This window comes from Brevibacterium salitolerans, assembly GCF_039531405.1.
Lineage (GTDB): Bacteria > Actinomycetota > Actinomycetes > Actinomycetales > Brevibacteriaceae > Brevibacterium > Brevibacterium salitolerans.
Genome location: NZ_BAAAPZ010000017.1, coordinates 115344 through 170793, shown reverse-complemented (window position 1 = coordinate 170793; position 55450 = coordinate 115344). Strand labels below are relative to the sequence as shown.

Sequence of the window (55450 nt, the reverse complement as noted above, 5' to 3'; positions counted from 1 at the left end):
AGAAGGGCGCGGTCCTCGCGCTGGAGGACCAGCTGGCGCCAGACGAAGAGGGCGAGGAAGAACGCGCCGCCGCCGATCACCGCCCAGCCGTTCAGCGCGGAGCCGGAGGCCTCGCCGCCGTGGCCCCCGCCGAACTGGCTGAGACCGTAGACGATGCCCCCGAAAGCGAAGACGGAGAGGATCACGGAGAGGACGTCCAGCGGCGCGTGCGTGGTCTCACCGAGGTTCGTCATCCACTTCGCGCCCAGCGCCAGCGCGATGAGGGCGATGGGCAGCACGATGCCGAACAGCCAGCGCCAGCCCAGGTGGTCCAGGACGATGCCGGACATGGTGGGTCCGATGGCCGGGGCGAGCGACATCACGAGGCCCACACGGCCCATCATCCGGCCGCGGGAGTGCGGCGGGACGACGTTCATCATGGTGGTCATGAGCAGCGGCATCATGATGCCGGTGCCGGCGGCCTGCACGATCCTGCCCGCCAGGAGCAGGGGGAAGCCGGGGGCCGCGAGGCACAGCGCAGTGCCGAGCGAGAACGCGATCATCGCGGCCAGGAAGATCTGGCGCGTGGTGAAGCGCTGGATGAGGAATCCGGTCGTGGGGATGATCACGGCCATCGTCAGCATGAAGGCGCTCGTGAGCCACTGGCCCAGCTCCGGCGGGATGTCCAGTGTCCGGTTGAGCTCCGGGATGGCGATCGCCATCGTCGTCTCGTTGAGGATCGCCACGAACGCGGCGACGAGCAGCAGCCAGATGACCCGCATGCCGGCGGGGTCGATCCCGGTCGTGGAGGGCGGATGCTGTGCGGTGTCCGCAGGGGCGCGGGAGGTGTCGGAGGCCATAGGTCGTCCTTAGTGCACGGGGAGCGGTCTGCCTGGGAGGACGGGCGACGAATGCCGGGACACCGTGAAGTGCGGGCCTCGCGCGGGCAGAGCTCGATACGGCAGCGCGAGAGCGGGATGGTCCCGGTGCGCTGAGGGTCTGCTGAATGCTGCGGGCTGCTTACTTCACGCGGAACATGCTACAGCCTGCGACGAGGCGTGTCAGTGTGCTCTCACTCACTTCACAGAGTTTCTGTGGGCGTATCCTGGGCGCATGGCGACGCTGCAGGACGTGCGCGAGGCGGTGGAGGACTTCCCCGGTGCCTTCGCCAAGCCGCTCGGCCAGCAGGCCGGTGAGGCCTGGCGCACGGCGAAGGGGCTCTTCGCCTGGGAGCGCGCTCCCTCCAAGGCGGACCTCGCCCGCCTCGCTGAGGACGGCGGCGAGTGGCCGGACGGAGTGGTCCTGGCACTGCGGACAGACGGTCTGGAGGCCAAGGATGAGCTGCTGGCCGCGTATCCGGAGGTGCTCTTCACGGTCGCCCACTTCGACGGGTATCCGGTGGTCCTCGCCCGCCTGGACGCCCTGAGCGTCGAGTTCCTCCGCGAGCTGCTGGCCGAGGCCTGGCTCGCCCGGGTGCCGGCGCGCACTGCCGCGGCCTGGCTGGAGGAGCACCGCGGGGAGTGAGCGGGGAACCGGGGCCTCCTGCCGCAACCGGCGGTGCCCTCACAGCCAGTCGTGTTCGCGGACGCAGCGAGCCGCATCGTGCCGGGTGCGGGTGTTCGTCTTGCTGATCGCGCTGGAGAGGTAGTTCCGGACACTTCCTTTGGCTGGCCGCGGCGGAGACGTCCACGACGATCCAGCGGTGGCCCTCATGGACGGTCTGGATCACCTGGGCGATGTGTCCGGGCTCCGCGGACTTGCTCACGAATCCCCGGATGCCCAGCGAGAGGAACGTGCGGAGCACCCTGGGCTCCGGTTCCACGTCGAGATCAAGCCTGCATCGTCTCTCGGCCTCACAGGAACCCCAGGCGCTCGGCCGCCGCCCGCTCCTCCTCGAGCTCCGCGACGGAGGCGTCGATGCGCGACCGCTGCTCGGCGGTGAGTTCGAGCCCTTCGACGACGCGGGCGGAGCCGTCTGCGTCCACGACGCAGGGGAAGGAGCTGATGAGCCCAGCGGGCACTCCGTACTCCCCGTGCGAGCGGACGGCCATCGACGCCCAGCGACCCCTCGTGCCGTGCGTCCAGTCCCTCAGGTGATCGAGGGTCGCCGAGGCCGCAGACGCCGCCGAGGAGGCGCCTCGGACCTCGATCACCGCACCTCCCCGCCCGGTCACTGTGGGGATGAAGTCCCCTGCGACCCAGGCCTCGGCGGCGTCCGGGCCTCCACACACCCGGGCGAGCACCTGCATGGCGGGCTCACCGGCGATGGCCGCGCTGCCCAGGTCCGGGAACTGCGTGTTCGAGTGATTGCCCCAGATCGCCAGCCGTTCGATGCTCTTCACCGGTGCGCCCGTCCGCGCCGCGAGCTGGGCGAGCGCCCGGTTGTGGTCCAGCCGGGTGAGAGCGGTGAAGCGGTCCGCGGAGAGGACCTCGCCATCGGCGCGGGGTGCGCGCTGCGCGTGCTCGGCGGCGATGAGGGCGTTGGTGTTGGCCGGATTGCCCACCACCACGACCCGTGCGTCCGGGTGTGCGCCCGTCCCCAGCGCCCTGCCCTGCTCCGCGAAGATGGCACCATTGGCCTCCAGCAGATCCGCGCGGTCCATGCCCGGCCGGCGCGGCGCGGAGCCCACCAGGAGCGCCGCGTCGACTCCGGCGAACGCCTCCTCGGGATCGGCCGTGCACACGATCGCCTCCAGTGCGGGGAACGCGCAGTCCTCGAGCTCCATGCGCACGCCTTCGAGACGGTCCACCACCGCGGGCACCTCCAGGAGGCGCAGGCGTATCCTCTCGGAATCGCCCGGAGCACTCCGGGAGGCCTCGGCAGCGAGGCGGAAGAGAAGGCTGTAGGCGATGCTGCCGGCTGCTCCGGTGACGGCGAGTGTGCGGGTCATGGCGTCCTCCTGTGACGAGCGGACCGCTGTCTGTGCGCCGTGGCGGCGCGGCGGCCCGCAGGGTGCGGGTGGCTCCATCGTGCCGACCCTCACAGTCATCCGTCCAATGATGGTTTGCTCCGATAGCATCCGAATATGGATGAATGGATGGGGCGCCTCGCCCCGGAGCTGCGGGCGCTGCTGGAGACGGACGAGCAGGACGGCTTCGTCACGGCGGCCGCACAGTCGCTGCGGATCCCGCAGTCCACGCTGAGCCGCCGCATCAGGGCGCTGGAGGATCTGTGGGGGTTCCCGCTGCTGGTGCGGACGGGACGCCGTGCCGCTCTCACACCCCGCGCGCGGGAGCTTGCCGCAGCGGTCCGCGGGCCCCTGGCGGCGCTGGAGCGCGCGATCGCGGCGACGGCGGGTGAGGCGGATCCGGAGGGCGGGCGGGTGCGGTTCGGCTTCCCGCTGACGATGGGGCAGGGGCGGGCGCCGGAACTGCTCGCCGCGTTCCGCCGTGCGCATCCCGGCATCAGGATGGAGCTGCGGCAGGCGCACGGCACGGCGTTGTTCGAGGATCTGCGGCTCGGCAGGCTCGACCTCGCCCTCACCATCCCCGCGCCCGGCCCGGAGGACGGTGTCCGGGGAACGCTCGAGCACCGGGTGATGGGGAGGCAGAGGATCGTCGCGGTGCTGCCCGAGGCCCACCCGTGTGCGGACAGGGACGTGCTCCGTCTCGAAGAGCTCGCGGACGCGCAGTTCATCGGGACGCCGCGCCCGTTCCATCTGCGGCGTCTCACGGAAGCGTGGTGCGCCGCCGCGGGGTTCACGCCGCAGGTGGACATCGAGGCCGCCGAGTTCGCGGCGATCCGCGAGCTCGTGGCGCTGGGCATGGGCGTTGCGCTGCTCCCGGCGCTGCCCTCGCCTCTGCCCGGCACCGCCGAGGTGCCGCTGGCCGGTGAGCCCGCCGGCGAAGAGGATCGGTCACGGGAGATCGCTCTCGTGCGTGCGGCGGTGCCGCTCTCGCCGCCCGCACAGTCGCTGTGGGACTTCCTCGCCCGCGCAGCCGAGGGGTGAGTGTGTTCGCCCGCACCCGTGCGTCTTGGTCACCCCTCACCTAGAATGTGAGAATGCGCACTACTCTGGACCTCGATGAGCGCTTGCTGGCCGCTGCGCGCGAGCGGGCCCGCCGTCTCGGTGTGACCGTCGGGCAGGCCGTCTCAGAACTCGGGCTCCGCGGACTCGACCGAGCAGGGGAGGGCGTTCCTCCGCGAGGGGCGGCGAACCGTCTCGTCATGTTGCCGGTGACGAAGGATCATGTGATCACTGACGCAGACGTCGAAAATGCGCTCGATGAAGACTGACGAGCTGGAGCTCCCCGATGCCAATGTGCTGATCGCTCTTTTCCACAGAGGTCATGTTCATCATGAGTCGGCCGCGGCTTGGTTCAACGAAGTCCGGCGTTTTGCTACCACTCCGTTCACGGAAAGCGCCTTTCTGCGGTTGGCGATGAACCCGAAGATCGCCGGAACCGCTGTAGGAATGGCAGATGCACGTCGCTCACTCGGAAGCCTTCGCGCTGACAGCCGATGGGCATTCCTTGAAGATGACTCTTCGCTCGTTGAGCCCACTGTGGACCTGCGAGGACTGGGCGGCTATCGACAGGTCACCGACTATCATCTCCTGAACCTCATCGCTGGACATGATGGGTGGCTGGCAACGTTCGATCGAAAGATCGCGGCTTCGCTGTCGCAGGCGGACCGCTCTCTGGTCCGGCTGCTTGAGTGAGCCCCTCACTGCAGCCCGGCCCGCTTCTTCGTGAGCGCCGTGGCCGTGGCAGTGCGCGGGTCCTCCGGCCACGGATGCTTGAGGTACTTCCCACGGTTCTCCGCACGCACCTGTGCATAGGCGCCTGACCAGAACGCGGAGAGGTCCGCCGTCACTGCCAGCTGCCGCCGCGCCGGTGAGAGGAGGTGGAGGACCACGGGCACCCGTCCCAGCACCACCGCGGGTCCGGTCTCCGCCCCGAACATCTCCTGCAGCTTCACGGCGAGCACCGGCGCTCCTCCGGCCTCGGGCGCGGGATAGCGCAGGCGCACGTGCGAACCGGACGGCACCTCCACCCGCAGCGGCGCGAGCTCGTCCAGCCGCGCTGCCTCCGGCCACGGCAGCAGCGCCTGGAGGGCGCTGTGAAGGCGCATCCTCACAGCACTCCCGCGGCCGCCCTTCACCAGTGCCCGCGCTGCACGCTCGACCTCCTGCTCCAGCCAGGGCGGGACGCCGGTGCTCCCGTTGTCCGCCGTGCGTCCGGTCAGGGCGTCTGCTCGTACGTCCGGCCACGGTGCGCCCAGAGTCGCATGCAGGAGTCCCAGGCGTCCGCGCAGCAGCTCGAACTCCTCGATCTCCGCAGCCGAGGCGAGGTCTGCGAACGCGACGGCCGCCTCGGTTCCGGCGGTGAGCGCCGCGAACGCCTCGGCGGTGCGCCGGGCCACGGCCCTGCGTGCGGCGGCGATCCCCACAGGCACGGGTGTGGACGAGAGCACGATCGCGCCCAGCCGCTCCACCTTCCTCGCACGCAGCGCGGCACCGCTGTCCGTCTCTGCCCACGCGGCTTCCTCGGTCGTGGACCGCAGTGCCTCACCCGCCCAGAGGGCGAGGTCCTCGTCGATCCCCACGCCCGCGCGGAGGAGCGGGCGCTCGCCCGCGAGGCCCACCTCGGCGACGGCGATCCAGGCCTCACCGTGCAGCCGGGATCCCCGCGGCAGCTGGACGCCGGTGCCGGAGGCGAGCAGGTACTCGTCCCCGGACTCGCGTCTGCGGGCCAGCTGCTCCGGTCTGCTCAGGGCGAGGAACAGGCCCAGCTGGTCCTCCGCCGTGCGGAGCCGTGCGGGATCGAATGGCGGGGCATGATCGTGGGCGAGGGGTACCGCGGCGCTCTGCGTGCGCCGGCCCCCGCTCCGTCCCGGCGTCTGCGTACCGCGCCCGGCCACCCCGGCCAGCCGCTTCGCCTCCGCGGTCCAGGTCGCGGCCCAGCCTGCGGGCGCGTGTCCCTTCCGGGCGCGGCGCAGGGCCTCTGCGAGGTCGCCGTCCTCCACTCGCACATCAGCAGACAGGAGCGCCGCACACTCCGCCGCGGCCCGCGTGCCGATGAGCGGTGCGGCCAGGAGCAGCCCGCGCGCGGTCCGCGGGTCCGCAGGCACCCGGGAGAGGCGACGGCCCAGTGCGGTGGCCCGGGCGCTGGGATCCGCGGATTCGAGGGCGCCGAGGCCGTGGAGGGTGCGTGCCGCCGCCGTCACCCCCGGCGTGGGCAGTGCAGTGGGGAGCGGCAGCCCCGCACCGCCGGGCGAGCCCCAGACCGCGAGGTCGAGGACGGCGGAGGTGAGGTCCGCCGTGAGCACCTCCGGCGGGGCGGCGGCGGGGAACGCCGCCCAGTCGGACTCCGCACAGCAGCGCCAGACGGTGCCGGGACCCAGGCGCGCCGCACGTCCGGCGCGCTGCGCGCCGGAGGCCTTGGACTCACGGACCGTGACGAGCCCGCCCATGCCGCGCCCGGTGTCGAAGTGCGGCACCCGGGCCAGGCACGAATCGACCACCACCCGCACGCCGGGCACGGTGAGGGCGGACTCCGCCACGGAGGTCGCGACCACGATCCGGCGCCGGGAGGCGGGGGTCGCACCCTCCCGTGCCGCGAGGATCCGCTGCTGTTCGCGCGGGGGAGTGGAGCCGGTGAGCGTGAGCACCTCGCCCGGCACCCGGTCCCGGATGAGACCCGTGAGGCGCTCCACCTCCCGCCGGCCGGGAGCGAACACGAGGACGTCCGCCGGCCCGGCTCCCGGGTCCGGCGCTGTCCCTGCCTCGTCCTCCGCCGCTTCTTCCACCGCCCGGTGCACCGTCTCGGCCATGTGGACGAGGAAGTCCGGCCGCACCCCGCGGGCGTCGAGGGCGCGCTGCGGCGGCGGAGCCCAGCGGACGGTGAGAGGATGCGTCACCGCTTCGATGCTGAGCACGGGCGCGGGTGCACCGTCCTCACCCAGCAGCTCCGCCCATGCTCCCGCGTCCAGCGTGGCGGACATCGCGAGCAGCGAGAGATCCTCGCGCAGCTCCGCGAGCTCGTGGAGCATGCCGAAGGCCAGGTCCGTGTCCAGACTGCGTTCGTGCACCTCGTCGAGCACCACCGCCTGCACACCACCCAGCTCCGGGTCGCGCAGCAGGCGACGCAGGAGCACACCCGTCGTGACGAACTCGATCCGCGTCCGCCGTCCGGCCTGCGACTCTCCCCGCACCGTGAAGCCCACCTCCTCGCCCACCTGCAGGCCGCTCAGCTGTGCTAGGCGGGCGGCTGCGGCGCGGGCGGCCATCCGCCGGGGCTGGGTGACGAGGATGCGCGGGGGAGGGGAGCCGGCCTCGGCCGCGGGATCTGCGGACATCGGACCGCCGGGCATCGCCCCCTCCGCCAGCACCGCTGCCAGCGCGGGCGGCACCACGGTGGTCTTGCCGGTGCCGGGCGGTGCCTCGATCACGGCACGCACACCGGACCCGCCTGCGGCAGCGGTCTGTTCCGCAAGTGCACGCAGCTGCGGGACGAGGGCGGCGGCAGGCAGACCGGAGGAGATGCGGTCCAGGGCGAAGCCGTGCGGGGCGAGGGGAGAGCGTCGAGTCACCTCCCCAGTCTCTCGCAGACTGCACGAGGCTCTCGCAGTCACCGCGGGTATCACACAGTCCGTACACAACTAGACTGGCCCGCATGCGCATCATCAGATTCGTCCACAAGGACGCACCCGCCTACGGAGTCGTCGAGGGAGAGCTGCCGGAGATCGCCGAGGACGGCAGCGTCGACACCTCCGGGCTGGAGATCGCGGTCCTCGACACCGATCCGTTCTTCTCCCCGGCACAGTCCACCGGCGAGCGCCTCCGCTACGACGAGGTCCGGCTCCTGGCCCCCATCATCCCGCGCTCCAAGGTGGTGGGAGTGGGCCGCAACTTCGCAGACCACGCGGCGGAGCTGGGCAACGAGGTGCCGGTCTCCCCGCTCACCTTCTTCAAGCCCAACACCGCAGTGGTGGGTCCCGGCGAGCCCGTCCGGCTGCCGGCGATCAGTGAGAACGTCTCCTACGAGGCGGAGCTGGCCGTGGTGATCGGCCGGGTGGCGAAGGGCGTGCCGGCGGAGAAGGCCTACGAGCACGTGCTGGGCTACGTCGCCGCCAACGACGTCACCCTCCGCGACATCCAGCAGCAGGACAAGCAGTGGTCGCGGGCCAAGGGCTTCGACACCTCCTGCCCGCTGGGCCCCTGGATCGAGACCGAGTTCGATCCGGAGGCCGTCCGCATCCGCAGCTGGGTGGACGGCGAGCTCCGCCAGGACGGCTCCACGGAGGACTTCGTGTTCGACATCCCCGCTCTCATCGAGCACATCACGGAGACCATCACCCTGCTCCCCGGCGACGTCATCCTCACCGGCACCCCCGCCGGAGTGGGGCGGATCGAGTCCGGCAGCAGCGTCTCCATCGCGATCGACGGTCTCGGCCTGCTCGTCAACCCCGTCATGGACGCCTGAGGGCGCTCGCCCTCCCGCACGCCTCCGCTCCCCATCCCCTCAGCTCCTCCAAAGCTCCTCGAAAGGACCCTCGCGTGACCACCAAGGTTCGCTTCTGCCCCTCACCCACGGGCACCCCGCACGTGGGCATGATCCGCACCGCCCTGTTCAACTGGGCCTATGCCCGCCACACCGGCGGCACCTTCGTCTTCCGCATCGAGGACACGGACGCGGCCCGTGACTCCGAGGAGAGCTTCTCGCAGGTCCTCGAGGCGATGCGCTGGCTGGGGCTGGACTGGGACGAGGGGATCGGGGTGGGCGGCCCGGACGGCCCCTACCGCCAGTCCGAGCGCGGCGACATCTACGCCGAGGTCATCGCCAAGCTCACCGCCGCCGGGCACCTCTACGAGTCCTTCTCCACCAATGAGGAGATCGAGGCGCGCCACCGGGCCGCGGGCCGCGACCCCAAGCTGGGCTACGACGGCTTCGACCGGGATCTCACGGACGAGCAGAAGGCGGCCTTCCGCGCCGAGGGCCGTGAGCCGGTCCTGCGCGTGCGGATGCCGGACGAGGACATCACCTTCACGGACCTGGTCCGCGGCGAGATCACGTTCAAGGCCGGCTCCGTCCCGGACTTCGTGGTGGTCCGCGCCAACGGCCAGCCCCTCTACACCCTCGTGAACCCGGTGGACGATGCGCTCATGGGCATCACCCACGTGCTCCGCGGTGAGGACCTCCTCTCCTCGACCCCGCGCCAGATCGTGCTCTACGAGGCGCTCAAGGACGTGGGGGTCGCGGCCTTCACCCCGGAGTTCGGTCACCTCCCGTACGTCATGGGCCAGGGCAACAAGAAGCTCTCCAAGCGGGACCCGGAGTCCAACCTCTTCCTGCACCGGGAGAACGGCTTCATCCGCGAGGGGCTCATCAACTACCTCGCGCTGCTGGGCTGGTCCATCGGCTCGGACCGGGACGTGTTCTCCGTCGAGGAGCTCGTGCAGGCCTTCGACATCCGGGACGTCAACCCCAACCCGGCGCGCTTCGACGTGAAGAAGGCGACCGCGATCAACGCCGACCAGATCCGCCTGCTGGACGAGGACGACTTCCGCCAGCGGCTGGTGCCCTACCTGCGCGCGGCCGGCGTCGTGGGGGAGACCCTGAGCGAGCGCGAGCAGTCGATCCTCGCCGCCGCCGCTCCGCTGGTCCAGACCCGCATGAAGCTGCTGGGCGAGGCCCCGGATCTCCTCCGCTTCCTGTTCGTTGCGGATGACGAGCTCGAACTCACCGAGGATGGGCTGAAGACGCTCAAGGACTCCGCGCCGCAGGTGCTCGAGGCCTCCCTCACCGCGCTCGAAGCCCTGGGCGAGGACGAGTGGACGGCCGCGCGCCTGGAGGAGGTGCTGGGGGCCGCGCTGGTCGAGGGACTGGAGATCAAGCCGCGCTTCGCCTACGGGCCGCTGCGCGTGGCGGTGTCCGGGCACCGGATCTCCCCGCCGCTGTTCGAATCGATGGAGATCCTGGGCCGGGAGTCCTCGCTCACCCGTCTGCGCGCACTCTCCGCGCACCTCGCCGCGCAGGGCTGAGCCGCCCGCAGGGCTGAGGCCGCGGCCTCTCGCATGGAACCGCTCCGCTCGGGTGGTGCAGATCACCCGGGCGGAGCGGCTGCGGCTTTGCATCGACCGCCGCGGCCGCGTATAGTTGTCTCTCGTTGCCGAGGGCAACGGAGAGCCGCCGGAGGTGATTCGGCGGGTGCTCCGGACTCTCGAAGCAGTGGGCTATGGTGTAATTGGCAACACAACGGTTTCTGGTACCGTCATTCTAGGTTCGAGTCCTGGTAGCCCAGCGGACAGCTTCACTGTTCACCCTCCCTCTCCCCGTGAGCCGGGCAGGCGTGTGCAGAGGAGGCAGTTCATGCGCCCCCGTCGTCTAGTGGCCTAGGACGCCGCCCTCTCAAGGCGGAAACGGCAGTTCGAACCTGCTCGGGGGTACGCTTCACTGCAACGGTCTCCATCGGAGGTCCTCTTGCGGAAGACAGCGAGGAACGGCACGCACCGGGCCTCGATGGGCTATGGTGTAATCGGCAACACAACGGTTTCTGGTACCGTCATTCTAGGTTCGAGTCCTGGTAGCCCAGCGGACAGCTTCACTGTTCACCCTCCCTCTCCCCGTGAGTCGGGCAGGCGTGTGCAGAGGAGGCAGTTCATGCGCCCCCGTCGTCTAGTGGCCTAGGACGCCGCCCTCTCAAGGCGGAAACGGCAGTTCGAACCTGCTCGGGGGTACAGATCCTTCACGCAGAAGCCCGGTTCCCGCATAGGAACCGGGCTTCTGCGCATCCCGCGTCGCAGCCGTCCGCGCACCGCCGGAGGTGGGACGGCGAGTGCGGAGCGCACCGCGCGCAGGCTCTCCGCCGGCCGTCAGTGCTGGGCGAAGGTGCCGTAGCCGCCGCGGAAGTACAGAAGCGGGCCGGCGTTCTCCACCGTGCTCATTCCCGCCACGCGTCCCACGACGATCGTGTGGTCGCCGCCGTCGTACTCCGCCTCCAGCGTGCACTCAATCCAGGCCAGCGCGCCGCTGAGGCGGGGCGAACCCAGCTCGGAGAGCCGGTGGCTCACCCCGGAGAACTGCGCGGCGGCGCCCGCCGGGCCGCCGGAGGGGCGGGAGAAGATCCGTGCCAGGTGCTCCTGCTCCGCGCCCAGCACATTCACGCAGAAGCGCCCGGCGCGGCGGATCCGCGGCCATGTCGTCGATGTGCGCGTGGGGTTGAAGGAGATGAGCGGAGGATCGAGTGAGAGCGAGGTGAAGGACTGGAAGGTGATGCCGGCCGGTCCGGCGGGAGTGGAGGCGGTGACGACGGCCACCCCGGTGGCGAAACCGCTCATCACGTGCCGCATGCGCGTCTCTGACACGTCGCCGTAGGCGGAGGAGTCCTCGGCCGCGAGGCTCATGCGGACCTCGTGGGCAGCGGCCGCCGGTGCCGCAGTGCGCCGGCGTGAGCGCCCGAGGGCGCCGACCGTCCAGGCGGAACCGCGGCTGTCTCCCGCGGCGGGCAGCCCGGCCCCGGCGCGGCCCGTGCTCGATCCGGTGGTGGGCCTTCCGGCCGCTGTGCTCATCCGTCCTCCTGATCGCAGGCGCTGTCTCCGGTCACCTGCTCCGCGTGCGCGAGCCCGGTGTGGGGCTCCGGGGCCGCCTCCGCGCCCGCGCGGCGCCGTTCCTCCCTGCGATCATCCCACGGGATCGCTCCGTGTGCGAGGTCACTGTGCGCGGAGTTGGAGGCGGGTTCCGGGTGGGGTAAACTCTTCATCCTGTGAGCGGCGGAAGCGCCGAGCACGAGGCCCCCGTCGTCTAGTGGCCCAGGACGCCGCCCTCTCAAGGCGGAAACGGCAGTTCGAACCTGCTCGGGGGTACAGCACTCCGCACGGAGACGCAGAAGCCCGGTTCCCCTCCAGGAACCGGGCTTCTGCGCGTGGGCGGCGGGCCACCGGGCTCAGCCGCGCTGCACCAGCTTCTGCGTGTTCTGCGCGGTGCGCACATTCGCCACGACGAACTCGATGATCACGCGCGTGAAGATGATCTGGATGAGCGACGGGATCCAGCCCAGCAGGATCGCGGCGATGATGAGGAGCACGCCTCCCCCGCCGATCCCTGAGCTGTAGCCGTAGGACGAGATGAAGCTGCCCGCGGCTCCCATGCTGATGGCCGTGAGCACGGTGCCGATGTAGCTGAGCACCGCGAGGACGATCGCGATGACGTAGATGACCGAGGCGAACCTGATCGTCACGAAGTTCTCGAACTTCAGGTCGAAGAGCGAGCGGAGGAACCCGGCCTCGCCCGCGGGTCTGCCCTGTGGTGCGGGTCCGGGGGCGGCCTGAGCGAATCCGGGACCCTGCTGTGCGAACCCGGCAGGGCCCTGCGGGGTGGGGCCGGGCTGGGGATGGCCGCCCTGCCCGGGTGTCGGCTGCGAACCGTAGGGAGACTGTGCTGTCATGACCGTTCCGCCAGCTTTCCGGTGTTGATGGCCGTCCGGATGCCGGCGACCAGGAATTCGATGACGACGCGCACCACCAGCACGCAGAGCAGCGCCGGGATCCAGCCCAGGAGCACCGTGAGCAGGAGCAGGGTGACGCCCGTGCCGGTGGACTCGCTCATGAGGATGAAGGAGAGAACGACGAAGCTCAGCCAGATGAGCGCGAAGTACGCGATGTAGAGGACGTAGATGATCGCGGAGAACTTCAGTGCCACGAAGCTCTCGAACTTCAGATCGAAGAGCGCCCGGAAGAAGCCCTTGCCGTCCGCGGCGAGTGCGGAGGCGGCAGGCGGGAGCCCGCCTGTCTGGGGCGGGCCGGACGGGGCGGGGCCTGCCGCCTGGCCGCCGTAGGGGCCGGTCCCGCCGGGGCCTGCGGGTCCTGAGCCGTAGGCGCCCGGGCCCGGCTGTCCCGGAGACGGCTGGCCCGGTCCGGGCTGCCCGGAGGCGGGCGGCGGGGGAGGGGGTGCTGCAGTCATGGTCTGCCTTTCGTGTGGACGCTGTGCGACAACACTCTCGCACAGGTCGCGTTGCACGGCTCGCGTCGGTTCAGCCCCGGGTGAGCGCCTCCGTCAGCACGCGCGCGGCTTCGATGACGCTCTCCGCGTGCAGGCGCCCCGGCTGGCGGGTGAGGCGGTCGACCGGTCCGGAGATCGAGACCGCGGCGACCACCCGGTTGCTGGGGCCGCGCACCGGCGCGGAGACGGAGGCGACGCCCCGCTCGCGCTCCGCGATGGACTGGGCCCACCCGCGGCGACGGACGCCGGAGAGCATCGTCGCGGAGAAGCGGGCGCCGCGGAGGCCGGTGTGGAGGCGGTCCGGCTCCTCCCACGCCAGCAGCACCTGTGCGGCGGATCCCGCGCGCATCGACAGCGTCGCGCCCACGGGCACGGAGTCGCGCAGGCCCACGGGCCGCTCCGCGGCCGCGACGCAGAGCCGGAGGTCGCCCTGCCTGCGGAACAGCTGCGCGCTCTCCCCGGTGCGGTCGCGCAGGTGGGCGAGCACCGGACCTGCCGCCGCGAGCAGCCGGTCCTCGCCCGCGGCGGAGGAGAGCTCTGCCAGCCGCGGCCCCAGGACGAAGCGCCCCTGCAGGTCGCGGTTGACGAAGCGGTGGTACTCGAGCGCCACCGCGAGGCGGTGGGCGGTGGGCCGCGCCAGGCCCGTGAGCGAGACGAGCTCCGCCAGGGAGGCGGGCCCCGCTTCCAGAGCGGAGAGGACGAGTGCGGCCTTGTCGATGACGCCGACGCCGCTGCTGCTGTTCGATGTCATAGGCCACAATCTAGAAGTCTTGCATGTCGAGATGCAAGTCCGGCATGCAGAATGCGTTCGTAGGATGGGAGGCCGTACGCACGAGCATCCCACGTCGTTAGGAGGCCTTCCGTGGCCAGGACTCTCGCAGAGAAGGTGTGGGCGGACCATGTCGTCCGCCAGGGCGAGGACGGCGATCCCGACCTCATCTACATCGACCTCCATCTGCTCCACGAGGTGACCAGTCCGCAGGCGTTCGAGGGGCTGCGCCTCGCCGGCCGCCCCGTGCGCCGGACGGACCTCACCATCGCGACGGAGGACCACAACACCCCCACCGAGGACATCGACAAGCCGATCCCGGACCCCACCTCGCGGACGCAGATCGAGACCCTGCGCGCCAATGCGGAGGAGTTCGGCGTCCGGCTGCACTCCCTCGGGGACGCGGAGCAGGGCATCGTCCACGTGGTGGGACCGCAGCTGGGCCTGACCCAGCCCGGCACCACCGTGGTGTGCGGCGACTCGCACACCTCCACGCACGGCGCGTTCGGCGCGCTCGCCTTCGGCATCGGGACGAGCGAGGTGGAGCACGTCCTCGCGACGCAGACGCTCAGCCTCAAGCCCTTCAAGACGATGGCGATCACCATCGAGGGCGAGCTGCCGGAGGGCTCGGTCTCCAAGGACATCATCCTCGCGATCATCGCGAAGATCGGCACCGGCGGCGGCCAGGGCTACGTCCTCGAGTACCGCGGCGAGGCGATCCGGAAGCTCTCCATGGAAGCACGGATGACGATCTGCAACATGTCGATCGAGGCCGGGGCGCGCGCCGGCATGATCGCACCGGACGAGACCACCTTCGAGTACCTCAGGGGCCGTCCCCACGCGCCTGAGGGCGAGGACTGGGACGCCGCCGTCGAGTACTGGCGCTCGCTGCGCACGGACGAGGGCGCGGAGTTCGACGCCGAGGTCGTCCTGCAGGCGGCGGACATCGAACCCTTCGTCACCTGGGGCACCAACCCCGGTCAGGGCCTGCCGATCTCCGCGAACGTCCCGGATCCCCAGGACTTCGCGGACGAGACGGACCGCGAGGCGGCGGAGAACGCCCTCGCGTACATGGGGCTCGTCCCCGGCACCCCGCTGCGTGAGATCCCCATCGACACCGTCTTCCTGGGCTCCTGCACGAACTCCCGGATCGAGGACCTCCGGGCCGCCGCGGACGTGCTCCGCGGGCGCACCGCGGCCGAGGGCATGCGCTTCATGGTGGTGCCCGGATCCGCGAAGGTCCGCCTGCAGGCGGAGGAGGAGGGCCTCGACGAGGTGTTCCGCGCGGCGGGCGCGGACTGGCGCTTCGCCGGCTGCTCCATGTGCCTGGGCATGAACCCGGACCAGCTCGCCGAGGGCGAACGCTGCGCCTCGACCTCCAACCGCAACTTCGAGGGGAGGCAGGGCAAGGGCGGACGGACGCACCTCGTGAGCCCGCTCGTGGCCGCAGCCACCGCGGTGCGCGGCAAGCTGTCCACCCCGGCCGATCTCGCCCCGGCCGATCCGGAGGCGGTCGCCGCCTCCCGTGCCGCCGAGGCCGCGGCCGCCGCCCGGGCGAAGGCGCGTCCGGCGAACCTCCCGCTCACCGTCGCGGGCGGCGTCCGCCCCACTGCATCCGCCACCGCATCGATCACCGAGGAGTCCTGAGATGGAGAAGCTGTCCGTCCACACCGGCGTCGGCGTGCCGCTGCGGCGGTCCAACGTCGACACGGACCAGATCATCCCGGCCGTCTTCCTCAAGCGGGTCACCCGCACCGGCTTCGAGGACGCGCTCTTCCACGGCTGGCGCAAGCAGGACGACTTCGTCCTCAACCACGAGGCCTACCGGAACGGCTCCGTGCTGGTGGCCGGTCCGGACTTCGGCACCGGTTCCTCCCGTGAGCACGCTGTGTGGGCGCTGCACGACTACGGCTTCCGCGCCGTGCTCTCGAGCCGGTTCGGCGACATCTTCCGCGGCAACGCGGGCAAGGGCGGCCTGCTGGCCGCGCAGCTCGAGCAGTCGGACATCGAGCTCATCTGGAAGGTGCTGGAGAACCAGCCGGGGACGGAGGTGACCGTCGACCTCGTGGAGCGCGTGGTGAGGGCGGACACGCTCACGGTGCCGTTCCAGATCGACGACTACACGCGCTGGCGCCTGCTCGAGGGCCTCGACGACATCGGCCTCACGCTCCAGCACGAGGCGGACATCACCGCGTTCGAGGCCTCGCGCCCGTCGTTCAAGCCCCGCACCCTGCCCATCCGATAGCATGCTCTTCGGTCGTCGGCGCAGCCGGCGACCGGAGACCCATGCCTGAGGAGGATGCGAATATGCTCGACGTGCACGGCGGTGTGCCGCTGACCGGCACGGTGGTGGTGCGCGGGGCGAAGAACCTCGTCCCCAAGGCGATGGTGGCCTCCCTCCTGGGGGACACGCCCTCCGTCCTCCGCGGGGTGCCCGCGATCAGCGACGTGGACATCGTCACCGGACTCCTCGAGCTGCACGGCGTGCACGTGACGGTGGGCCCGGACGGCGACCACGCGGACGGGGAGCTCACGCTCGATCCCGCGAACGTGGCGCAGGGCTCGATCGTGGACATCGACGCGCACGCGGGCTCGTCCCGGATCCCCATCCTCTTCTGCGGTCCGCTGCTCCACCGGCTCGGCCAGGCCTTCATCCCGGATCTGGGCGGCTGCCGGATCGGCGACCGCCCCATCGACTTCCACCTCGAGGTGCTGCGGCAGTTCGGCGCGGTCGTGGACAAGACCCCCGGCGGCATCCGTCTGGAGGCCCCGCAGCGCCTGCGCGGCACGAAGATCAAGCTGCCCTATCCCTCCGTGGGAGCCACTGAGCAGGTGCTGCTGACCGCGGTGCGGGCCGAGGGCGTCACGGAGCTGAAGAACGCGGCGACCGAGCCGGAGATCATGGACCTCGTCATGGTCCTGCAGAAGATGGGCGCCTCGATCACGGTCGATCCCGCCCGGGTGATCCGGATCGAGGGCGTGGACTCGCTGACCGGATTCACGCACCGCAGCCTCCCGGACCGCAACGAGTCCGCGTCCTGGGCCTCGGCAGCGCTCGCCACCGGCGGGGACATCTTCGTCAAGGGCGCGCGCCAGCAGGACATGATCACGTTCCTCAACGTCTTCCGCAAGATCGGCGGCACCTTCGAAGTCGGGGAGGACGGCATCCGCTTCTCCCATCCCGGCCAGGAGCTGCGCTCCATCGTCCTGGAGACGGACGTGCACCCGGGCTTCATGACGGACTGGCAGCAGCCGCTCGTCGTCGCCCTCACCCGGGCCTCGGGCGTGTCCATCATCCACGAGACCGTCTACGAGAACAGGTTCGGGTTCACCGACGCCCTGCGCCGCATGGGAGCGAACATCCAGCTCTACCGCGAGTGCCTGGGCGGCACGCCCTGCCGGTTCGGCCGCATGAACTTCAAGCACTCGGCGGTCATCTCCGGGCCCACGCCTCTCACCGGCGCGGACATCGTCGTGCCGGACCTGCGCGGCGGCTTCTCGCACATCGTCGCCGCACTCGCGGCCGAGGGCACCTCGCACGTGGGCGGCATCGAGATCATCAGCCGCGGCTACGAGCACTTCCTGCAGAAGCTCGACACCCTGGGCGCGCGCATCGAATACGCGAGCGGCTGTTGAGGGCGGGCGCTCCTTCACCGTCCGATGACGGCGCGGCGGTGCAGTACCCGGGGTTCGCACCCCGGGACATCGCCGGCCACCGCCGGGTGGGTTCTGTGGCCGCCCGCGCCGCGCGCGTGCTCACGCGGCTGCTCGCACGCACCACCGTGACGGGCCGGGAACGCGTCCCGGAAGGTCCCGTCGTCTTCGCCCCCTATCACGCCTCCATGCTGGATCCGGTGGTCGTGGGCATCGCCGTCTGGCGGCAGGGGCGGATGCCGCACTTCCTCGCCAAGGACTCCCTCTTCACGGGGCCGCTCGGCAGGCTGCTCAAGGCGATGGGGCAGATCCCGGTGCTGCGCGCCTCGGCCCTGGCCGGCGATTCCCTGCAGTACGGCAAGCAGGCGCTGGAGGCGGGGGAGAGCGTCGTCATCTACCCGCAGGGCACCCTCACCAAGGACCCGGAGCTGTGGCCCCAGCGGTCCAAGACCGGGGCGGCCCGGCTCGCGATCGAGGCGGGAGTGCCGGTGGTCCCCGTGGCGCACTGGGGCCTCGATCCCATCCTGCCGGTGGGGGGCAAGGTGCCCCGCCCCCACCCCTTCTCCCGTGTGCGCGTCTCGTTCTGCGAGCCGCTCGCCCCGCCGGTGCCGTCCGTGAGCGCGGGCCATTCCGGTCCGGCCCAGACGCGGCGCTTCGCGGACCGCATCACGGCCGCCATCGCCGCGGAGCTCGCGGAGCTGCGCGGCGTGCCCCTGCCGGAGCGGTTCCGGCCGGATCTCGAACCCCAGGAGGACGTATGAGCACGGCACCGGCGGAGAGCCCCGCCCCGGCAGGGGCGCAGCGCACCGCGGTCCTCGGCGCCGGGTCGTGGGGAACCACGTTCGCGAAGGTCATCGCGGACGCGGGGCACCCGGTCACGATCTGGGCGCGCAGGCAGGAGGTCGCCGAGGAGATCCGCGCGCACGGCACCAACAGCGCCTATCTGGGCGACCTCGCGCTGGGCGCGGGAGTGAGTGCGACGGCGGACGCCCGTGCGGCCCTCGAGGGCGCCTCCACCGTGGTGCTGGCCGTGCCGGCGCAGTCCCTGCGCGACAACCTGCGCGAGTTCGGCGCGGCGATCCCGCCGGAGGCGATCGTCGTCAGCCTCATGAAGGGCATCGAGGTGTCCAGCGGCAAGCGGATGAGCGAGGTCATCGCCGAGGCCACCGGGCACGATCCCGCCCGGATCGCCGTGGTCTCCGGCCCCAACCTCGCCAAGGAGATCGCCCACGGTCAGCCGACCGCCACCGTCATCGCGGCGCCGGAGCTCGCCGCGGCGGAGGCGGTCGCGGAGCTCACCGCGAACTCCTACTTCCGGCCCTACACCCACACGGACGTGGTGGGAGTGGAGCTCGGCGGCGCGGTGAAGAACGTCATCGCTCTCGCCGTGGGCCTGTGCGACGGGCAGGGCCTGGGAGACAACTCCAAGGCCTCGATCATCACCCGCGGGCTGGCGGAGACCACCCGGCTGGCACTGGCGCTCGGTGCGCAGTCGCACACGCTCTCCGGTCTCGCCGGCCTCGGCGACCTCGTCGCGACCTGCGCCTCGCCGCTGTCCCGCAACCGCAGCTTCGGCAGGCTGCTGGGGACGGGCATGAGCGTGGCCGAGGCCGCGGCGGAGACGAAGCAGGTGGCCGAGGGCGTGAAGTCCGCTCCGGCGGTGCTGGCGCTGGGCGAGGCCCACGGCGTGGACCTCCCCATCACGCAGGCGATCACCGCAGTGCTCGACGGCCGGCTCCGGGTTGACGAACTCGGCCCGCTCCTGTTGTCTCGGAAGCGCAAGACGGAGGGCCCTGCGGCCTGAGCCGCAGCCGTGCCGCGCCCCGGAGGGTGCGCGTGCGCCCGCTCGCCCTGCCGGGACTCCCCGCAGCGGCATCCTGTACGCCTGAACGAAGGGAAACGCGACATGAACACCCCGTTCCACAAGCTGAATGACGTGCCCCGCTTCGAACTGACCAGCACGGACATCGCGGAGGGTCAGGAGCTCTCCGCTCCCCAGACCTCCGGGGCGATGGGCGTGCCCGGCGGCGAGGACCTGTCCCCGCAGCTGTCCTGGTCCGGCTTCCCCGCGGAGACCAAGGCGTTCGCGGTGACCTGCTACGACCCGGACGCGCCCACCGGCTCCGGCTTCTGGCACTGGACCGTCGCGAACCTGCCGGCGGACGTCACGGCGCTGCCCGCGGGTGCGGGCACACCGGAGAAGGGCCTGCTCCCGGCCGGCGCCGTCACGGTGCGCAACGACGCCGGTGAGCCCCGCTTCGTCGGCGCGGCTCCGCCGGCCGGACACGGGCCGCACCGCTACTTCTTCATCGTCCATGCGCTCGATGCGCCGCTGGAGGTCGACGAGACCGCCACGCCGGCGTTCGTGGGGTTCAACCTGTTCTTCCACACGATCGGCCGCGCCTGGATCGAGACCACCTACGAAGCGAAGTGAGCATCAGCGCATGAGTTCGGACGACAGCCGTCCCACGGTCGCCGTACTGTTCGGCGGCCGTTCCAGTGAGCACGCGGTGAGCTGCGTGACGGCCGCGAGCGTGCTCGCCGCCCTCGACGAGGACCGGTACCGCGTCCTGCCCATCGGCATGACCCGCGAGGGAGTCTGCCGGGTGGTCGAGGACTGGCGGTCCTTCCGGTTCGGCGGAGCGACGCAGCCGGAGGTCGTGGACGACGGGACGGAGATCGTCTTCCCGCTGGACGTGCGCCGCAGCCCGCTGCGCCGGCTCGCCGCGGACGGGAGCCTGGAGTCGCTGGGCGTCGTGGACGTCTTCTTCCCGGTGCTCCACGGCCCCTTCGGCGAGGACGGCACGGTGCAGGGCATCTTCGAGCTCATGGACGTGCCCTATGTGGGCTGCGGGGTGCTCTCCTCGGCCGTCGGCATGGACAAGCGGTACATGAAGACGGTGCTGGCGGCCGCGGGCATCCCCACCAGTGCCTGGGAGTCCGTGACCGTGCGGCAGGCCCAGCAGGACCCGACCGGGGTCCGGGAGAGGATCGCGGCCCTGGGCCCCGTCGTCTTCGTCAAGCCTGCCAACGCCGGTTCCTCGATGGGCGTGTCCCGGGTGGGGGACTCGGCGGACGCCGAGGCCGTGGACGGTGCGCTGGCCGCGGCCTTCGCACATGACACCGCGGTGATCGTGGAGCCCGCGGTCGCGGGCCGGGAGGTGGAGTGCGGTGTGCTCGGCTCCCGCTTCCACGAGGCCCCGCGGGCCTCCCTGCCGGGGGAGATCACGACCTCGGGCGTGGAGTTCTACGACTTCGAGACCAAATACCTCAACCCGGACGCCGTGAGCCTCACCTGCCCGGCGGACCTGGACCGGGCGACCACGGCGGAGGTGCAGCGGCTCGCCTGTGCCACGTTCGAGGCCTTCGACTGCTCCGGGCTGGCGCGGGTGGACACCTTCGTCACACCCGCGGGGGAGGTGCTGGTCAACGAGATCAACACGCTGCCCGGGTTCACGCCCTCCTCCATGTACCCGTTCATGTGGGAGCGCAGCGGCCTGCGCTACGAGGAGCTGGTGGACACGCTCATCGACATCGCCCTGCGGGACCGGCTGCCCGCGGCCTGAGCGCTCAGGCCGCGGGCACCTCGCCCTCGACCTGCTCCGCGTCCCGGGCGTCCACGCACTGCGCGGTCTGCTCGATCCGGCTCACCGCGGAGGAGACCGCGGCCAGAGCGGTGGCGCCGGAGACCTCCTGCGGGGACACGAGGACCTCGACCGCGGGAGACCTGCCGTAGGTGACGAACTGCCACGTGTCCTCCTCGGCGCGCACCTGCACCCAGTCCACCCCGTCCACGTTCACGCACGGGTCCGTGGTGGGTGCGGGCTCCGCCACCCCGCAGCGTGCGATGACGCTGGCGGGGTCGCCCCAGGCGCTCGTCGCCTGGGCGGAGGTGGGGCGCTTCTCCAGCTCGCCCACCGTGTCCGGCATCCACAGGGTGGGCAGGGCGCAGGCGGGGTCCTCGGCGTTCTCCGCGGGATCGAGGGCGAGAGTGTTCGCACATCCCGCGAGCAGGGTCAGGGCGGCGGACAGAACGGTGAGTGACCTGCGGAGCATGCCCCCAGGGTACGTCCCGGGTCCGGTCACGGCATACTTGGACCATGTGCTCCGACCGCCGTGTGCCCGCCCGCTCCTCGGCACCGGCGTCTCCGTCGCAGTCCTCCGCGGAGCCGACGCTCGCGGAGCTCGGCGAGGACGGCGTGCTCGCCCGGATCCTCGCACGCATCCCGTCCGCCGGCGCAGGAGCTGAGGGAGTTCCGGGCGCAGGTGCCGCGGTCGAGGTGGGCCCCGGCGACGACGCCGCCGTCACCGCTCTGCCCGGTCGCCTGGTGAGCAGCGCGGACATGCTGGTGGAGGGCGAGGACTTCCTGCGCGGGTGGCTCGATCCCCGCCGTCTGGGGGTCAAGGCCGGTGCCCAGAACCTCGCGGACATCTGCGCCATGGGCGCAGTCCCCACAGGTCTGCTCCTCTCGCTCGCGGCTCCCGGCGACACCCCGGCGGCCGTCCTCGAGGGCATCGTCGAGGGACTCGTGGAGGAAGCCGGGCGCGCGGGAGCCGCCGTGCTGGGCGGCGACCTCTCCGGCGCCGGGCAGCTCGTGGTGGCCGTGACCTCGCTGGGCGGCCTGGACCCGCGGCTCCCGGCGCTCACCCGTGACGCCGCGCGCCCCGGGGACGTGCTGTGGCTGGGCGGCCGGACGGGCTGGGCGGCAGCCGGCCTGGACCTGCTGCTGGCCTCAGGCGCAGCACTGCCGTGCACCCCGGAGTGCGCCGCCTGCTGCGCGGAGGCCGTCGAGGCGCAGCGGGCGCCGCGGCCGGACTATCCCGCGGTGGACCGGCTGCGTGAGGCGCTGGGGCATGCGCGCGAGGGTGCCGGGCACGGCCGGCGCGCCGCGCTCATCGACCTCTCCGACGGACTGCATTCGGATGCGGGCAGGATCGCCCGTGCCTCCGGCGCGGTGCTCGACCTCGACGGCGAAGCCCTGCGCGCACTGGCCGGACCCCTCGTCCCCGTCGCCGCACACGTACTGGCGGTGCGTGGGGACATCCCCGCCACGGACCCCGCCGCGCTGGCCCTGCACTGGGTGCTCACCGGAGGGGAGGACCACGGGTTCCTCGCCGCCGCTCCGCCTGAGGCGGTTCCGGTAGGCTGGGCGCGCATCGGCCGCGTGCTGCCGGGTGAGCCCGAGGTGCGCGTCGACGGTGCGCCGGCGGTACACGGCACCGGCGGCTTCCGGCACTTCCGTGCGCCGGAGGACGGCGAGGACGTCACCGGTGCGCCCGGCCCCCGGAGACGGGACCGGGCATGACAGGGAAGCGGGAGAGGACCACGAGGGAGCACGTGCAGAGGTCAGACGAGGAGCATCCGGACGACCGCGCCGCCGTCCGCCTCAACGCGCGGCTCGCGACGAGCTGGGCGCGCCGGACCGTCGAACGCCTGCGCCGTGAGCGCGGGGGCATCAACGCCATCAACGTCTTCCCCGTGGCAGACGGGGACACCGGCAGCAATCTCTACCTCACCGTGCGCAGCGCCTATCGCGCCGTCGAGGAGCTCGAGGGGCCCGCCACTCTGCCGGAGGTGGTGAGCGCCATGGCGACGGGTGCCCTGCGCGGCGCCCGCGGGAACTCCGGCCTCATCCTCTCCGTGGCCCTGCGCGGTGTGGCGGACGCGCTCGAGGGCATCGACGTGCCCGCGGCCGGGGACTTCGCAGAGGCGCTCTCGCTCGCGGCCGCCCGCGCCCGCGAGGCCGTGGAGACGCCGGTGGACGGCACGATGGTGACGGTCCTGGACGCCATGGCGGAGGAGGCGCAGCTGCGGGCGACGGCGGGGGACTCGCTCGTCGCCCTCGTCGAGGCGGTCCGCGACCGGTCGCGGACCGCGCTGCGGGAGACCACGGGACAGCTTCCGGTGCTGCGGGAGAACCAGGTCGTGGACGCGGGATCCTCCGGGATCGTCGAGCTCTTCGACCTCCTCTACCTCACGGTCACCGGGATGGAGCCCGGAGGGAAGGCAGCGGCGTGGTCGGCGGGGAACGGCGCACCCGCGTCCGGCGCGGATCCCGCCCGGGCCCGTAGCACGGTGCCCTCGCGTGCCGTCGCCGCTCCCCGGCCCACCGGGCTGGAGCTCGTCGCGCACCTCGGTGAGGCGAAGGACCGCGCACGTCCGCTCCGCCGGGCCCTGGCGAAGGCCGGCGGCACCTCCATCGTGGTGAGCTGGCCGATGGCCCACGTGCACACGGCCTCCGGCGGTGGGCCCCAGGAGGCGCTGCAGCTGCTCGAGGTCCTCGACAGGCACACCGTCGTGGACCTGCGCATCGAGGACCTCGCCGCCGCACACGGGGACCCCGGCTCGCACGGAGACGCCTCCGAGCACTCCCACGTCTCCGCGCAGACCGGTGGGGACGAAGACGCCGGTTCCGGGCGGTGCCATGTGATCGCCCTCGCGGACGGCCTCGGGCTCATGTTCGCACTGGCCTCCAGCGGCGCGCTCGCGGTCCGTGCGGATGCGGCGGACGCCGTGGCCGCCGTGCGTGCGGGCGTCGCCGCGGCCGAGGGCCCCTGCTTCGTCCTTCCCGATTCCCCGCAGACGCACGCGGCGCTCCGGGAGGCGCTCGCCGTCAGGGGGCGTTCGGGGCGGCGGGGACGCACGGGCGGAGCGGAGCGGGAGCCGCGCCTCATCCGCACCCGCGATGCGGCCTCGGTCCTGGCCGCCGTGGCGGTGTTCGACCCCCACGCGGACCCGGAGGACCTGCTCGAGGACATGGTGGCCTCGGCGTCCGGCACCCGGTCCGGCTGCGTGGTGCTCGCCGAACGGGCCCAGGCGGCCGGACCACTCATGTACTCGCAGGGCGATCCGCTCACGTGCATCGACGGACGGATGCGCGGTGTGGGCTCCGTGCCGGAGACCAGCGTCCTCGAACTCGTGCACCGCCTGCTGGGCGCCGGCGGAGAGCTCGTCACCCTCATCGCGGGCGGTCAGGTGCCCCCGGCGGTGGGCGAGGCGCTGCGGGCCCGCATCGAGGAGGAGCACCCGCATGCCGAGGCCGTGCTCGTGGCGGGAGGGCAGGAGTCGTCGTGGATGGTGGTCGGCGTTGAGTGAGGCGCAGCCGCGCGGCACGGCGGGGACGGCGGAGCCGGAGACCGCGGACCGGGAGTTCGCCCGCATCGTTCCGAAGGCCAAGGACCGCACGCTCCTGGAGACCGTGGGAGTGACGAGCGTGGAGGATCTGCTGCGGCGGTTCCCCCGGCGGTGGATCGACCCCGGCGAGTTCACGAGCATCGCCGGGCTGCGCGAGCTGGAGGAGGGCACCGATGCCATCATCCACGCCTCCGTGGTGAGCGTCGACACCCGGCAGATGCACTCGCGCAGGGGCTCCATCACCACCGTCGTCCTCGCCGACGGCACGCAGGACACCGTGGACGCGGTCTTCTTCAACCGGCCGTGGATGGGCGCGCAGCTCACGCAGGACTCGCGGATCCTCGTGAGCGCCAGGATCAAGCACTACCGCGGCCGGCTGCAGCTCTCCTCACCCACCCTCCTGACCGGGGACGGGCAGATCGCGGCGAAGGCGAGCGACAGCGGCAGCGCGGCACCGGAGGAGCTGGCTCCGCAGCGCCCCATCCCCGTCTACCCGGCCACCGCCAAGCTCACGAGCCAGCGCTTCCGCACCTTCGTGGGAGCGGCACTGGACCAGGCCTCGGCGGAGCACTTCGCGGATCCCGTGCCGCCGGACCTGCTGCGGGCGCACGGCCTCATGGGCTTCCGCGAGGCGCTCGAGGCCATGCACCGTCCCGAGACGATGGCGCAGGCCCACACGGCGCGCCGCCGCTGGGCCTACGAGGAGGCGCTCGCACTCCAGACCCATCTGCTGCAGCGCCGGGAGGAGCACGAGGCGATCCACGCGCTCGCGCTCACCGGCGAGAAGCGGGGCAGCCTGCGGGAGTTCGACGCGCGGCTGCCCTATGCGCTGACCCCCTCACAGCGGGAGGAGGGTGCGCGGATCAGCGCGGAGCTGGCGGGCGCACGACCCATGAATCGCCTCCTGCAGGGGGATGTGGGCTCGGGCAAGACGCTCGTGGCGATGCGCGCCATGCTGCAGGCGGCGGACTCGGACGCACAGTCGGTCATGCTCGCGCCCACGGAGGTGCTCGCAGCCCAGCACTATCGCTCGCTGGTGGCGATGCTGGGTGATCAGGCCGTGCCGGTCCGGGGCAAGCGCGACCTGTTCTCCACCCAGGGGGGTCCGCCGCGCACCGCGCCGGGCGGGGACTCCGAGGCCGGGGCCGGACAGGAGACGGAGGTCGCGGTCGCGCTGCTCACCGGGTCCATGCCCAGGAAGGCCCGGCAGCAGATGCTCAGCGACCTGTTCCTCGGCTACATCGACATCGTCGTGGGCACGCACGCACTGCTCTCGGACACCACCATGTTCCACGAGCTGGGCCTCGTCATCGTCGACGAGCAGCACCGGTTCGGTGTGGAGCAGCGGGCCGCGCTCCGGCAGAAGGCGGGCAACAGGACCCCGCACACGCTCGTGATGACGGCGACGCCCATCCCGCGTTCGGCCGCGCTCACGGTGTTCGGGGACCTCGACTTCTCCACGCTCACCCACCTGCCCACCGGTTCCAAGCAGATCACCACCCACCTCGTGCCGCTGCAGCAGCACCCCACCTGGGTGGAGAGGGTCTACGAGGTGATGGCGGAGCACGTGGCCCGCGGCGAGCAGGTGTTCGCGGTGCTGCCCCGGATCGAACGGGAGGGGGATCCGGCCCTGGACGGACGGCCGGGGGTGGAGGACTACGCGGAGATGCTCCGCGCGCGTCCCGAGTTCTCACACGCGGTCGTCGACGTCCTCCACGGTCAGCTCCCCACCGCGGAGAAGGACGAGAGGATGGAGGCGTTCGCCGCTGGGCGGACGGACGTCCTGGTGGCGACGACCGTGATCGAGGTCGGCATCGACGTGCCCAATGCCCGGGTCATGGTCATCGTCGACGCGGACCGGTTCGGCGTCGCCCAGCTCCACCAGCTGCGGGGCCGGGTGGGCCGGGCCGGCGACGAGTCGCTGTGCTTCCTCCTCACCTACGCCGACGAGGACTCGGACGCCATGGAGCGCCTGCGCACCGTCGCGGGCACGCTCGACGGCTTCGCCCTGGCGGACTTCGACGTCCGCTCCCGCAGGGAGGGCGACGTGCTGGGCCGGCAGCAGTGGGGAGGCCGCTCGTCCCTGCAGCACCTCTCCGTGTTCCGCGACGAGGAGCTCATCCGCACGGCGCGCGGGGACGCCCAGGCGCTGCTCGCACGCGATCCGGCGCTGGCCCAGGTGCCGGCGCTCGCCCAGCGCATCCGCGACCTCTTCCGGGACGCGGACGAGGAGATCTTCGAGGCGGGATGACGGAGAGGACGCGCCGCGGGACGACGGCAGGGACGGATCGCGGGACCGCCGCAGGCGCCGGGAGGATCACGGCATGAGGATCATCGCAGGCACGCACGGAGGCCGTACGGTCCACGCACCGCGGGGGAGGGACACGCGGCCCACCTCGGATCGCGTGCGGGAATCGCTCTTCGCCTCCCTGGAGGGCATGGGTGCGCTCGCCGAGGCCCGCGTGCTGGACGTGTTCGCCGGCTCCGGGGCACTGGGCCTGGAGGCGCTGAGCCGCGGCGGCGAGCGGGCCGTGTTCGTGGACCGGGCCTCGGGCGCGGTGAGCGCTCTGCGGCGCACCATCGCGGAGCTGGACGAGGGTGTGCGCACCCGGGTCCTCGCCCAGCCCGCCCAGCGGGGGCTCGAGACGCTCGCGGCGGAGGGGGAGACGTTCGACCTCATGTTCCTCGACCCGCCCTACCCGCTGGGGGAGGGCGAGCTGGCGGCCCTCCTGCGCACGGCCGCCGGACTGCTCACGGGTCTGCAGGCATTGATGGTCGTCGAGCGCTCCGCGCGCTCGCCGCAGCCGCAGCTGCCGGAGGCGCTTGAGGTCTTCCGCCACCGGACGTTCGGGGAGACGGCCGTCTGGATGCTGCAGCTGCGGGAGTGAGCGAGGCTCCGCACCCGGCCCGACGCTGTGAACGGGTGCGGGCCTCCGGCGGTCGCGCGGGCCTCAGTCGAGGACGGCGGAGAGGAAGCGCTGCGTGCGCTCCTCCCGCGGCCGGGTGAAGATCTCCTCCGGCGGACCGTCCTCGAGGATGACGCCCTGGTCGAACATCATCACGCGCTGGGAGACGTCCCGGGCGAACTGCATCTCATGGGTGACGATGAGCATCGTGATGTCCGTCTCCGCGGCGATGTCGCGGAGCACCTGCAGCACATCGCCCACGAGCTCCGGGTCCAGTGCGGAGGTGACCTCGTCCAGCAGCAGGATCTCCGGGTCCATCGCGAGGGCGCGGGCGATGGCCACACGCTGCTGCTGCCCGCCGGAGAGCCGTGTGGGGTGGGCGCCCTCCTTGTCCGCGAGTCCCACCTTGTCGAGGAGGCCGCGGGCCTTCTCCTCCGCCTCGGGCCGGGACATGCCGAGCACGTGGATGGGCGCCTCGACGAGGTTCTCCAGCACAGTCATGTTGGGGAACAGGTTGAAGTGCTGGAACACCATGCCGATCCGCTTGGTGGTCTCCCGCACCCTCTTCCCCGGCAGCGCCACCCGCTTCCCGCCCCGCTCCTCGTGGGTGAGCGGCTGCCCGCCCACGAAGATGAAGCCCCCGGAGAGCTCCTCCAGCGTCATGATGAGGCGCAGGATCGTCGTCTTACCGGAACCGCTGGGGCCGATCAGGGTGACGCGCTCGCCGGGGCTCACGGAGAAGTTCAGTCCCTTGAGCACGGTGTTCTTCCCGAACCGCTTCTCCACGTCCCGGAACTCGATGGCGGGCTGCTGAGCCGTCCCGGAGCCCGTGGTGCTGCCGGAGCGTGCTGTGCCGCCTGTGCTCGCGGTGCTGCCTGAATCAGTAGGTGGCAAGGGACTTCTCCAATCGTCGGATCGCGAGCGAGGTGGGATAGCTCGCCGCGAGGAAGATGAGGCCGGCCAGCGTGAAGGCCTCCGTGTACGCGAAGCTGCGTCCGCCGAAGCTCTGGGCGGACCAGACGAGCTCGCCCACGCTGATCGCGATGAGGAACGGGGTGTCCTTGAACATCGCGATGGCGTAGTTGCCCAGGGACGGGACGGTCGCGCGCAGGGCCTGCGGCAGGATCACGGAGCGGAACGCCCGCACCGGCGGCAGGGACAGGGCGCTGACGGCCTCCCACTGGCCGGTGGGCACCGCGTCGATGCCCGCCCGGTAGCTCTCGGACATGTAGGTCGAGTAGTGGATGCCGATCACCAGCGTGCCCACGGCGAGGGCGGGGACGTTGATGAGCGTCTCACTGGTGGAGAACAGCGTCCACACGAAGACCAGCTGCATGATGAGCGGGGTGTTGCGGATGACGGCCACGACCAGTCGCACCAGCCAGACGATCCACCTCGGAAGCGAACGGAGGAGCACGGCGAGGAGCAGCCCCAGGACCACGGCGATGAGCGTGCCGCCGGCCGTGGCGATGAGGGTGTTGCCGAAGCCCTTGAGCAGGAGGGGGAGCGCCTCTGCGGCGAACTGCCAGTTCCACAGCATCAGGCACCGCCTCCCTTCGGACCGCCGGTCGCGACCGCGGGCTCACGGCCTCGGCCCAGGAGGGCCGCCACGCGACCCACGAATCCCGAGTCGCCCGGGTCGCGTCCCAGCCTCCGCTTGGCGAGCCGTTCGAGGAGGTCCATCGTCACCTGGATGAGCCAGGCGAGGACGAAGTAGACGAGGAAGCCCACGGAGTAGGAGAACAGCGTGTCGCCCGTGCTCTGCCGGAGGACGCCGATCCGCTCATTGAGATCCTGCAGGGTGAGGAACGAGGCGACCGCCGTGCCCTTGAGCAGCTGGATCTGCAGGGTCGCCAGCGACGGGATCATGAGAGCCCAGGCCTGCGGCAGGATGATGCGGAACATCCTCCTGCCGGGCGAGAGGCTCAGCGCCATGGAGGCCTCCCACTGCCCGCGCGGCACGTGCTCGATCGAGGAGCGCACCACCTCGGCGGAATAGGCGCCGTAGTTGAGCGAGAGCGCGAGGATGCCGCACATGAGCGGATCCAGCTCGAAGCCCAGGAGCGGGAGGACGTAGAAGAGCCAGAACAGCTGGACGAGCAGGGAGGTGCCGCGGAAGAACTCGACGACGATGCGCGCCGGAGCGCTCAGCCAGCGCGTGGGCGCCACCATCGCCAGTCCCAGGACGAGCGCGAGGACGAGGGAGCCGGCGGCCCCGCCCAGTGCCAGCTGCACCGTGACGAGGACGCCGTCGGCCAGCTGCGGGAGGAAGCCGAACAGTGCTGTGAGGTCGGAGCCCATCAGGAGTCGGCGGACTCTCCGTCGTCGGAGGCGTCCTCGCCCTCAGCGGTGGGGAGCTCGCCGGCGCACAGCATCTCGGTGCTCACGGAGTCGTCGGGGCGCTCGGCCTCGGTGAAGCCGTAGTCGCCCACGATGGACAGGTAGCGCTCCTCGTCCGCGACGATCTCGTCGAGCTTCTCGTTGTAGGCCTCGAGCAGCTCCGCGTCGTCGGAGCGGAACACGGTGGCACCGGCGCCCACCTGGGGCACGCCGTCGATCTCCTGCACGAACGACTCGGTGACCTCCACCGCGGCGTCCGGGTTGTTCTCGGCCATCCAGTTCAGCGAGATGCCGGTGAGGGCGAAGGCGTCCGCGCGCCCGGTCGTCACGGCGTCCATCCCGGCCTGCGGGTCGGCGACCTCGGTGTGGTCGGAGATCCCCAGCTGGGTGGCGTAGTCGGTCTCGATGGCGCCGGTCATCGTGGCGATGCTGAGGTCCGTGCCCACGGCGTCGTCCAGGGTCGCCAGGTTCTCGGGATTGCCCTCCGGCACCATGAGCGCCGTCGTGTACATGAACTCGGGGTGGGAGAAGGACGCCTGCTCGCAGCGGTCGGGCAGGATCGACATCCCGGCGGAGACGACGTCGAAGCGATTGGCATTCAGGCCGGGGATGAGGCCGCCGAAGTCCACGTTCACACCCTCGACCTCGTCGATGCCCAGCTCGGAGAAGATTTCCCGGTGGAGAGCGACGGTGGCGCCGGTGAGTTCGCCGTCCTGCTCGAAGCTGTAGGGGGCCTCGCCGGCGAACCCCACGGTGATGGTGCCCTCCTCGGCGGCCTGCTCCAGGGTGGAGCCGTCGCCGCTGTCGCCGCCGCACGCCGTGAGAAGTGCGAGAGCCCCCACGGCGGTGAGGGCTCCGGCGGTGCGCAGGGGGCGGGGAGTCGTACGAGTGATGCGGTGGGGAGTCATGTGTGAGTCCTCGGTCTCAGGCCGGTCTGCGGGACGCGGAGATGCGCCGTGCCGGCAGGTGCGCCGGCAGCGTGCTCGCCCGTGCGTCATCTGCGTGGGATGTCCGCGACCAGCGGTGGCAGGTGTCATAGCTCTCACCACGCTATGCGAATGCTTCAGGGTTTCGTGCAGGAAGTGCGCATGGTTATCGTTTCGTGATGTTCCGGTGTGAGAGGTGGGGTGCGGGTCGCGGGTCGCCGCCTCCGGGCCTCGTGCGGCCTCGTACGATGGGGCCATGAAGATCGTCTGCCCCGGCTCCTACGACCCGGTCACCAACGGCCACATCGACGTGTTCGCCCGCGGCCTCCGCCTGGCCGACGAGATCGTCGTCGCCGTCGTCCACAATCCCTCCAAGCGGGGGACCTTCCCGGTCGGGCAGCGGGTGGAGCTCATCCGCGAGGCCCTCCGTGCGGAGCCCGCGACGGCGGAGGCCGTCGAGGCCGGCCGCATCGTCATCGACGACGTCCCGGGCGGCCTGCTGGTCGACTACTGCGAGCGGATCGGCGCCGCCGCGGTGCTCAAGGGCCTGCGCAGCGGCACCGACTTCGCCTACGAGCTGCCGATGGCCCTCATGAACCGCCACCTCACGGAACTCGAGACGGTCTTCATCCCGGGCGACCCCGCCTATGAGCACGTCTCCTCCTCGCTCGTGCGCGAGGTGCACGGCCTCGGCGGCGACGTCTCCGGTCTCGTGCCGGACGGCGTCCTCGCCGCGCTCAACGCGCTGCGGGGCTGAGAGCGGGGCCGGCGCGAGGCGGCCCCACCGGCCTCGGGTGCCGTTGCGCACGTGCCCGGCGCTGATTTCGCCCGCGGGACATTCGGCTGTAGACTCTCTCCTTGCGTGTCATCGCTTAGGTGCACTGGAATCGTCCTGAGAACGTCTGCGGAGGTGTGCAGTGAAGAAGGCGTCGGAACTCGTTCTCGACACCCGCAAGCTGGGCCTCGCCGCAACTCCCGGTCGCTGGGAGGATGTCTCTCTGAGCGTCAGAGCACCTGAGGACCTGCGGATCGAGGTGATCGGCGTGCCGGAAGGCTCGCAGATGCAGCTCGACCTCCGGCTTGAGAGCGTCGCGGAGGGCATCTACGTCTCCGGAACCGTGTTCGGCACGGCGAAGGGGCAGGACGTCCGGACGCTCGAGGACGTGGAGATCCCCGTCGAGGTGTCGATCGAGGAGCTCTTCGCCTACGAGGCGGACCCGCAGGACGAGGAAACGTATGTCATGCAAGGTGACATGCTGGACCTCGAGCCCGCCGTCCGAGACGCTGTGGTGATGTCTCTTCCGTTCCGTCCCCTCAAGGACGACGACGAGGGAGAGTTCAGCTACACGCTGGGCGAGGACATCGACCCAGGCGAACCCGAGGACGACCCTCGGTGGGCGGCACTCAAGAGTGTTCTGAACCAAGAGAAGGAGAGCTGATCGTGGCAGTTCCCAAGCGCAAGAAGTCGCGCAGCAACACCCGTCACCGTCGCTCGGCATGGAAGGCAAGCGCTCCGACGCTCGTCAAGACTGTCGAGAACGGCCGCGTCGTGTACTCGCGCCCGCACCAGGCGAAGGTCGTGGAGGATTCCGCCGGCACCCCGCTGTTCCTTGAGTACAAGGGCCGCAAGGTCGCCGACGCCTGATCCGTCAGGTCTGCAGACATGACGGAGCAGGGGTTCTCACACCTCAACGAGCGTCTCGGGGTCAGCATTGACCCCGAGACGCTTCGTCTTGCCCTCACGCATCGTTCGTACTCCTTCGAGCACGGCGGGGTGCCCACCAACGAGCGCCTGGAGTTCCTGGGCGACTCGGTGCTGCAGCTCGTCTCCACGGAGTCGCTGTACTTCGACAACCCGGATCTGCCGGAGGGACGACTGGCGAAGATGCGCGCCGCCGTGGTCAACACGCGCGCTCTTGCCGCCGTGGCGCGCCGCTACGACGTCGGCGGAGAGATCCTGCTCGGCAAGGGCGAATCCCTCACCGGCGGGCGGGACAAGGACTCGATCCTCGCGGACACCGTCGAGGCCCTCATCGGTGCCTGCTATGTGAGCTGCGGGCGGGAGGAGGCCTTCGCGCTCGTCCACCGCTTCATCGACCCCATGCTGACCGAGGCGGTGGAGCTCGGCGCGGGCATGGATTACAAGACCACGCTGCAGGAAGCCGCCTCGGACCTGTCGCTCGGCGCGGTCAGCTATCGGATCAGCGGCTCCGGGCCAGACCATGCCCGGGTCTTTACCGCCGTCGCCGTCACCGGCGAGCGCGAGTGGGCCGCGGGCACGGGCACCTCCAAGAAGGCTGCGGAGGCCGCTGCCGCGGAGGCCGCCATGCACGCGATCTCCGCCGCGCACCCCGGCTACACCCGGCGTGCCTGAGCTGCCGGAGGTCGAATCCGTCCGCCGCGGCCTGGAGGACCACATCACGGGCGCGGCGGTCCGCGGCCTCACGGTGCTCGACCGCCGCATCCTCGGCACCACCTCGCAGCGTGCGATCCCTCCCGAGGCCGTGCCCGTGCTCGCCGCGGAGCTGGACGGGGCGGTTCTCGCCGCTCCCATGCGGCGCGGCAAGTTCCTCTGGGTGCCGTTCGCCTCCTCCGCGGCCTCGGCGGGAGGATCCGCGGGCGAGCTGCGTGCGCTCTCCCTGCACCTGGGCATGAGCGGGCAGCTGCGCATCCACACACCGGACGACCCCCTGCACCGCCATACGCGTGCGGTGCTGGACTTGGAGCCGGCGCCCGCAGAAGCAGTCGCAGCCGGTCCGGCCGCGGCGGGTATGCCTGAACTGGGATCCGGTGCAGAGACAGGGCACGCCGCCCGCTCTGCGCCTGCGGAGAGTCCTGCGGCTGGGTTCCAGCTGCGGTTCCTCGACCAGCGGATCTTCGGTCATCTCGGCGCGGATGCGCTCGTGCCCGACGGACCTGATCTGGTGCCTGCCTCGATCGCGCACATCGCCCGCGATCCGCTCGATCCGCACTGGGACGCGGAGGCGGCGGCCCGGCGCATGCAGCGCTCGCGGTCCGCGGTGAAGAGCGTGCTCATGAACCAGACCGTGGTGAGCGGCGTGGGCAACATCTATGCGGACGAGGCCCTCCATCGCGCCGGCGTGCATCCTCTCGCCGTCCCCGCGCGGATGCGCATCTCCCGCCTCCGCCGCGTCCTGGAGGAGGCTCGTGTCGTCATGGGGGAGGCGCTGGAGGCCGGCGGCACCAGCTTCGATGCGCTCTACGTCCACGTGAACGGCGAGTCGGGGTACTTCTCGCGGGCCCTGCGCGTCTACGGGCGTACGGGGGAAGAGTGCCTGCAGTGCGCGGGTGCGTCGATCTCCCGCATCGTGGTGGGCGGGCGGAGCACCCACTTCTGCCGCACCTGCCAGTCTCCGCAGCGCTGAGGGCGGGCAAATTTCCCCCACCTTTCGCACCTTTTGACGCTGTGCGCATGCGTGGTCATGCGTACAGCGTCAAAAGGTGCGCACTGTGTGGTGGTAGAGGCCGCCGGGCTGCGCGCATCCGGCTGTGGACCAGCGTCGGGCCGTGCGCACATCCTGCTGTGGGTGCCTGCAGCCGCTGTCCGCAGGATCCGCGCGGGCCTGAAGCCGTGCAACGGGTGGGTGCAGTGTGGTTCTCATGTTCAACACATTCACCTCCCTCGCCGCACGTTCTGAGGGCATTGCGTCCGTGATACTGACCGCTGCACTCCGCTGCTGCGTGGTGAGGCTCAGCAGAGGCATCTACATGATCGCGGTCGGCTGCGAACGTCATGTCGAGCTGCATCGGTTCGTCGACGACTCTGCGTTTCTGGAGCTTCGCGCGGCGCATACAGCCGGCGGCGCTGCACCCGGCAGTGCTGCGGTACACGCCCGTTCGCGGAGGGAGATCCGCCGCGCCGAGCACAGGGCGGTGCTCTCCGTGTACGCCCAACGTGAGGAACCGGATGTCTATGGCGGGATCTCTGCCGCAATGATCCACGGTGTTCCCCTGATCGGCGCAGCTCGTGCCTTCAGAGGGAGCCGCCGCCCGAAACCGCCGCTTCGCTCTGCTTCACCGCTCCCACATGTTCAGGGGAGGGCCTCTTCCCGCGGAAGCCGCACGCTTTCGTCAGGGGGCAGCCGTTCCTCGGCGGCTCCGCACGGTCTCTCGGCAGGACTGCCCGGTCAGGAGGTGCGGGTGGAGATGTGGTCGCCGCGGAGGCCGCACAGCTCGCGGTGGAGAGTGCGGCGCAGCGGTGCTCCGAGCATGCTCGCAGTCACGGTGTGGAACGGGATGCCGGTGACCTCGCCGGAACGGACGTGTGCTGATCTTGCCCGATTGGGCACTCTCGCCGACGGAGTGGTGGCGGCGGACTGGTTCCTCAGTGCGGAGTACTGTCCGGATGGTGATGAAGCCGTGCGCGCAATGCGCAGAGAGGTGTACTGGGCCGGGCTCGAAGAGCTGTCCCACAGGCCCGGGGCGGGGCGGGCCCGAGCGGCGCTCGCAGTAGCCACCGGCCTGGCGGAGAGCCCCGCAGAGTCCCTGGCCCTCTACTGTCTCCACCTGTGGGGTGTGACCGAGGTGCGGCAGCAGGTGTCTCTCGTCGATGACGAGGGCCTGGTGGGGCGCGTGGACTTCCTCCTGCGGACGCGGCGCGGGGCGCCGGTGGTCGCAGAGGTCGACGGCGCACTGAAGTACCGGACGGCAGTTGCCGGCGTGCCGGGCGGTGACCGTAGCAATCCGCTCTTCCGGGAGAAGCAGCGGGAGGACCGGATCCGCCGTCTGGGATTCGGGGTGGTGCGTCTCACCTGGAGGGACCTCATGCAACCGGAGAGAGCAGGGATGCTGCTGCGGGAGGCCGGGGTCCTGTGACGCAGATCCGCCTCGACGTTTCGCACTCTTTGACGGTGTGCATATGACCACGCGTGTGCACAGGGTTGAAACGTGCGAAACGTTCCGGTGGGACTGCGGCCCCGCCCGCTAGGATCGTAGCCACCATGCATCTCAAGACCCTCACCCTCCGCGGCTTCAAGTCGTTCGCCTCCGCGACGAAGCTGGAGCTCGAACCCGGGATCACGTGTGTGGTGGGCCCCAACGGGTCCGGTAAGTCCAATGTGGTGGACGCTCTGGCATGGGTGATGGGCGAGCAGGGCGCGAAGAACCTGCGCGGCGGGAAGATGGAGGACGTGATCTTCGCCGGCACTGCCAAGCGGCAGGCGCTGGGCCGGGCCGAGGTCGCGCTCACGATCGACAACAGCGACGGTGCCCTGCCCATCGACTACACCGAGGTGACGATCTCCCGCACGCTGTTCCGCTCCGGCGGCAGCGAGTACCGGGTCAACGGCGAACCCGCCCGGCTGCTGGACATCCAGGAGCTCCTCTCCGACTCCGGGCTGGGGAAGGAGATGCACGTCATCGTCGGCCAGGGCCGCCTCGATGCGATCCTCCACGCGGATCCGTTCGAGCGGCGCGGCTTCATCGAGGAGGCCGCCGGCGTCCTCAAGCACCGCAAGCGCAAGGAGAAGGCGCTCCGCAAGCTCTCCGGCCTGCAGACCAACCTCGACCGCGTCTCGGACCTCCGTGCGGAGCTCGCCCGGCAGCTGGGTCCGCTGGGGCGCCAGGCCAGGGCGGCGCGCCGGGCGCAGGTGGTCCAGGCCGTCCTCCGTGATGCCACCGCTCGGCTCCTGGCAGATGACATCGTCCAGGCGCAGGCGCGCGTCACCGCCGCACAGCCGGCCGAGGACCCGGCACAGCGCCGTCGCGTGCTGGAGGAGGAGCTGCGGCAGATCGACGTCCGCATCGCCGAAGCCGAGGAGCGTCGCCGCGAGTTCGACCGCGGGACCGAGGCCGTGCACAGCCGCCGCACCGTCATCGCCGGACAGTACCAGCGTGCGGCCTCGGCGGCTCAGCGTGCGGCGGACCGTGTGCGCCTGCTGCGAAGCGCCGCAGAACAGCAGCGGCCGGCCGGAGAGTCCCCGGAGGCGCTGCGCCAGCGTGCCGAGCACTTCCTCGCCGAGCACGAGGAAGCCGAGCAGGAGGCGCAGTCCCGCCGCGCGGCGCTCGAGGAGCTCACCCGGGAGAAGGAGCGGGTCGAGGCGGAGTTCGCCGCCGCGGAGAGGGCGCTCGGCGAGGAGCGGGCGCGCATCGCCGCCCAGCTGCGCCGCCGGGCCGGGCTCGAATCCGCCGTGGAGGTCGCCCAGCGCAGCCTCGCCCACGCCGAGCAGGCGATCGCGGCGCTGGAGGAGCAGGCGGACGGATCTGCGGAGCGGATCGCCGCCGCGGAGGCCCAGGTCGCTGCGGCGCAGGCGCGGCTCGCGGACTGCGAGGAGGGAGAGGGCGCACTCGACGCCGCGCACGAGGAGGCCGCCGCCGAGGCCGCCAGGCTGGAGGGCGAACGCAGTGCGCTCGCGGAGGAGCGGGCCCGGGTCCGGGCCGCGCGGACGGAGCTGCAGGCGCGGGCGGAGGGGCAGCGGGCGAACAGCAGGCTCACGGCGGATGTCGCGGAGCTGCTGGAGGCCGGGATCCCGGGCCTGCGCGGAGCCCTCTCCGACAGCCTCCGCATCGCGGCCGGGTGCGAGCTCGCCGTGACCGCCGCGCTCGGCACCGTCGCGGGCGCCGTCGTCGCGGCGGACAGGGACAGCGCCCTCGCGGTGCTCGACCATGTGGGCGAGCGCGGACTCGTGGACGTCGTGCACCCTTCGGCCGCCGCCGAGGCGAGCACCGCGGCTGAGGTCGCCGAGGCGAGGATCGCGGCTGAGGTCGCCGATACCGGTGAGGCCCCTGCCGCCCACCAGACCGTTCCCGCCGCCGCTGTCTGCACGCTGCAGCCGGACGAGCAGGTGCCCGCCGGTCTTGCCGTCACCCTGGCGGACGCGCTGGCGCACGTGCGGATCGCCGGTTCCCGGGAGGCGGCGCTGAGCCGTCTGCGGCAGCATCCGGAGGAGACCCTGGTCCTCCTCGACGGTTCCGTGCTCGCCGCGGGGCACGCCGCGCGCGCCGGCTCGTCCGAGGCCGGGCGGATCGCGGCGCGGGCGGCGCTCGAGGAGACCGAGTCGCAGCTGCGGGCGGCGGAGGACCGCCTCCGCGAGCTCGATGCGGAGCTCATCCGCCTGGACGCTCCGCTCGCAGACGCCCGGGCCGCGGAGGAGGCGGCCCTGAGCGCCCTGCACGAATCGGACGCCGGCATCGTTGCGGCGGGGGAGGAGCTCGCCCGGGCGGCGGGCGAGCTCGAACGCCTCAGGGAGGCGTCCGCGAACGCCGCGTCCGGGCTGGCGGATGCCCGCCGGCGCCGGGAGCACGCCGCGCAGGAGCTGGCAGACGCCCGCGGCAGCCTCGAGGCGGACGCCCAGGACGCGGTGCCGGACGAACCGGATTCCACGGCACGCGACGCCCTCGCGGAATCGCGGACCCAGCTGGGTGAACGCAGCGTTGACCTCCGCGTGGGCCTGCGCGCGGCGGACGACCGTGTGGCGTTCCTCCGGGACCGTGCCCGCGCGCTGCACAAGCAGGCCGACCAGGAGGAGAGGGCGCGTCAGCAGGCCGCGCGGGTGGCGGAGGCGCGGAGGCGCCAGGCGGAGTCCTGCGCGCAGATCGAACGGGTGGCCCTCGCCCTGGCGGAGCGGGTGAGCGCCTGGCAGGCCGAGGCCGAGGCCGCGCTCACCGCCCGCGCCGAGGAGCGGGTGCGCCTCGAGTCCGCGGTGAGTGAGCTGCGTGAGGCGCGCAGGGAACTCGATGCGCGCCTCACGGAGGCCACGAGCGCGGAGCACGAGGCACAGCTTGCGCGCGAACGTTTCCAGCTGCAGCTCGACGAGCTCACGCGGCGTGCCGAGGAGGAGACCGGCCTGAGCGCGGAGAACCTCGTGGAGCAGTTCGGGCCGCATCTGCCGGTGCCCGTCCTCGACTCCGGTGAGGACCCGGCGGCGAAGCAGGACGCTCGCAGGCGTCCTCGGGCCGAATCCGGTCCGGAGGCCGAATCCGTCCCGGAACCCGAGGACGGCCCGGAGGCGGAGCCCGCCCCGGAGACGCGCCACTACGTCCGGGCGGAGGTGGAGCGGGAGCGGAAGCGGGCGAAGAAGGAGCTGGCGTCCATCGGCCAGGTGAATCCGCTGGCGCTCGAGGAGTTCGCGGCGCTGCAGGAGCGGCACGACTACCTGGAGAAGCAGATCACGGACATCGAGCGGACCCGCGCGGACCTCCTCGGCCTCGTGGCGGAGGTGGACCGGCACGTGCAGGAGGTCTTCGAGGCGGCCTTCACGGACACGCAGCGGGAGTTCGAGGACATCTTCGCCCGCGTGTTCCCCGGCGGCGAGGGCCACCTGGTGCTCACGGACCCGGACGACATGCTCACCACCGGCGTCGAGGTCACGGCGCGGCCGGCGGGCAAGCGGGTCAAGCGCCTCTCGCTCCTCTCCGGCGGGGAGCGCTCGCTGGTGGCCATCGCGATGCTGGTGGCGATCTTCAAGGCGCGCCCGAGCCCGTTCTACGTCATGGACGAGGTCGAGGCGGCGCTGGACGACGCGAACCTCTCCCGCCTGCTCACGATCTTCCGGGAGCTCCAGGAGTCCAGTCAGCTCATCGTCATCACCCATCAGAAGCGGACGATGGAGGTCGCTGACGCGCTCTACGGCGTCTCCATGCACGGGGACGGAGTCTCGCAGGTCATCTCCCAGCGCCTCGCGAACCCTCCGGCCTCCGAGTCCGCTGAGACTCGTGTCACCTGAGCGCGGACTGAAAGGTCCATTGATGCGGGTCGATATACACTTGCAGAAGCCGCAGCAGGGGTTCGCCGGCGAGCCCGCCGCACGAGACGCGCACATGCACGCCATGTGAGAGACCGCACCCGAGGAGCCCGCAGAGTATGACCGCCCGCAGTGAGAGAGCCGTCTGCCGATGACGGGGGCCGGCTTCCTCTTCGTGGTGATCGGCCTCGCCGTCTGTGTGGCGATCGGCCTCGTCATCGTCCTCCTCGTCGCCCTGCCGGGGCTGCAGCGCGAGGGGCGCATCCACAGCATGGAGCGCGACCGCTTCCGCCTGCCCTCCCAGTGGACGGGATACGAGGACGAGGTCCACGGCTACTTCGGCGACGACGAGACCGCTGTCCTGGCCACGCGCGAACAGGCTGCGGTCACGGCCATGCGCGAGCACTCCTACGCACTCCGCCCGCAGCCGTGCCGCCACGCCGCACCGGCCCTCCTGACCTTCCGTCCGCGCACCCGGCACTGGCGCGTGCCGGAGACGGGGACGGGACCGCGCACCGCCTTCAGTCTGCTGTTCGGGCGCGGCACCCGCTGACCGGGCCGCCGCGGCGCCGGCCGTGCGGGGCGCAGACGTCCGGGCCGGCGCTGATCGCACCGACCGCATCCGCACAGAGCACACCCGCACATCCCGGCCGCGCCCGCCGCGGCTGACGCATTCAGGAGCGTGAAAAGTGGAACCCACGTACGTCGTGATCGGGCTGGTCGTCCTCCTCCTCGTGGCGGGCGGGCTGCTCCTGCTCGCACCCTCGCGCAGGCGGAAGGACACCGCCCCCGAGGTGAGCCCCGGAGACCGTGCCGCCGGCACCTCCGTGACGGAGCAGGAGGAGCCCGGCGAGGCGCCTGCGGAGGAGGACTCCGCCCCCGTTCTGGAGACTCCCACGGAACCGACCGGACGGCTGGCCCGGCTGCGCGACCGGCTCGCGAAGTCGAACACCAGCCTCGGGCGCGGCCTGCTCGCCCTCCTCTCGCGGGACACGCTGGACGAGGAGACCTGGGAGGAGATCGAGGACCTCCTCATCATGGCGGACCTGGGCGTGGAGCCCACCACGGAGATCGTGGATGCGCTGCGGGAGCGCGTGCGCGTGCTGGGCACCCGCGAGCCCGAGACCGTGCGGCAGCTGCTGCGCGAGGAGCTCATCCGGCTGGTGGATCCCACCATGGACAGGGCCCTCGCGGTCGCGGCCGAGGCTCCGGGGGACAAGCCGCGCGTGGTGCTCGTGGTGGGAGTCAACGGTGCGGGCAAGACGACCACGGTGGGCAAGATCGCCCGCGTGCTGGTCGCGGAGGACCGGACCGTGCTGCTGGGGGCGGCGGACACCTTCCGCGCCGCGGCTGCGGAGCAGCTGAGCACCTGGGGTGCGCGCGTGGGCGTGGAGACGGTGCGCCGGGACGAGGGCACGGACCCCGCCGCGGTGGCGTATTCGGCGGTGGAGCGCGGCGTGCAGGAGGGGACCGACGTGGTGCTCGTCGACACCGCAGGTCGCCTGCAGAACAAGAAGGGGCTCATGGACGAGCTCGGCAAGGTCCGCCGGGTCGCCGCGCGCCCCCTGCCGGAGGGCCGTGACATCGACGAGGTGCTCCTGGTCCTCGACGCGACCACCGGGCAGAACGGCATGCAGCAGGCCAAGGTGTTCTCCGAGGCCGTGCAGATCACCGGCATCGTGCTCACGAAGCTGGACGGCACCGCCAAGGGCGGGATCGTGGTGGCCGTGCAGCGTGAGCTCGGCGTGCCGGTCAAGCTCATCGGGCTGGGCGAGGGCGCTGACGATCTCGCCCCCTTCGACGCGGAGGGGTTCGTCGACGCGATCCTCGCCGGCTGAGGGGTCTGTCACATGCCGTTCACACACCGGCTGCTCCGGTAACACGCCTGTCACAGTCACGAACGTGATCGGAAACACTGCTTCGGAATACTCGGTCCCGGGAGCGACGCTCCCGCGGTCCGCACTCGCGGCGCTGCACACGCCGTTCCCGGTGTGCCGGATCGCAGAGGCAGAACCGAAGGCAGGCGACGATGACGATCGAAGATGTACTCAGTGTGGTGACGCCCTTCTGGGTGGTGGCCGCGACGGCCCTCGTGCTGTTCATGACGCCCGGGGTGGCGTTCTTCTACGGCGGCATGTCCAAGATGAACTCAGCCGTGAACATGATGCTCATGAGCTTCGTGGCGATCGCCACCGCGGCGGTCGTCTGGGTGCTCTGGGGCTACTCGATGATCGGTGGGGAGGGCTTCCTCGAGATGTTCGGGAACCCGTTCGCCCACTTCGGCCTCAGCGGCCTCACGGAGTCCGCCGAGCTCGTGGACGTGGGCTTCGGCTCCACCTTCGCGATCATCACCGTCGCGCTGATCTCCGGTGCGATCGCGGACCGTGCCAAGTTCAGCAGCTGGATCCTCTTCACGGTCCTCTGGGTGACGCTCGTGTACTGCCCCATGGCCTATATGGTGTGGGGCGGGGGACTGCTCTCCGCGGACGGCGCGCTCGGCTCCGTGTTCGGTGAGGCGCTCGACTACGCCGGCGGCACGGTCGTCCACATCAACGCAGGTGTCGCGGCCCTCGTCCTCGTGCTCATCCTCGGCCGCCGCAAGAGCTTCGGCCGCACCCCGGAGCCCCACAAGCCGCACTCCGTGCCCCTCATGATGGTGGGTGCCGCGATCCTCTGGTTCGGCTGGTTCGGCTTCAACGCGGGAGCGGCCACGGAGGTCGCCGAGGTGGGCCTCATCGTCGTCAACACGATCGTCGCCCCGGGTGCGGCGCTCCTGGGCTGGCTCCTGGTGGAAGGGCTCCGGGACAAGCGGGGCACCTCCGTCGGTGCGGTCTCCGGCATCGTCTCAGGTCTCGTCGCCATCACCCCGGCCTGCGCCAACGTCTCACCGCTCGGCGCCGTCGCGATCGGACTCATCGCCGGTGTGCTGGCCTCCCTCGCGGTGGGGCTGAAGTACAGGCTCGGCTACGACGACGCACTCGACGTGGTGGGCGTGCACCTGGTCGCCGGCCTCTGGGGCACCCTCGCGCTCGGCTTCTTCACCCTCCCGACGGAGGAGCTCGCCGGCGGTCTGTTCTACGGCGGAGGCGGGGGACAGATGGTCTCGCAGATCGTCGCAGCGGTCTTCTCCATCCTCTTCACCGCGGTGGTCACCGGCGTCATCGGCTTCGCCATCCACAAGACGATCGGCTTCCGGGTGAGCGCGGAGGTCGAGGAGGCGGGCGTGGACTTCGCCCAGCACAACGAGTTCGCATACTCCCCTGAGCACGCCGCCGCGAACGGCTCGCCTGCCGGTCGCACCGGCGGCGTGGGCGCCGCGAAGAGCTGAGCCGGCAGGCTCGTGCGACGACCAGGACCGGTCTCGGCCCCTCACGGGTGCCGGGGCCGGTCCGTGTGCGAACCGGCCTGTGGGTGGAGCGCGGGACGGGTTGGTAACCTGGTGTGCTGACCCCACGGGGCTGCCCCCGAGAACCCGAGGAGAGCTGTGTTCAACTCACTGTCCGACCGGCTGACGACGACCTTCAAGAACCTGCGCGGCAAGGGCCGCCTGACCGAGGCCGACGTCGACCAGACCATCCGCGAGATCCGCCGTGCTCTCCTGGACGCGGATGTCGCGCTGCCCGTCGTGAAGGCGTTCACCGGGCGGGTGCGCGAGCGCGCTCTCTCCGCCGAGGTCTCGCAGGCGCTCAACCCGGGCCAGCAGGTCGTGAAGATCGTCAACGCGGAGCTCGTCGAGATCCTGGGCGGGCAGACCCGCCGGATCGAGTTCGCCAAGCGCCCGCCCACCGTCATCATGCTCGCGGGTCTCCAGGGCGCGGGCAAGACGACGCTCGCCGGCAAGCTCGCGCACTGGCTGCGGTCCGAGGGCCACCGGCCCATGCTCGTGGCGGCGGACTTGCAGCGGCCCAACGCCGTCAACCAGCTGCAGATCGTCGGTGAGCGGGCCGGTGCCTTCGTCTACGCTCCGGAACCCGGCAACGGCGTGGGCGATCCGGTGCAGGTCGCCACGGACGCCATGGACGTGGCGCGGTCCAAGCTCCACGACGTCGTCATCGTCGACACCGCCGGGCGGCTGGGCATCGACGAGGAGCTCATGCAGCAGGCGCGGGACATCCGCGACGCCGTGAATCCGGACGAGATCCTCTTCGTCATCGACGCGATGATCGGTCAGGACGCCGTCGCCACGGCCCAGGCGTTCGACGAGGGCGTGGACTTCACGGGCGTCGTCCTCTCCAAGCTGGACGGCGACTCCCGCGGCGGCGCGGCGCTGTCCGTCGCGCAGGTCACCGGCAAGCCCATCATGTTCGCCTCCACGGGCGAGGGCATGAAGGACTTCGAGCAGTTCCACCCGGACCGCATGGCCGACCGCATCCTCGACATGGGCGACATCCTCACGCTCATCGAGCAGGCGGAGAAGAACTTCGATCAGAAGGAAGCGGAGAAGCTCGCGAAGAAGGTGGAGTCCGGGGAGGACTTCGACCTCAACGACTTCCTCACGCAGATGGCCGCGCTGAAGAAGATGGGCTCTCTCAAGAAGATGCTCACCATGATGCCGGGCATGAGCCAGTACAAGGAGCAGCTCGAGGCGTTCGACGAGCGCGAGATCGACCGGGTCGAGGCCATCGTGAGGTCGATGACCCCGCACGAGCGCGCCAATCCGCGTCTGCTCAACGGCTCCAGGCGCGCGCGCATCGCCAAGGGCGCCGGCACCACCGTCACCCAGGTGAATCAGCTCATGGAGCGGTTCACGCAGGCGCAGAAGATGATGCGGCAGATGGGCAGGGGCTCAGGCATGCCGGGGATGCCCGGCATGGGCGGACGCGGCGGTCAGGGCGGAGGGATGCCCGGCATGCCGGCGATGCCGAGCATGCCCGGCGGCGGATCCGGGGGCGCGTCCAAGCGCAAGAAGGGCAAGAAGAAGCCCGCAGGCAAGTCCGGCAATCCCGCCAAGCGCGCGCAGGAGGCCAAGGAGGCGCAGCTGCGCAGGGAGGGCAGGCTCCCGGAGAAGCAGGGTGCGGCGTTCGGCGGCATCGACCTCGGCGAGGAGGAGATCGATCTGTCGAAGCTCCCCAAGGGCTTCGGCGGGTTCTGAGCACCGGAAGGGGCGCGGAGAGGCCGGCTCCGGCACGGATGCGCCGCCTCGGCCACCGGTCCCGGTTGCCGGCCTCGGTCCCGCCCGGCCCGGTTTCTCCCACGCTCGTTTCTCTGGCATACTTGTGCGCTGTACCCGGGCGCACGAGGACCCCTCTCAGCCTCTGCTCCCGAATACGCGCAGAGCATGCACCCCGCCTGTCCCCACGGGCGGGAGAGTGCTCTCACACCAAGATCAGAAGGGGACACCACACAAGTGGCAGTCAAGATCCGTCTCACCCGCATGGGCAAGATCCGTGCACCCTACTACCGCGTCGTCGTCGCCGACTCCCGCACCCGTCGCGACGGCCGTGCGATCGAGCAGATCGGCAAGTACCACCCGACGGAGGAGCCCTCGGTCGTCGAGATCGACTCCGAGCGCGCGCGGTACTGGCTCTCCGTGGGCGCGCAGCCCACGGATCAGGTCAAGGCGCTGCTCAAGCTCACCGGTGACTGGCAGGCGCACACCGGCGAGGGCGAGGCCGTGAACACGGTCAAGGTCGCCGCGGAGAAGGCGGCCTTCCAGGCCCCGGCCGCGAAGTCCGTGGTCAACGCGAAGCCGGCCAAGGCGGAGGCTCCCGCCGAGGAGGCCGCAGCCGAGGCCGAGGCCTGACATGCTCTCCGATGCGCTCGAGCACCTGGTCCGCGGGATCGTGGACAACCCCGACGACGTGTCCGTGCGCTCCCGTGGCGGGAACCGCGGCACGACGCTCGAGGTGCGGGTGCACCCTGAGGACCTGGGCCGGGTGATCGGCCGCGCCGGTCGTACGGCCAAGGCACTGAGGACCGTGGTCGGCGCGCTCGCCGGCCGTGAGCGGGTGCGCGTCGATCTCGTGGAGGACTGACCTCCTCCCACGCAGAAGGGCCGGTGCGGACAGCTGTCCGCACCGGCCCTTCTGCGTGCCCGCCGCCGTCCGGAACGGCACGGCTCTGCGTTGCGGCCCGGCTCCCGCACCTCCTCGTCGGGTCGCCGCGCTGCAGCGGCGGAATGCGGAGGTGCTGTGCTTCGAAGCGGACGGTCCCGGTGGTGCGGTGTGGTGCGGGCCCCGTGACCGTGTGGCGGAAAAGGCGCGCTGCCGCGCAGCCGCAGCGCGCGGAGTGGGAGAGAATGGACGCCGATGCCCGTCGGGGTCCCGGCGGGCGCGGTTCGTGCGGGTCGACGGGAGCAGGAGGAGACATGACCGGGGTGGCGACATCGGATCTGTGGGACGAACGGGGCGAGGACCTCGTCTCCCTCGCGGTGCAGTTCCAGGACGTGGGCGGCCGGGTGCGATTCGAGGGCAGCGTGCGCACCGTGCTGTGCCGGGGCGACAACCAGCTGGTGAAGGAGGCGGCGGCGCGCCCGGGCCACGGCTACGTGCTGGTGGTCGACGGCGGCGGCGCCCTGGACAGCGCGCTCATGGGCGGGAACATCGCGGCCGCGGCGGCGCGGAACGGATGGGCCGGTGCCGTCATCCACGGCGCCGTACGGGACCGCGCGGAGATCGGCGCGCTGGACTTCGGCGTGAAGGCGATGGGGTCCAACCCGCGCAAGAGCCGCAAGGACGGTGCCGGTGCGGTGGACGTGCCGGTGGAGATCGGCGGGGTGGCGATCACCCCCGGTGCCCACCTCTGGGCGGACGAGGACGGCATCGTCATCGACCCCGCCGCAGCACGAGCGGAGCAGGAAGGAGAAGGAGAGGCATGAGCCAGATCGTCGCCCGTACGGGCAAGCCCCACGGCATCCGCGGGGAGGTCACCGTCGAGGTCCGCACGGACGATCCGGAGGCCCGCTTCGTCCCCGGTGCCGTCTTCACGACGGAGCCGGACATCGGTGAGCTCACGCTCGCCCGCGCGCGCTGGCACCGGGAGCGCCTCATGCTCACCTTCGAGGAGGTGGCGGACAGGACCCGCGCGGAGGAGATCCGCAACACCCTGCTTCACGTCGCCGAGGAGGACGCGGCGGCGGAGGACGACGCCTGGCAGGTCGAGGAGCTCGTGGGTCTGGCCGTGCACTACGCGGTGGAGGGCGACGCGGACGCCGAGGACGAGGAGATCCCCTACGCCGCCGGAGAGCTGATCGGCCGTGTGACGGATCTGACGGTGGGGGCGGTGCAGGACCTCCTCCACGTCGAGACGACGGCCGGTGCGGAGGTCCTCGTGCCCTTCGTCGAGGAGATCGTGCCCGTGGTGGACCTGGAGGAGGGGCTCGTGCTCCTCACCCCGCCGCCCGGTCTCATCGCCGCCGAGCCGGGGGAGAGCGCCTGATGCGCCTCGACGTCGTCTCGATCTTCCCGGACTACCTCTCCCCGCTGCGGCTGAGCCTCATCGGCCGCGCACAGGAGAAGGGGCTGCTGGACCTGCGGGTGCACGATCTGCGCGACTGGACGCACGACCGCCACCGCACCGTCGACGACACCCCCTACGGCGGGGGCGCCGGCATGGTGATGAAGCCGGAGCCGTGGGGCGAGGCACTGGAGGCGGTCCTCGGCGAGCGCCCCTGCTCTGCCTCGGAACCGGACGCGGCGTCCTCCGACGTCCCGGAGCCTGAGGCCTCCGCAGGTGATGCGCCGGAGGACTGCATGCCCGAGGGGAGCTCGTCTGCTGGGGCCGCGGGCCCCGTCCTCATCGTCCCCAGCCCCGCCGGGGAGGTGTTCACGCAGGCCGTCGCGCGTGAGCTCGCGGCCGAGGACCATCTCGTCTTCGCCTGCGGCCGCTACGAGGGCATCGACCAGCGGGTCATCGACTGGGCGGGCGAGCGGGCGCGGGTGCGCATGATGAGCATCGGCGACTACGTGCTCAACGGCGGCGAGGTCGCGGTGATGGTGATGGTCGAGGCGATCGCACGGCTGCTGCCCGGCGTGATCGGGAATCCGGAGAGCCTGGACGAGGAGAGCCACGAGGACGGCCTGCTCGAGTACCCCGTCTACACCAAACCGGCCGAGTGGCGCGGGCGCGAGGTCCCGCCCGTTCTGCTCAGCGGAGACCACGGCCGGGTGGCGCGCTGGCGCAGGGACGAGCGCCTGCGCCGGACGGCACGGGTGCGTCCGGATCTGCTCGCGGCTCTGCCGGAGGAGGCGCTCGACCGCCGCGACCGGGAGGTGCTGGCGGAGGCGGCAGAGCCCGAGGCGGCAGCCGGGTCCGGAGCTGAGGCCTGGGCGCCGAGTGGAACCGGCGGCACAGGTCTGGCATAATCGATCCTTGCGTTCGCTGGTGTCCCTCTGCCCTGGGGGAACGGACATTCTGCGGTGGACGGCCCTGCCGGGCCCCACCGGGCGGACGAATCCATCACACCCCGCGCCGAGGCGCGGGGCTGAGTCTGAGATCGCATCGACCCGGGGCGGACGATCAGGAGAAGCACTATGCAGAAGCTCGATTTCCTCGACGCCAAGTCGCTCAAGTCGGACGTGCCGGAGTTCCGCGCCGGTGACACCGTCTCCGTCGACGTCCGCGTCATCGAGGGCAACCGCTCGCGTATCCAGGTGTTCAAGGGCGTCGTCATCCGCCGCCAGGGCAGCGGCGTCCGTGAGACCTTCACGGTCCGCAAGATCAGCTTCGGCGTGGGTGTGGAGCGCACCTTCCCGGTGCACTCGCCCGTCGTCGAGGCCATCACGGTGAACACCCGCGGTGCGGTCCGCCGTGCGAAGCTGTACTACCTGCGCAACCTGCGCGGCAAGGCGGCCCGCATCCGCGAGAAGCGCTGAGTCCCTCCCGGCCCGCACGCCAGGGACAGCTTTGCCGGAACGCGGCACACACGAAGGCGCGACCCGTTCACCCGGGTCGCGCCTTCGTGCGTCCGGTCGTCGCCGGGCGGGGGTGCTCCTCGTCTGCGTGCTCGTCGTCCCACTCGTCCTCGCCGGCGCCGTCCGCGGTCTCGTCGTCCAGCCGTTCACGGTGCCCAGCAGCTCCATGGAGCCCACGCTGTCACCGGGGGACACGATCAGGGCGTGGCGTCCGGACGGCATCCTCAGGACCTATGACCGCGGGGACCTCGTGGTGGTCGACGGCCGGGGCTCCTTCATCGGGGCGCTCCCGCCGTCCGCGGGTGAGCAGCTGGGCGCATGGTTCGGGCTCGGCCCCCGCGACGTGTACTTCGTCAAACGTGTGATCGGCGTGGGCGGGGACACCGTGCAGTGCTGCGACGAGGGCGGCGCCCTCCTCCTCAACGGGGAGGTCCTGCCTGAGCCCTACCTCGCGCGGCCGGTGGACGCCGCTGCCGCGGAACCCGTCCGGGCCTCGGCCCCGGACTTCGCGGTGGAGGTCCCGCCGGGGCGCGTCTGGCTCATGGGCGACAACCGCGACGACTCGTTCGACTCGCGCGATCTCCTCGGCCGGCCCGGTGGAGGGATGGTGCGGGAGGAGCGGATCGTGGGCACCGTCATGGGGGTGCGCTGACGCGCTCTCCGACGAAGCCGCTCGGGCTGCCGGGGGACGGCATGGGCGGGAGCTGAGACCGCAGCGCTCCGGGCACGGATAGACTCGTGCCCCGTGAGCAGCAGTGAGAAGTCGACGAGTTCCTCGACCAGGCCCAAACGATCGGTATGGCGTTCGGTCCGGGAGTTCCTCGTCATCATCGTGGTGGCGCTGCTCGCCTCCTACCTGCTCAAGACCTTCGTGGTCCGCAGCTTCCACATCCCCTCGGCCTCGATGGAGCCCACTCTGCAGGTGGGCGACCGGGTCATGGTCAACCAGCTCTTCTTCAACGACATCGAGCGCGGGGACGTGGTGGTGTTCGACGATCCGGGCGGGTGGCTGCCGCCCGGCCTGGTCGCCCAGTACGAGCCCAATCCGGTGCTCGTGTTCCTCGGCCTGCAGCCCTCCGACGCCGGGAACCAGCTCATCAAGCGGGTGGTGGGCGTGGGCGGCGACACCGTCGAGTGCTGCGACGCCGACGGCCGCGTCCTCGTCAACGGGGAGCCGCTCGAGGAGGACTACATCAATCCGGACACCGCGCCCTCGGACGTGGAGTTCTCCGTCACGGTCCCGGCGGACCACTTCTGGGTGATGGGCGACAACCGCGCCAACTCGCTCGACTCGCGCTACAACGAGCTCTCCGAGGGCGGTGCCTTCGTCCCCGCCTCCGCCGTGGTGGGCGAGGTGTTCGTCCTGAACTGGCCGCTCGACAGGTTCGCCTGGATGGGCGGCGGCGAGCCCGCCTTCGACTCGGTGCCCGCACCGTGACGGCTCGCTCAGGCGCAGTGGCGAAGCCAGGCGCGGCGGCGATCCGATCCGCGGCGGGCATCCGCACGCTGGAGACGGAGGCGGAGTGCGCGGCGGAGGGAGTGCGGGCACTCGTCGGCATGGACGAGGTGGGCCGGGGATCACTGGCCGGTCCGGTGGGCGTGGGAGCGGTGCGCTATGCCGTGGGCTCTGCCCTGAGCGGGCGGGACGAAGGCATCCGGGTGCCGCCTGAGGAGCTCCTCGCGGCGGAGGTCGCGGGCATCCCCGCCGGTCTCCGTGATTCCAAGCAGGTCTCGCCCGGACGCCGAGGCCCGCTCGCCGAGGCGGTCGCGCTCTGGCGGCCGCAGCACGCGGTGGCATACGCCTCGGCTGCGGAGATCGACCGCGTGGGCATCACGATGGCTCTGAACCTCGCCGGGAGGCGTGCCCTTGCCGCTCTCGCGGTCCACGGTCCCGCGGACCTGGTGCTGCTCGACGGCAGCCACGACTGGCTCTCCGCGCCGCTGACCCTCGACGCCGCAGCGGTCTTCGCCGAGGCGGCGGACGTCGAGGTGCCTCCCGTGCGCACCTTCGTCAAGGGCGACGGCAGGATCGCGACCATCGCCGGGGCCAGCATCCTGGCGAAGACGGACCGCGATGCGCGCATGCGTGACCTCGACGCGGAGTTCCCGGGCTACGGCTGGGCCGGGAACGCCGGCTACGGTTCGCAGCAGCACCGCGAGGCGATCCGGGCACTGGGCGTGACGCCGCACCACCGCACCTCGTGGAACCTGGGCGTCTGACGACGGGCCGCGGTGCGGGCCAGGGGCGGCGCGCGGACGCGTGCGAGCGCAGGAACTAGGATGACCGCATGAGTGCTGATGACCTAGAGAACTACGAAGCGGATCAGGAGCTGGCGCTCTACCGGGAGTACCGCGATGTGGTGGGTCTCTTCACCTACGTGGTCGAGACCGACCGCAGGTTCTACCTGGCGAACGCCGTGGACCTCAAAGCGCACGAGGCGGGCACGGACGTCTACTTCGAGCTCACCCTCAAGGACGCATGGGTGTGGGACACGTTCCGCTCCGCCCGCTTCGTCACCAACGTGCACGTCCTCACGTTCAAGGACGTGAACATCGAGGAGCTGGCCAAATCGGACCTCGAGCCTCCCACCGCGCTGCGGCGCTGACATCTGAGCTGCGGCGCTGATCCCTGCGCTCCGCAACTGATCCAGCGGTGCGTCCGCCCGCTGTGCATGCCCGTGCGCCCGAGGGACGCAGATGACGGCCGCGGCACGAGCGTGGGCGACGACGCCGCCGCTCAGCTGCGGCGGCGGTGTCATGACCGGCCCCATGCCGGCGCGGATCCACGGGCTCTCCGCGATGCCCGGGGCAGCGGACGCGACGGGTCCAGTTGAGGGCACACTCCCACTGCCGGCGCACTGCGGCGTGCGCACGCTCGTCCTGTGGACACGGCAGCGCTGTCCACAGTGTCTCGCAGTGTGTTCCGCCGACGGAGGAGAACGGCTGTGATGGCCGCATGTCCAGACAGTCATTGGGAAGAAGAGGCGAGGACCTCGCCGCGGACCACCTCGAGGCCTGCGGGTGGCAGGTGCTCGCCCGCAACTGGCGGTGCGCACACGGGGAGATCGACATCGTCGCGGAGGACCCGGAGGGCCCCACGGTGGTGTTCGTGGAGGTCCGCACCCGCTCGAGTGCGAGAGCAGGGCATCCGCTCGAGAGCATAGGCGTGCGCAAGCGACGGACCCTGCGCGCCCTGGCCGGTGCGTGGCTGGCTGCGCAGGTGCAGTGGATCCCGCGGTTCCGCATCGACGTCATCGGCATCGTCTGGCCGCCGGACGAGGTGCCGGAGCTCACCCACGTGCGGAGCCTGTCGTGAGCGCCGCAGAGGTGCAGGCGCAGCCGGGCAGAACCCTCAGGATCGGCCGGACGGAGGCGCTCGCACTGTTCGGTCTCGACGGGACGCCGGTGGTGGTCGAGGCCAGCGCGAACGCCGGCATCCCCGGCATCGACATCGTGGGTCTTCCGGACGCGGCGGTGAGCGAGTCGCGCAAGCGCATCCGGGCCGCCCTGCACAACATGGGCGTGACCATCCAGACGCTGCGCTACACGGTGTCGCTGTCGCCGGGCAGCGTCCGCAAGGTCGGCACGGGCTTCGACCTGGCCATCGCCCTCGCCATCCTGGGTGTGGAGGGCGTGGTGGATCCCGCGCGCACCCGCGGCATCGTGTTCTGCGGTGAGCTGGGGCTGGACGGGCGCGTGCTGCCGCTGCCCGGCGTCCTGCCCACGGTGGTCTCCGGGGTGCGTGCGGGCTTCCGTGAGTTCGTCGTGCCGGCGGGATGCGCGCAGGAGGCGCGTCAGGTGCCGGGCGCGCGGATCCTCCCGGTCGCCAGCCTCGCGGATGCCGCCGTGGGGCTGGGCGCCTCCGGGATCCGCCCGCAGCCGGTGGAGGTGGTGCGGCCCCGTGAGAGCACGCAGGCTCCCAGGCCGCACGTCCACGATCTCGCGGAGGTGCAGGGGCAGGACGACGCCCGGTTCGCGCTCGAGGTGGCCGCGGCCGGCGGACACAACGTGCTGCTGGCCGGGACGCCGGGCGCGGGGAAGACGCTGCTGGCCGGCTGTCTGCCCGGGATCCTGCCGCCGCTGGACGCCGAGGAAGCGGTGGAGGTGATGGCGCTGCGTTCGCTCGCGGGCACGCTCGGCACCCCGGACGCAGGCTCCATGACGCCGCCGTTCGAGACCCCGCACCACCGGACGACGGCCGCGGCGATGCTGGGCAGCTCCCGCCCGGATGCCGTGGGCGTCTTCTCCCGGGCCCACCGCGGCGTGCTGTTCATGGACGAGGCCCCGGAATTCAGCCGGGACGTGCTCGAGGCGCTGCGGGAGCCCCTCGAGTCCGGCTGGTGCCGGATCTCGCGCTCCTGGGGCTCGGTGACGCTGCCGGCGCAGTTCCAGCTCGTGCTCGCGGCCAATCCCTGCCCCTGCGGCGTGGGCACGGGGCAGGGTCCGGACTGCAGGTGCTCCCCGATGGACCGGCGCAGATACCGCGGCAGGCTCTCCGGGCCCCTGCTGGACCGGGTCGACCTCCGGATGGAGATGCTCCCGGTCACTCCCGCGGACGTGCACGCGCCGGTGCCGCGCGAGTCCTCCGCGGAGGTCCGGGCGCGCGTCCTGCAAGCGCGGCAGGTGCAGGCCGAGAGGTACGCGGAGGAGTCCTGGAGCACCAACGCGCGTGCTCCGGGCGCGTGGCTGCGGAAGGCCTTCGCCTTCACGGCGCAGGAGACGCGCATGCTCGACCGGGCGCTCGAGACCGGCGCGCTGTCGATGCGCGGGTTCGACAGGGTGGTGCGCGTCGCCACCACCATCGCGGATCTGCAGGGATCGGCGCGCCCCGGGGCGGACGAGCTGGGGGCGGCGCTGCTCATGCGCAGCCAGGAGGGGTGAGAGCGATGACGACGGATGCGGAGCGGGTCGCGGCCGCAGACGTGGTGCGTCTGGCCGAACCCGGCGACGAGGTGCTGGCGGCCCTCGTCCGGTCGGTGGGCTTCGAGGAGGCGCGGGTGCTCGCGCTGAGCCGCGCGGCCGCCGACAGACGGCGCGCGGTCGAGGCCGTGGCGGAGGCCGGGGGCGGTGGCAGCGAGGAACGGGCGGGGCTGCGGCGGCGCACCCTGGCCGCGCTGGAGCGCTGGGAAGTGCGCGGCGATTCCCTCGACGGTGCCCGTGACCTGCGGGTGATGGCGCGTCTGGGCGGCAGGCTGGTGCTGCCGGGCGAGGAGGAATGGCCGGCGGTCCTGGACGACCTCGGCGCTCAGGCGCCCATGGCGCTCTGGGTGCGCGGACCACTGTGCCTGGCGGAGGCGCTGCGCGGTGCCGTGGCGGTCGTGGGCGCCCGGGCCGCGGACTCCTACGGCCTCACGCTCACCCGTCGGCTCTGCTGGGATCTCGCCGCGGCGGGCCGCACCCTCGTCTCCGGAGGCGCCTATGGAGTGGACGCGGCCGTGCACCGGACCGCGCTGGGCGCGCAGGGCGCCACGGTGGCCTTCATGGCCGGAGGCGTGGACAACCTCTATCCGCGTGGCAACGCGGCGCTGCTCACGGAGATCGCCGTCAGGGGCGCGCTGGTGTCCGAGACCGCGCCGGGACAGACGGCGATGCGGCACCGCTTCCTGCTGCGCAACCGACTGATCGCGGCATCCTCGAGGGCGACGGTCGTCACCGCTGCCGGGCACCGTTCGGGAGCGCTCAACACGGCGCACCGGGCCGCCGAGCTGCTGCGGCCGGTGGGCGCGGTGCCGGGGCCCGTCCTCTCCGATCAGTCCGCGGGCTGCCACCGCCTGCTCCAGGAGGGCGCGGCCGTGCTCGTGACGAGCGCCGAGGACGTGCTCGCACTGGCTGGCAGCCTCGGGGAGGCGATCGCACAGGAGGAGCAGGCGGAGCTCCGGCTCACGGACGAGTTCGGGGAGGCGGAGCTGAGGGTGTTCTCCGCGCTGCCGGGGCGACGCGGTGTGGACGTGCCCACGGTTGCGGCGCGAGCGGGCCTCAGCCTGTCCCAGGCGATGTCCGCGCTCGCCTCCCTGGAGCTGCGCGGCCGGGCGGGGAAGTCCGCCCACGGCTGGGCGAAGCGGACGGGCTGAGATCTTCCGGCTGAGCGGGGGACTGCGGATCTCCGGGGGACTGCGGCTGAGCGGAAGACCTCGAGCGCGTGGAGGACCGGGAGTGCGCGGCGGACCGGGAGTGCGCGGGAGCGAGTGCGAGGACGAGGAGCGCTGCGGAGACGACGGCGAGCCCGGCCCAGCCGGCGATGCTGAGGCGTTCGCCCACGATGAGCACCGCGAGCACGGCCGCCACCGCGGGTTCGACGAGCGTGATCGTGGTGGCCGCACTCGCCGAGATGCGCGTGAGCCCGTAGCCGAACAGGAGGTAGCCCAGGAACATCGGCACCAGCGCCATGTATCCGGCCGTGAGGGCCGCGGGGGCGGAGACGAGCAGCGGGGCGCCGGTGAGCAGGAGGACGGGGAGGAGGAGCGTGCCGCCGAGGCCGAACACCGCCCCCATCGCCGCGGCGCGGCTGACGCCGGTGGACATGAGCCGGTGCGTCACCCAGGAGTAGAGGGCGTAGGAGGCCCCTGCGACGAGCCCCAGCGCCGTGCCGGACAGCGTGGCCCACGGATCTCCCGTCGGCTCGTCGAATGCGGAGACGCACAGCAGGAGGCCGCCGGTGATGCCGAGGCCGGCCGCGAGCAGCCACCACCGGCTCAGCACCTTCCCCTCCACGAGCCTCTCGAGCGCGCCGGAGGCCAGCGGCGCCGAGGCGAGGGAGACCACGGAGCCGATCGCCACGCCGGCGAGGTGCATCGAGCTGTAGAAGGCCAGGGGGTACGCGAAGACCGCGAGTGCGCCCACCAGGACGAGTCCTCTGCGCGGGCGCAGGGCGTCCCGGCTGCGCCGGAGCTCCGGAACGGCGATCGCGGCCTGGAGGATCCCGCCGATCCCCAGCGCTGCGGCACCGATGGCCAAGGGGCCGGCCTCCGGGGCGAAGGTCGCAGCCGTGCCGGTGGTGCCCCAGAGGACGGCGGTGAGCGTGACCGCGAGCACGCCGGGCAGGGAGCTGCGTGTCATCCCCGGTCCGTTCTGGAGGTGGCCATGTCCCCACGGTAGGCAGGATTCCGCTCAGCCACAACATGTCCGAGAGACGTATGTCCGGCAGTCGTGGCGGCACCCGCGCAGACGGGCGGCATCAGTTGAGCGCGATGATCCCCGCGTTGAGCGTCGCTGCGAACAGGAGCCACAGCAGGTACGGGGCGAGCA

At 71.6% G+C, this 55450-nt stretch carries 55 protein-coding genes and 5 tRNA genes (2 of these 60 only partly in view); 46 read left to right on the top strand and 14 right to left on the bottom strand.

All coding sequences use genetic code 11. The annotated features are described in order from the left end of the window. On the bottom strand, positions 1–839 hold the 5' portion of the coding sequence (locus ABD240_RS14020) for a DHA2 family efflux MFS transporter permease subunit (RefSeq protein ID WP_291792276.1). The gene continues 634 nt to the left of window position 1, outside the view; only the first 839 of its 1473 coding nucleotides appear in the window; its start codon is at positions 837–839; the stop codon falls past the left edge of the window. Positions 840–1092: 253 nt separating this feature from the next. Here ABD240_RS14020 and ABD240_RS14015 point away from each other — a divergent pair, with 253 nt between their 5' ends. Continuing rightward, entirely contained in the window at positions 1093–1503 is a 411-nt protein-coding gene (locus ABD240_RS14015; RefSeq protein ID WP_344337898.1) for a hypothetical protein, read from the top strand. A gap of 329 nt (positions 1504–1832) precedes the next feature. On the opposite strand, the gene ABD240_RS14010 is transcribed toward ABD240_RS14015, so the two are convergent. Next, entirely contained in the window at positions 1833–2870 is a 1038-nt protein-coding gene (locus ABD240_RS14010) for a malate dehydrogenase (RefSeq protein WP_344337897.1), read from the bottom strand. A 135-nt stretch (positions 2871–3005) separates the two neighbouring features. Between ABD240_RS14010 and ABD240_RS14005 the strand changes: the two genes are divergently transcribed. From ABD240_RS14005 to ABD240_RS13995, 3 genes are read left to right on the top strand one after another with little or no spacing between them, the layout of a single operon-like run. After that, complete coding sequence (locus ABD240_RS14005; RefSeq protein ID WP_344337895.1) at positions 3006–3929, top strand: LysR family transcriptional regulator; 924 nt, start codon at positions 3006–3008, stop codon at positions 3927–3929. Between the two features lie 53 nt (positions 3930–3982). Next, positions 3983–4216, top strand: a complete 234-nt coding sequence (locus tag ABD240_RS14000; RefSeq protein ID WP_291792265.1) for a hypothetical protein — start codon at positions 3983–3985, stop codon at positions 4214–4216. After that, on the top strand, positions 4206–4640 hold the full coding sequence (locus tag ABD240_RS13995) for a TA system VapC family ribonuclease toxin (RefSeq protein ID WP_344337893.1): 435 nt from the start codon (positions 4206–4208) through the stop codon (positions 4638–4640). The genes ABD240_RS14000 and ABD240_RS13995 overlap by 11 nt, the downstream gene beginning before the upstream one ends. Positions 4641–4645: 5 nt before the next feature. Here the strand turns inward: ABD240_RS13995 and ABD240_RS13990 are convergent, their stop codons facing one another. Further along, on the bottom strand, positions 4646–7513 hold the full coding sequence (locus tag ABD240_RS13990) for an ATP-dependent RNA helicase (protein WP_344337892.1): 2868 nt from the start codon (positions 7511–7513) through the stop codon (positions 4646–4648). 83 nt (positions 7514–7596) lie between these two features. On the opposite strand from ABD240_RS13990, the gene ABD240_RS13985 reads away from it, so the two are divergent. From ABD240_RS13985 to ABD240_RS13960, 6 genes are all read left to right on the top strand, one after another. Then, on the top strand, positions 7597–8406 hold the full coding sequence (locus tag ABD240_RS13985) for a fumarylacetoacetate hydrolase family protein (RefSeq protein WP_344337890.1): 810 nt from the start codon (positions 7597–7599) through the stop codon (positions 8404–8406). Between the two features lie 74 nt (positions 8407–8480). After that, complete coding sequence (gene gltX / locus ABD240_RS13980; protein ID WP_344337888.1) at positions 8481–9965, top strand: glutamate--tRNA ligase; 1485 nt, start codon at positions 8481–8483, stop codon at positions 9963–9965. 188 nt (positions 9966–10153) lie between these two features. Further along, positions 10154–10225, top strand: a tRNA-Gln gene (locus ABD240_RS13975). A gap of 72 nt (positions 10226–10297) precedes the next feature. Continuing rightward, positions 10298–10370: transfer RNA gene (locus ABD240_RS13970), tRNA-Glu, on the top strand. 74 nt (positions 10371–10444) lie between these two features. After that, positions 10445–10516, top strand: a tRNA-Gln gene (locus ABD240_RS13965). Positions 10517–10588: 72 nt separating this feature from the next. Continuing rightward, positions 10589–10661: transfer RNA gene (locus ABD240_RS13960), tRNA-Glu, on the top strand. 135 nt (positions 10662–10796) lie between these two features. Here ABD240_RS13960 and ABD240_RS13955 read toward each other — a convergent pair. After that, positions 10797–11492 (bottom strand): flavin reductase family protein, encoded by a 696-nt coding sequence (locus ABD240_RS13955; protein WP_344337886.1) that lies wholly within the window; start codon positions 11490–11492, stop codon positions 10797–10799. 221 nt (positions 11493–11713) lie between these two features. Between ABD240_RS13955 and ABD240_RS13950 the strand changes: the two genes are divergently transcribed. Further along, positions 11714–11786: transfer RNA gene (locus tag ABD240_RS13950), tRNA-Glu, on the top strand. Positions 11787–11866: 80 nt separating this feature from the next. Here ABD240_RS13950 and ABD240_RS13945 read toward each other — a convergent pair. From ABD240_RS13945 to ABD240_RS13935, 3 genes are all read right to left on the bottom strand, one after another. Beyond that, positions 11867–12367 carry a DUF4282 domain-containing protein gene (locus ABD240_RS13945; RefSeq protein WP_344337884.1) on the bottom strand — a complete coding sequence of 167 codons (501 nt, stop codon included), beginning with the start codon at positions 12365–12367 and terminating at the stop codon, positions 11867–11869. Next, positions 12364–12882 (bottom strand): DUF4282 domain-containing protein, encoded by a 519-nt coding sequence (locus ABD240_RS13940; protein WP_344337883.1) that lies wholly within the window; start codon positions 12880–12882, stop codon positions 12364–12366. Before ABD240_RS13940 ends, ABD240_RS13945 begins: the two co-directional genes overlap by 4 nt. A gap of 70 nt (positions 12883–12952) precedes the next feature. Then, positions 12953–13672: an IclR family transcriptional regulator gene (locus ABD240_RS13935; protein WP_291792877.1), complete on the bottom strand. Its 720-nt coding sequence runs from the start codon at positions 13670–13672 to the stop codon at positions 12953–12955. Between the two features lie 111 nt (positions 13673–13783). Between ABD240_RS13935 and leuC the strand changes: the two genes are divergently transcribed. The 7 genes from leuC to ABD240_RS13900 all read left to right on the top strand — a co-directional run bounded on the left by leuC (position 13784) and on the right by ABD240_RS13900 (position 20910). After that, positions 13784–15337: a 3-isopropylmalate dehydratase large subunit gene (gene leuC, locus ABD240_RS13930; protein WP_344337882.1), complete on the top strand. Its 1554-nt coding sequence runs from the start codon at positions 13784–13786 to the stop codon at positions 15335–15337. Position 15338: 1 nt separating this feature from the next. Continuing rightward, positions 15339–15935 carry a 3-isopropylmalate dehydratase small subunit gene (gene leuD, locus ABD240_RS13925; protein WP_291792883.1) on the top strand — a complete coding sequence of 199 codons (597 nt, stop codon included), beginning with the start codon at positions 15339–15341 and terminating at the stop codon, positions 15933–15935. Between the two features lie 62 nt (positions 15936–15997). Next, positions 15998–17326 carry a UDP-N-acetylglucosamine 1-carboxyvinyltransferase gene (gene murA / locus ABD240_RS13920; RefSeq protein WP_344337881.1) on the top strand — a complete coding sequence of 443 codons (1329 nt, stop codon included), beginning with the start codon at positions 15998–16000 and terminating at the stop codon, positions 17324–17326. A gap of 38 nt (positions 17327–17364) precedes the next feature. After that, the gene (locus ABD240_RS13915) at positions 17365–18105 is read left to right on the top strand and encodes a lysophospholipid acyltransferase family protein (protein ID WP_344337880.1); all 741 of its coding nucleotides are present in this window, start codon (positions 17365–17367) and stop codon (positions 18103–18105) included. Then, the gene (locus ABD240_RS13910) at positions 18102–19148 is read left to right on the top strand and encodes an NAD(P)H-dependent glycerol-3-phosphate dehydrogenase (protein ID WP_291799140.1); all 1047 of its coding nucleotides are present in this window, start codon (positions 18102–18104) and stop codon (positions 19146–19148) included. Before ABD240_RS13915 ends, ABD240_RS13910 begins: the two co-directional genes overlap by 4 nt. A 102-nt stretch (positions 19149–19250) precedes the next feature. Continuing rightward, a complete protein-coding gene (locus ABD240_RS13905; RefSeq protein ID WP_291799144.1) occupies positions 19251–19778 on the top strand; it encodes a YbhB/YbcL family Raf kinase inhibitor-like protein in 528 nt (175 codons plus the stop codon). 10 nt (positions 19779–19788) lie between these two features. After that, positions 19789–20910, top strand: a complete 1122-nt coding sequence (locus ABD240_RS13900) for a D-alanine--D-alanine ligase family protein (protein WP_291799147.1) — start codon at positions 19789–19791, stop codon at positions 20908–20910. Positions 20911–20914: 4 nt separating this feature from the next. On the opposite strand, the gene ABD240_RS13895 is transcribed toward ABD240_RS13900, so the two are convergent. Continuing rightward, a complete protein-coding gene (locus tag ABD240_RS13895; RefSeq protein WP_344337876.1) occupies positions 20915–21400 on the bottom strand; it encodes a DUF3515 family protein in 486 nt (161 codons plus the stop codon). 44 nt (positions 21401–21444) lie between these two features. Between ABD240_RS13895 and ABD240_RS13890 the strand changes: the two genes are divergently transcribed. The 4 genes from ABD240_RS13890 (at position 21445) to rsmD (ending at position 27367) form a co-directional block, all read left to right on the top strand. Beyond that, positions 21445–22650 (top strand): thiamine-phosphate kinase, encoded by a 1206-nt coding sequence (locus tag ABD240_RS13890; protein ID WP_291799153.1) that lies wholly within the window; start codon positions 21445–21447, stop codon positions 22648–22650. Positions 22651–22682: 32 nt separating this feature from the next. Next, complete coding sequence (locus tag ABD240_RS13885) at positions 22683–24440, top strand: DAK2 domain-containing protein (RefSeq protein WP_344337873.1); 1758 nt, start codon at positions 22683–22685, stop codon at positions 24438–24440. Beyond that, on the top strand, positions 24433–26730 hold the full coding sequence (locus ABD240_RS13880) for an ATP-dependent DNA helicase RecG (protein WP_344337871.1): 2298 nt from the start codon (positions 24433–24435) through the stop codon (positions 26728–26730). The genes ABD240_RS13885 and ABD240_RS13880 overlap by 8 nt, the downstream gene beginning before the upstream one ends. Before the next feature lie 73 nt (positions 26731–26803). After that, positions 26804–27367 (top strand): 16S rRNA (guanine(966)-N(2))-methyltransferase RsmD, encoded by a 564-nt coding sequence (gene rsmD, locus ABD240_RS13875; RefSeq protein ID WP_344337869.1) that lies wholly within the window; start codon positions 26804–26806, stop codon positions 27365–27367. A 63-nt stretch (positions 27368–27430) separates the two neighbouring features. Here rsmD and ehuA read toward each other — a convergent pair whose 3' ends face one another. The 4 genes from ehuA to ABD240_RS13855 all read right to left on the bottom strand — a co-directional run bounded on the left by ehuA (position 27431) and on the right by ABD240_RS13855 (position 30633). Beyond that, on the bottom strand, positions 27431–28186 hold the full coding sequence (gene ehuA / locus ABD240_RS13870; RefSeq protein ID WP_344338141.1) for an ectoine/hydroxyectoine ABC transporter ATP-binding protein EhuA: 756 nt from the start codon (positions 28184–28186) through the stop codon (positions 27431–27433). 79 nt (positions 28187–28265) lie between these two features. Continuing rightward, entirely contained in the window at positions 28266–28925 is a 660-nt protein-coding gene (gene ehuD / locus ABD240_RS13865; protein ID WP_344337867.1) for an ectoine/hydroxyectoine ABC transporter permease subunit EhuD, read from the bottom strand. Then, positions 28925–29686, bottom strand: a complete 762-nt coding sequence (ehuC, locus tag ABD240_RS13860; RefSeq protein ID WP_344337865.1) for an ectoine/hydroxyectoine ABC transporter permease subunit EhuC — start codon at positions 29684–29686, stop codon at positions 28925–28927. Before ehuC ends, ehuD begins: the two co-directional genes overlap by 1 nt. Beyond that, positions 29686–30633 carry a transporter substrate-binding domain-containing protein gene (locus ABD240_RS13855; RefSeq protein ID WP_344337863.1) on the bottom strand — a complete coding sequence of 316 codons (948 nt, stop codon included), beginning with the start codon at positions 30631–30633 and terminating at the stop codon, positions 29686–29688. Before ABD240_RS13855 ends, ehuC begins: the two co-directional genes overlap by 1 nt. A gap of 274 nt (positions 30634–30907) precedes the next feature. Between ABD240_RS13855 and coaD the strand changes: the two genes are divergently transcribed. The 24 genes from coaD to dprA all read left to right on the top strand — a co-directional run bounded on the left by coaD (position 30908) and on the right by dprA (position 54276). After that, complete coding sequence (coaD, locus tag ABD240_RS13850) at positions 30908–31408, top strand: pantetheine-phosphate adenylyltransferase (protein WP_344337861.1); 501 nt, start codon at positions 30908–30910, stop codon at positions 31406–31408. A gap of 160 nt (positions 31409–31568) precedes the next feature. Next, positions 31569–32090, top strand: a complete 522-nt coding sequence (locus ABD240_RS13845) for a YceD family protein (RefSeq protein WP_291792317.1) — start codon at positions 31569–31571, stop codon at positions 32088–32090. 2 nt (positions 32091–32092) lie between these two features. Next, the gene (gene rpmF / locus ABD240_RS13840; RefSeq protein WP_029089958.1) at positions 32093–32296 is read left to right on the top strand and encodes a 50S ribosomal protein L32; all 204 of its coding nucleotides are present in this window, start codon (positions 32093–32095) and stop codon (positions 32294–32296) included. Between the two features lie 18 nt (positions 32297–32314). Continuing rightward, positions 32315–33025 (top strand): ribonuclease III, encoded by a 711-nt coding sequence (gene rnc / locus ABD240_RS13835; protein ID WP_344337857.1) that lies wholly within the window; start codon positions 32315–32317, stop codon positions 33023–33025. Next, entirely contained in the window at positions 33018–34037 is a 1020-nt protein-coding gene (locus ABD240_RS13830; protein WP_291792326.1) for a DNA-formamidopyrimidine glycosylase family protein, read from the top strand. The genes rnc and ABD240_RS13830 overlap by 8 nt, the downstream gene beginning before the upstream one ends. A 916-nt stretch (positions 34038–34953) precedes the next feature. Continuing rightward, entirely contained in the window at positions 34954–35487 is a 534-nt protein-coding gene (locus ABD240_RS13825; RefSeq protein WP_344337854.1) for a hypothetical protein, read from the top strand. Positions 35488–35612: 125 nt separating this feature from the next. Further along, positions 35613–39335 carry a chromosome segregation protein SMC gene (gene smc / locus ABD240_RS13820; RefSeq protein ID WP_344337852.1) on the top strand — a complete coding sequence of 1241 codons (3723 nt, stop codon included), beginning with the start codon at positions 35613–35615 and terminating at the stop codon, positions 39333–39335. A gap of 169 nt (positions 39336–39504) precedes the next feature. Further along, positions 39505–39906 carry a hypothetical protein gene (locus tag ABD240_RS13815; protein WP_291792334.1) on the top strand — a complete coding sequence of 134 codons (402 nt, stop codon included), beginning with the start codon at positions 39505–39507 and terminating at the stop codon, positions 39904–39906. 136 nt (positions 39907–40042) lie between these two features. Next, positions 40043–41191, top strand: a complete 1149-nt coding sequence (gene ftsY / locus ABD240_RS13810) for a signal recognition particle-docking protein FtsY (RefSeq protein ID WP_344337850.1) — start codon at positions 40043–40045, stop codon at positions 41189–41191. 191 nt (positions 41192–41382) lie between these two features. Continuing rightward, positions 41383–42681 carry an ammonium transporter gene (locus tag ABD240_RS13805; protein WP_291792338.1) on the top strand — a complete coding sequence of 433 codons (1299 nt, stop codon included), beginning with the start codon at positions 41383–41385 and terminating at the stop codon, positions 42679–42681. Between the two features lie 156 nt (positions 42682–42837). Next, positions 42838–44445: a signal recognition particle protein gene (gene ffh / locus ABD240_RS13800; protein WP_291792340.1), complete on the top strand. Its 1608-nt coding sequence runs from the start codon at positions 42838–42840 to the stop codon at positions 44443–44445. 255 nt (positions 44446–44700) lie between these two features. Then, complete coding sequence (gene rpsP, locus ABD240_RS13795) at positions 44701–45096, top strand: 30S ribosomal protein S16 (RefSeq protein ID WP_291792342.1); 396 nt, start codon at positions 44701–44703, stop codon at positions 45094–45096. 1 nt (position 45097) lies between these two features. Further along, positions 45098–45328 (top strand): RNA-binding protein, encoded by a 231-nt coding sequence (locus tag ABD240_RS13790; protein WP_291792344.1) that lies wholly within the window; start codon positions 45098–45100, stop codon positions 45326–45328. A gap of 332 nt (positions 45329–45660) precedes the next feature. Continuing rightward, positions 45661–46170, top strand: a complete 510-nt coding sequence (gene rraA / locus ABD240_RS13785) for a ribonuclease E activity regulator RraA (RefSeq protein ID WP_344337847.1) — start codon at positions 45661–45663, stop codon at positions 46168–46170. Beyond that, positions 46167–46730: a ribosome maturation factor RimM gene (rimM, locus tag ABD240_RS13780; RefSeq protein ID WP_344337845.1), complete on the top strand. Its 564-nt coding sequence runs from the start codon at positions 46167–46169 to the stop codon at positions 46728–46730. The genes rraA and rimM overlap by 4 nt, the downstream gene beginning before the upstream one ends. Then, positions 46730–47656 carry a tRNA (guanosine(37)-N1)-methyltransferase TrmD gene (gene trmD / locus ABD240_RS13775; protein ID WP_291792349.1) on the top strand — a complete coding sequence of 309 codons (927 nt, stop codon included), beginning with the start codon at positions 46730–46732 and terminating at the stop codon, positions 47654–47656. The genes rimM and trmD overlap by 1 nt, the downstream gene beginning before the upstream one ends. Before the next feature lie 168 nt (positions 47657–47824). Beyond that, on the top strand, positions 47825–48166 hold the full coding sequence (gene rplS / locus ABD240_RS13770; RefSeq protein WP_291792351.1) for a 50S ribosomal protein L19: 342 nt from the start codon (positions 47825–47827) through the stop codon (positions 48164–48166). 127 nt (positions 48167–48293) lie between these two features. Beyond that, positions 48294–48857, top strand: a complete 564-nt coding sequence (lepB, locus tag ABD240_RS13765) for a signal peptidase I (RefSeq protein WP_291792353.1) — start codon at positions 48294–48296, stop codon at positions 48855–48857. A gap of 93 nt (positions 48858–48950) precedes the next feature. Beyond that, entirely contained in the window at positions 48951–49643 is a 693-nt protein-coding gene (gene lepB, locus ABD240_RS13760; RefSeq protein ID WP_291792356.1) for a signal peptidase I, read from the top strand. Between the two features lie 17 nt (positions 49644–49660). After that, entirely contained in the window at positions 49661–50425 is a 765-nt protein-coding gene (locus ABD240_RS13755; protein WP_344337841.1) for a ribonuclease HII, read from the top strand. Between the two features lie 68 nt (positions 50426–50493). Then, complete coding sequence (locus tag ABD240_RS13750; RefSeq protein ID WP_291792362.1) at positions 50494–50811, top strand: DUF2469 domain-containing protein; 318 nt, start codon at positions 50494–50496, stop codon at positions 50809–50811. A gap of 350 nt (positions 50812–51161) precedes the next feature. After that, positions 51162–51521, top strand: a complete 360-nt coding sequence (locus tag ABD240_RS13745) for a YraN family protein (protein ID WP_291792365.1) — start codon at positions 51162–51164, stop codon at positions 51519–51521. Further along, positions 51518–53086: a YifB family Mg chelatase-like AAA ATPase gene (locus ABD240_RS13740; protein WP_344337838.1), complete on the top strand. Its 1569-nt coding sequence runs from the start codon at positions 51518–51520 to the stop codon at positions 53084–53086. The genes ABD240_RS13745 and ABD240_RS13740 overlap by 4 nt, the downstream gene beginning before the upstream one ends. 5 nt (positions 53087–53091) lie before the next feature. Next, positions 53092–54276, top strand: a complete 1185-nt coding sequence (dprA, locus tag ABD240_RS13735; RefSeq protein WP_344337836.1) for a DNA-processing protein DprA — start codon at positions 53092–53094, stop codon at positions 54274–54276. On the opposite strand, the gene ABD240_RS13730 is transcribed toward dprA, so the two are convergent. Next, positions 54182–55261 carry a DMT family transporter gene (locus ABD240_RS13730; protein WP_344337834.1) on the bottom strand — a complete coding sequence of 360 codons (1080 nt, stop codon included), beginning with the start codon at positions 55259–55261 and terminating at the stop codon, positions 54182–54184. The genes dprA and ABD240_RS13730 overlap by 95 nt on opposite strands. A gap of 118 nt (positions 55262–55379) precedes the next feature. After that, positions 55380–55450, bottom strand: partial view of a TspO/MBR family protein gene (locus tag ABD240_RS13725; protein WP_344337832.1) — the 3' portion only. It continues 481 nt past the right edge of the window; 71 of the gene's 552 nt are visible here — the last part of the coding sequence; its start codon lies off the right edge, out of view; it ends in the stop codon at positions 55380–55382.

Coding starts and splice junctions, on each gene's coding strand:
- ABD240_RS14015 (WP_344337898.1), top strand. CDS start 1,093: ATGGCGACGCTGCAGGACGTGCGCGAGGCGGTGGAGGACTTCCCCGGT.
- ABD240_RS14010 (WP_344337897.1), bottom strand. CDS start 2,870: ATGACCCGCACACTCGCCGTCACCGGAGCAGCCGGCAGCATCGCCTAC.
- ABD240_RS14005 (WP_344337895.1), top strand. CDS start 3,006: ATGGATGAATGGATGGGGCGCCTCGCCCCGGAGCTGCGGGCGCTGCTG.
- ABD240_RS14000 (WP_291792265.1), top strand. CDS start 3,983: ATGCGCACTACTCTGGACCTCGATGAGCGCTTGCTGGCCGCTGCGCGC.
- ABD240_RS13995 (WP_344337893.1), top strand. CDS start 4,206: ATGAAGACTGACGAGCTGGAGCTCCCCGATGCCAATGTGCTGATCGCT.
- ABD240_RS13985 (WP_344337890.1), top strand. CDS start 7,597: ATGCGCATCATCAGATTCGTCCACAAGGACGCACCCGCCTACGGAGTC.
- ABD240_RS13955 (WP_344337886.1), bottom strand. CDS start 11,492: ATGAGCACAGCGGCCGGAAGGCCCACCACCGGATCGAGCACGGGCCGC.
- ABD240_RS13945 (WP_344337884.1), bottom strand. CDS start 12,367: ATGACAGCACAGTCTCCCTACGGTTCGCAGCCGACACCCGGGCAGGGC.
- ABD240_RS13940 (WP_344337883.1), bottom strand. CDS start 12,882: ATGACTGCAGCACCCCCTCCCCCGCCGCCCGCCTCCGGGCAGCCCGGA.
- ABD240_RS13935 (WP_291792877.1), bottom strand. CDS start 13,672: ATGACATCGAACAGCAGCAGCGGCGTCGGCGTCATCGACAAGGCCGCA.
- leuD (WP_291792883.1), top strand. CDS start 15,339: ATGGAGAAGCTGTCCGTCCACACCGGCGTCGGCGTGCCGCTGCGGCGG.
- murA (WP_344337881.1), top strand. CDS start 15,998: ATGCTCGACGTGCACGGCGGTGTGCCGCTGACCGGCACGGTGGTGGTG.
- ABD240_RS13910 (WP_291799140.1), top strand. CDS start 18,102: ATGAGCACGGCACCGGCGGAGAGCCCCGCCCCGGCAGGGGCGCAGCGC.
- ABD240_RS13905 (WP_291799144.1), top strand. CDS start 19,251: ATGAACACCCCGTTCCACAAGCTGAATGACGTGCCCCGCTTCGAACTG.
- ABD240_RS13900 (WP_291799147.1), top strand. CDS start 19,789: ATGAGTTCGGACGACAGCCGTCCCACGGTCGCCGTACTGTTCGGCGGC.
- ABD240_RS13895 (WP_344337876.1), bottom strand. CDS start 21,400: ATGCTCCGCAGGTCACTCACCGTTCTGTCCGCCGCCCTGACCCTGCTC.
- ABD240_RS13890 (WP_291799153.1), top strand. CDS start 21,445: ATGTGCTCCGACCGCCGTGTGCCCGCCCGCTCCTCGGCACCGGCGTCT.
- rsmD (WP_344337869.1), top strand. CDS start 26,804: ATGAGGATCATCGCAGGCACGCACGGAGGCCGTACGGTCCACGCACCG.
- ehuD (WP_344337867.1), bottom strand. CDS start 28,925: ATGCTGTGGAACTGGCAGTTCGCCGCAGAGGCGCTCCCCCTCCTGCTC.
- ehuC (WP_344337865.1), bottom strand. CDS start 29,686: ATGGGCTCCGACCTCACAGCACTGTTCGGCTTCCTCCCGCAGCTGGCC.
- ABD240_RS13855 (WP_344337863.1), bottom strand. CDS start 30,633: ATGACTCCCCACCGCATCACTCGTACGACTCCCCGCCCCCTGCGCACC.
- coaD (WP_344337861.1), top strand. CDS start 30,908: ATGAAGATCGTCTGCCCCGGCTCCTACGACCCGGTCACCAACGGCCAC.
- rnc (WP_344337857.1), top strand. CDS start 32,315: ATGACGGAGCAGGGGTTCTCACACCTCAACGAGCGTCTCGGGGTCAGC.
- smc (WP_344337852.1), top strand. CDS start 35,613: ATGCATCTCAAGACCCTCACCCTCCGCGGCTTCAAGTCGTTCGCCTCC.
- ABD240_RS13815 (WP_291792334.1), top strand. CDS start 39,505: ATGACGGGGGCCGGCTTCCTCTTCGTGGTGATCGGCCTCGCCGTCTGT.
- ABD240_RS13805 (WP_291792338.1), top strand. CDS start 41,383: ATGACGATCGAAGATGTACTCAGTGTGGTGACGCCCTTCTGGGTGGTG.
- ABD240_RS13790 (WP_291792344.1), top strand. CDS start 45,098: ATGCTCTCCGATGCGCTCGAGCACCTGGTCCGCGGGATCGTGGACAAC.
- rraA (WP_344337847.1), top strand. CDS start 45,661: ATGACCGGGGTGGCGACATCGGATCTGTGGGACGAACGGGGCGAGGAC.
- rimM (WP_344337845.1), top strand. CDS start 46,167: ATGAGCCAGATCGTCGCCCGTACGGGCAAGCCCCACGGCATCCGCGGG.
- trmD (WP_291792349.1), top strand. CDS start 46,730: ATGCGCCTCGACGTCGTCTCGATCTTCCCGGACTACCTCTCCCCGCTG.
- rplS (WP_291792351.1), top strand. CDS start 47,825: ATGCAGAAGCTCGATTTCCTCGACGCCAAGTCGCTCAAGTCGGACGTG.
- ABD240_RS13750 (WP_291792362.1), top strand. CDS start 50,494: ATGAGTGCTGATGACCTAGAGAACTACGAAGCGGATCAGGAGCTGGCG.
- ABD240_RS13745 (WP_291792365.1), top strand. CDS start 51,162: ATGTCCAGACAGTCATTGGGAAGAAGAGGCGAGGACCTCGCCGCGGAC.
- dprA (WP_344337836.1), top strand. CDS start 53,092: ATGACGACGGATGCGGAGCGGGTCGCGGCCGCAGACGTGGTGCGTCTG.
- ABD240_RS13730 (WP_344337834.1), bottom strand. CDS start 55,261: ATGACACGCAGCTCCCTGCCCGGCGTGCTCGCGGTCACGCTCACCGCC.